Raw genomic sequence first — 49,908 nt, forward strand, 5'->3', positions numbered from 1 at the left:
GAAGAAAAAAAAGGGGCCGCTCGGATGGAAGCGCGTTTGTTTCGGAAGTTCACCGATCTGGCGTATCAGCATGCCGGCATCGCACTGTCGGATGAAAAGGAAGCCCTGGTGTCCGCCCGGGTCGCCAAGCGCATTCGCGCGCTGGGATTGGAAACCGAGCAACAATATATCCGGCACCTGGAAGAGGAAAGCTCCGGTGAGGAATTGATCCTGTTCCTCGACGCGATCTCGACCAATTTCACCAGTTTTTTCCGCGAAGCCGACCACTTTCAATACCTGGACGAACTGCTGCGCCAATGGCTTGCCGAAGGCCGGCGCCGGCTGCGCCTGTGGTGCGCCGCGGCCGCGACCGGCGAGGAGCCCTACAGCATCGCAATGGTATTGCGCGAAGCGCTCGGCGATTCACCGGCCGATGCGCGCCTGCTGGCCACCGACATTTCAACCCATGCCCTGAGCAAGGCGGTCGCGGGCGTGTACGAATCCGAACGGCTGAAACCGCTGACGAAACAGCAATCGCAGACCTATTTCGCCTACGAGCGGCAGGACGAACGCGGCACCACCTGGTATCGCGTTTCGCCGGCGTTGCGGGAACTGTTGGTCTTCAAACGGCTGAACCTCAACCAACCGCCTTTTCCGCTGAACGGCCCGCTGGACGTCGTTTTCTGCCGCAACGTAATGATTTATTTCGACCGACGCGTCCGCCAGCGACTGATCGCGGAAATCGAGCGCCTGCTCAAACCGGGCGGCGTTCTGTTCATCGGGCACACCGAAACATTGTCCGGATTGAAGCATCGTTTCGAACTCGTGCGGCCTTCCGTATTGCGCAAACCCAAGGGAGCGACAGCGTGACGATTGCCATGGAAACGAGTCCCGCGACGAAACTGCTGACGATCGAAATCGCCGACCTGCAGGTCTCCGACGACCCGGACGCCGTCCTGGTCACCTACGCCCTGGGATCCTGCATCGCCGTCATGGTTTACGATCCGGCCAAGCACATCGGCGGCATGATCCATTACATGCTGCCGTTGTCGAAAACCAATCCCGCCAAGGCCGCGGAAAAGCCGGCGATGTTCGCCGATACCGGCATTCCGTTGCTGTTCGAGCGGATGTACGCACTCGGCGTCCAGAAGAAAGACCTGATCGTCAAAGTGGCCGGCGGCGGCAAACTCTACGACGACAACGGCATGTTCGACATCGGCCATCGGAACTACACCATCCTGCGCAAGCTGTTTTGGAAAAACAACGTGCTGATCACCGCGGAGGATGTCGGCGGCGCCAAATCGCGCACAGCCCGGCTCTACCTGGCCGACGGCAAGGTGACCATCGCCAGCCAGGGCGAAGAGGTGGATCTATGATGCCGATTCTCCAAATGCTGTCGCGCCTGCAAAGCCTCCCCACCCTGCCCGGCGCGGTGAGTCAATTAAGTCGCCTGCTCGCCGACGAAGACAGCGACGCCGCCGATTTCGAGGCCGTGATCAAGCCCGACCCCGCGTTGACCGCCAATCTGTTGCGCCTGAGCAATTCGGCCTATTTCGGCCGGCGGACGGAAATCGCTTCCGTCCGGCAGGCCATCGCCGTGCTGGGCTTGCGGCGCGTCTTCGAATTGGCCGCCGGCGTCGGTTTCGCGCGGGCGGTGCCGGCGTATCTGCCCGGGTATCGCCTCCGTGCGGCGGATTTCTGGCGCCACAGCGCGGCCGTCGCGGTGCTCGCCGAGCGCCTGGCGCGCCGGATCGGGCTGCACAAGCTGGATTTCGTGTTCACCGCCGGTCTGTTGCACGACATCGGCAAGCTGGTGATCGGCGCGTTTTTAGAGGAAGGCTTCGCCGAAATCCGGCCGTTGCTGGACGAAGAATCGCGCACCTTCCTCGACGCCGAGCGAACGATTTTGCAAACCGACCATACGGTGGTCGGCGAATTGCTGGCTCGCCACTGGCAACTGCCGGAAACGATCGTTCAAACGGTGCGCTGGCATCACGAACCCGAACGCGGCGACGCGCCGATCCGTCAGCTCAACGATCTGGTGCACATGGCCAACGGGTTGGCGCATTCCCTCGGTTACGGCTGCGACACCGGCGAATTGTCGCGCCGCGAGGATCCGCAAGCCGGGCTGCGTTTGGGATTGCAAGTCCGGACGTTGGAAGCGGTGGCCGCCGAATCGGCCGGGGCGATCGAGGAAATGTGCGGCTCGTTCCGCTAAGGTAAGGAGAACCGGAATGGCGTTTAACATCCTGGTGGTCGATGATTCCGAAATCATCCGCACGGTGATCCGCAAGGCGATTGCGATTTCCGGGCTCGCGGTCAACGAATTTCACGAAGCCGCCAACGGCCGCGAAGCCCTGGAGATGCTGCAGGAAAAGTGGATCGACATCGTGCTCACCGACATCAACATGCCGATCATGGACGGCGTGGAAATGATTCGGCGCATGGCCGCGGATCGCCTGCTGCAAAAACTGCCGGTGGTCATCGTTTCGACGGAGCGCAGCCAGACGCGCATCGCCGAATTGCTGGCGCTCGGGGTTCGCGCCTATTTGAAAAAACCGTTTCGACCCGAGGATTTTCACGCGGTCATCACGGAACTGTTGGCCGGGCCGCGGGAGGAGGTCGCCCATGGCTGAGCATCCCGCCGTCGACGTCGGCCTGGTCGCCCAACGGATTCTCGAGGAAGCGGCGTTCATTTTCGCCGAGCCCGCCGAGGACGACGCGCCGCTGGAATCTCCGACGATCAACGCCCAACTGGATTTTCGCGGGCCGAGCAACGGTCGGCTGCTGCTTCGCGCCTCGCCCGAATTCGCCGTCCTGCTGGCGGCCAACCTGCTGGGCGTCGAGCCGGACGAGCCCGACGCGCTGACCAGACGGCAAGGCGCCGTAGGCGAGATCCTCAACATGATCGCCGGCGCACTAATGGAAACCCTCTTCGGCGACGAGGTCACCGTTCACCTCGGCATTCCCGAGATCGACGCCGGCCTCCGTCCGTCGGCGACGCCCGCCGCGAATCGGACCGTGCTGCTGACCGAGGAAGAATTCCCGGTGGAGATCAGTCTTTATTGGACTGCCTGAATCCGCCGTTCCGGGCGCGAGAGTCGGAGAAAGGACGGCGCGCATGATCCGGGTGCTGATTGTCGACGATTCGGCGATCGTTCGCCAGATTTTCACGCGCGAACTCGCCAAGGACGCCGAGATCGAGGTGATCGGCGCGGCCCCCGATCCTTATGTGGCGCGCGACATGATCGTCCAATTGCGGCCCGACCTGCTGACGCTCGACATCGAGATGCCGCGCATGGACGGCCTGACCTTTCTCCAAAAGTTGATGCGCTATTATCCGCTGCCGACCATCGTCGTTTCCTCGCTCACCGAAAAAGGCGGCGAACTAGCGCTCGAAGCCCTGCGCTCCGGCGCGCTGGACGTGATGTGCAAGCCCGGCGCCGCCTACACCGTCGGCGACATGACCACCGACCTGATCGGCAAGATCAAGGAAGCCGCCGGCGTCGATATTCGTAAGAAACTGGCGGCGCTCGACAACCTGGGCCGCCACGGCAAGGTGCCCGGCAGCCTCGCGCGCACGACGAACAAAATTCTCGCCATCGGCGCCTCCACCGGCGGCACCGTGGCGCTGGAGCGGATTCTGCTTGCGTTCCGCGCCAACTGCCCCGGCACCATCGTCACCCAACACATGCCCGAAATGTTCACCAAGGCCTTCGCCGACCGGCTGAACCAGCTCTGCGAACCGCACATCAAGGAAGCGGAAAACGGCGATTCGGTGGCGCCCGGCGTCGTGCTCATCGCGCCCGGCAACAAGCATCTGGTGCTGCGGCGTTCCGGCGCCCGCTACTTCGTCGAGGTCAAGGACGGGCCGTTGGTCAACCGCCACCGCCCATCCGTGGACGTGATGTTCCGTTCCGTGGCGCAGACCGCCGGCCGCAACGCGATCGGAGTCATCCTGACGGGGATGGGCGCGGACGGCGCCAAGGGTTTGTTGGAAATGAAGCAGGCCGGCGCGACGACCGTGGCGCAGGACGAAGCGACGAGCGTCGTTTTCGGCATGCCCCGGGTCGCCATCGAACTGAACGCCGTCGACATCGTCTTGCCGCTGGAAGCGATCGCCGGAAGGATTTACTCGCTGGCCGCCGGCTGAACGCGCCGAACGACCCTAGGCGGAAGAGCAACCCGAATCGTGATCGTCATCGCCGCCGCCGTCGTTTGAATCGTCCGGACCGGCAGCGTCGTCGTCAGTCATTGAATCATCACCGGCTCCGCCGTCGTCGTCATCGGCGGGTGCGGAATCGTCGTTGTCATTGTCGTCGTTGTCGTCATTATCGTCGTTATCATCATTGTCATCATTGTCATCATTGTCGTCGTTATCATCGTTGTCGTCATCATCGTCGTCGATCGGCTCGACGCACTCATGATTCAGACAGACGGTCCCGGCGGAACAGATTTCGCACCACTCGCCACCGGTGCCGCAGGCATTGTTTTCGGTTCCCAAACGGCACTCGTTACCGGGAAAACAGCAACCGTCCGGGCAGGTCTCCGGATTGCAAACCGGCCAGCAATAATTGCCCTCGCAAAAATAGGTCGGGCCGAGATCGGAACAATCCAGACAGGTGGCACCGCCAAATCCGCATTCGTCATCCAAATTTCCCGGCCGGCATTCCGCGGCGTCGTATCCTCCGCAGCAGCCGGGGCAATGATTATCGCAAATGCAGCGATTGAAGTGGCATCCGCTGCCGATCGTCGTGCAATCGTAACAGGTCAAACCGCCGATGTTGCAGAACTCATCCTCGAGGCCGGAATGACAATTGCCCTCCTCGTCGCAACAGCCGCCGTAGCAATAGTCCAGACAATCCTCGCGCGTATGGTTTTCGGTGAGAGCGGTCAGGGTCAAGGCGGCGCCGCAGGCGAAGATCAAGGTCGTTAAAATCTTTAAATACCGGTTGCTCATCTTTTCTCCGGCACTTAAGGTTTTAAGAGATACCATCGATGTAATATTTATATGCAAAAAGCGAGCCATTTAATTTCGTGAAAAGATGGCCACTTTTTCGCCCAAATGAATGGAAACGACGGCATCAGCCGCGGATTTTCAACCACCGCCGCGCAAAAACAAGCAGCGAAAGTAAAAACTACCGCAGCCGCTCGCGAATGATCTCCAACACCAATGCTTCGGTGAAGTCGATGGAGAACATCAGTTTTTCCCAGTCGAGGTTCTGCGGCGTGTCGTTGACGGTATGGTAATGCAGCGGCGAACCGACTTGCGGATCGACGCAGACCAGGCTGGCGGCGTCGAAACCGCGCCGCATGAACGCGTAAGAGTCTGTGCCGCCGACCGGGATCTCGAAAGCCTGGACCTCGTGGAAACGGCTTTCGATCCGGGCGGTGCGTTCGAGCACGGCGCGCAGCCAGGGCGCGATCGGCTCGCTCACCACCTCGCCCTCGGAAGCAGTGAATCGCAGCTCGCCGTTGGTCAGACCGTCCAGGCCGATCACGACCGTCTTGTTCTTGTCCCACTGCCCGTCCTTGGCCTTGGCCAGCGCGTCGGCGCCGCCCAGGCTGGCTTCTTCGCAGCCGGTCACCGCGAAAACCAGTTCCACGTTTTCGGGTTTCCGGGAAGCCAGGCGGCCGGCCAGGATCGGCAGGGCCACGGTGCCGGAGAGGTTGTCATTGGCGCCGGGGACGACCTGGTTGCGCAGCACGACCTCCACGTTGAGCAGGAACGCGATCAAGCCCGGCACGGAGATCGCCGCCTCGATGGGCAACAGCGGCCAGGTCAGCGGGCCGAGGAAAACGCGCAGCAGATCGAAGCCGGCCAGCGCGAACTGCGCCTTGGTGGCCACTTCCATCGAGCGCTTCAGGAATTGCAGCCGGGGCGGCAGATCGCCGGAAAACCACTCGACGATTTTCGGATTGAACAACAACCCGGTAAACGCCGCGTCGGCGTGGCCCATCAGCACGATGCGCAACGCGGGCTCGCCCTTGGCCGGAATCGTCGCCAGCAGGTTCTGACTCTTTTTCCAGGGAAACAATCGCCGCAGGTAGTAGCCCTTGCGGGTGGAATCGTGCAGGTAGGACGTGCCCACGCCGGCGTGCAGCGCCAGACCGACCAGCGGCAACAACGCCGAAACCATCGTGCCCAGGGTGCCCAAACCGAAGTGCAACGCCATGTTGGCGTAGAGGTTCTCGTTGAATTTGAAGCTCTCTTCGGTGGTCGCCAGGCCCAGGCGCTCGAATTCCGCCTGCATGATCTGGTGCGCGCGGCGCTCATCCTCGCTGGTCGGCCGCCGCTCGGGACATTCGGCGACGATGCGTTCGATCAGCTTCTGCACATAGATCTGCTCGTTGGCGCGGTTGATCGGCGATTCCGCCGTCCGCTCGACTTTCACCGTCGGCGGTTCGGCAATGACGACAGGCCGCGGCGGCTTCGCGGCCGCGGGTTTGCTTTGGACGACCGACGACTTGGCCGCCGGGCTCTTCACCGCCTTGGGCGGCGTCTTTTTCGTCTTGGCGGGAGTCTGCACCTTTTTCGCCGGCGTTTTTTTCGCCGGCCGCGCGACTTTCACCGGTTTCCGCACAGCCTTTGCCGCATTTTTCTTTGGCGCCATGAGCAACGTTTCCTTCGGTTGAGAAAGTGAATGCCAAGTCTTTCGTTAATAGGCCAGATACCGTACTTTGCCAAGTCAGTCGCGAAAGGAAAAACCTTCCCCGGCGGAGGGCGCATCTTTCAATCGATGGCTGTAGCGTCAAGCCAATCAGAGAGCCCGCACGATCTGCAGGGCCATATCACCGTAATAACGGACATCGGTATCCGTCACCATTTCATCGGTGTCGGTGCGGCCATAATAGCTATAGACCAGATTGATATTGAACTTTTCATCGACCGACGGATGAGAATATTGCGGGTAGCCGCCGATCAGGCTGCCGTCGAGCGAGCCCGAAAAATCCATTCCGAAAACTCGCCGCCAACCGTAATAAGGTTCCGGTGGGCCATGATCGCGATACTCGCAAGCAAAATCGAACACCAAGAGAATGCTGTTCTCCCCGAATTGATCGCCGATGTTTCCCGAGGGTGTCGCCTCATCCCAATACAACAGCGTCTCGCGGTCCTCGTTCAACACCCATAAATTCGCCCTTGAGTATTCGTAAATATCGCCCCGCATATAGATCAAAACGGATTGACCGTCCGCGAACGGTCGCCGGACGACGTCCGACAACCAATGCATGGTCAGGCGCCAATCGTCGATTTCAAGATCGATCGAATTTCCGGAAACCCGCGCCTTGCCGGCAACAAAAGCACCCGACCCGAATTGTTTGAGGTATTCGCGTTGGGCCGCCTCGATATCATCCACGAATTCAAACCAGTTACCCGCCGGTGAAAACGGCTCACAAGCCTCGATGTTATCCGGCAAATCTTGTTCTCCGTTTCCCGTATCGTCACCGCTGTCGTCATTGTCGTTATCGTCGTCGTTTTGTTTATCAGAACAACAATAAAAGGTCGTGAGCAGCAGCAGTAGCAGAACCGTTCCCCCGAATTGACCGGTGAGTTTCATCGGCATTACTCCCATGTGAATAGTAGCCCTTCAACATGGATAGACTATCACCAAAATGGTTGGGAGATAAATAATGAACCCCTGCTGTCTATCGAATGCTTACTTTCACCACCTGTCGCGCCATCTCGACGGTCGGAACAACCGGCGCCGCCGGCCCCAGCAAATCCAGGACAGCCTTGGGCAGGCCGCGATAAAGCAAGCGCGTTTCAACGGTCAGTTCGCCCCGCAGTTGCGGCGGCAGCAGGAAACGATAGGTTTCCAGACGGTATCCCTTGGGCGGAATGCGGTAATCGAAGAGAACGCGATCGGCCCGCGCGATATTCAAGGTCGGGTTTCCTTCCGGATCGGCCAAATGCATGTTGTAGAGCACCGTATCGGCCGGCAACGCGCCGGCGGCATCGGCCACGCCGGACGAATACAACAATCTGCCGCGCCCATCGAGCACTTTGACTTCCAGCCACATCTCGCGCAATTCCGTGACGCCGGTAGGCAGGTAATGTCCCGCGCCGTCGTTTTTCACCTTGACCCGCAGGACGGCCAGGCCGCCGGATTTCCAACTTCCCTCACCTTTGACTTCGAGCGAAGCGCAATTTTGCAGCCGCTCGCGGGCCATCGTCTCACGTGCGCCCGCATCGCCGAATATTTTGGGCAGGAAAATATTGGCGCCGACCACGTTATGCCGCCAAACATGCGGCCGCCGGGGCGATCCCTCGGCGGCGCTGCCCGGACGATCGGGGCGCGCCGTGGTTCCCGTCGCCGGAAGTCCTGGCGCCTGCCGCAGATGACAATCCTGGCAATGCACGGTCGTCGCCGGGTCGCCGGTGTAATAAGGCCCGTGGAGCCATTCCGAATAGGTGCTTTCGAGCGGCGTCTCGTTGACGACGTGTTTTACCTCGTGGCAAGTGCCGCAAAATTCGGACCTCGTGTGCAGGCCGGAATAAGCGATCTGGTGAAAGTCGTTTTCACCTTCGGAGCGCGGTCCGCGCTTCGTGCCGGGTTCGCCGAGATCGCGGCCGGGCATCATCGCAAAGCTCGTATTCTTTCGTTCCAGCGAGCCGGATACGGAATGGCAAAAGTCGCAGAAGATGCCGTTGGTCGGGCCCGGCGTCACCGTCGCGAATGGCTGGCCCGGATTGGTTATCTGGCCGGCGCCGAAAGCGGCCGGGGCATGGCACTTGATGCAGGCCTCGCACTCGTGCCGCTCGCCGTCGTTTTTCGCGTCGTCCCAGAACATTTTGGTAATGGCCTGAAACACCGGGTCTTGGAGCGCAAGCGCATGCACGGAGCCGCGCCATTCGTCATGCAGGGTGACGTGGCACTCGCCGCAAGCCGACGGCGCGTTGAACTGCTCCGGGCGAAATACCCCGGCCTTGAGCGGCGTCCCCTCGATTTCCTCGGCCACAGCCAAGGACAACACGAACACCGGTGCCAACAACAACCAGACAAGAAGAGAGAAGCGGTGCATCGTAGCTCCTTTTTTTTCTGATGGTTGAAGTGCCGTGAATGAATTATAGCGCAGTCATTCCCCGATAAATAGCAGGAAGAATTTCATCACCGTTCGGTCCCCGCTGTCGCGGCTCTTTTCTTCACCGATTTTTCTTAATTCGTCTCCAATCGCGTGTACCACACGGCGCCGCCGGCCTCATAGAACAGGTGGGACACTCCGGTCGAATCCACCACCAGAACATGATCTCCCGAAGCCAACTGCGCATTGTTCACCAGCAGGGTCGAGGTCCAGCCCGTTTCATCCGCGACGAGATAATAAAACGGCCGGGTGGCGGGAGCGTGGTCGAAATAGGTGATGCGCGGCCGATCGTTCGGATCCAGGGCCAGCGAGGAATATCTGATCGTCGGCCCGGCGGCGACGGTCTCCATTTCCCAAGCCGATTCGGTCTGGCGCAGGTATTGAAGCTGATCCGCCGTCTGGTCGTAATAAATGGCGTGGACCAGGCCTTGCGAATCGAGCAACATCTTCAAGCTGTCGGGATCGGGATCGGCGCCTTCGACCAGCGATTGGACCTGCCAGGTCGCGTCGTCCGTCGTCACCCGGTAATACAATCCCAGTAAGGGTTCCTCATCGCGCCAGAGAATATGCAGGGCGCCGGTCACCCGATCGCGGGCCATGGCCAGGGCGTCCCGGGCGGTCGAACTCAAATTCTCCGGGTTCCAGCGGCCCCAGAAGATTTCGTCGGGACGTTGGAATACCAGGAGTTGATCTTGATAGTTGAGCAACCGCGCGTCGCGGTCGCCCGCCGCCGCGACCGCGACGTGGCCGCAATTCTCGGCGGTGACATCCATCGTCGACCAGCCGTCATCGCCCCATTGCGCATATTTGATGCCGTAGAAGGCATGATAGGTCACGTCGTAATCGATGTGATGCTGGCGTGCAATGATCTGCGGCCGTTGATCATCGTCCAGGATCAGCCGCGCGAACTCGCCCGGAATGGTCTGCGACCAATAGCTCTTTCCGGGATTGTGGTAGTAATAGCCTTGAATCAACACCGCAAAATCCCAACCGTCGCCGGCCGGCGCGCCGTAGCGCAAATGCGACAGCATGCCGTTCTGCCAGGCGAGATAAGCCAGATGGATGTCGTCGTTATCGTCCACCACGGCATTCAGGTAATCGACCGCGCCGACGTCCGATTGCATCGCCGTCTCGGTGACGGCGGCCGGCGAACGATATTGGATGCTGTTGGCTTCGCCGCGACGGATGTAGGCCAGGTGAACGCTCCCGTCGGGACCGTTCGCCATGGATTGATAATAAGCGGTCGCGTATTCGTCCCACCCGTCTTCCAGCGTTGTGTACGTCCACCCCTTATCGCTCCATTCCGCCAGGCGCAGCGACGACCAGTAGGGCTCGCTGAAGGTGTTGGAATAATCGTAGAGCAGACTGGGGTTGCCGTTGCGGTCGACCGCCAGGGCGAGATTGTTGGTCTCGTATTCGTCCAAGGGATTATCCACCGTGCGAACCGTCCAGCCGCCGGATTGCCCGACCGCAAGATAGCGTCCGGGCCGGGCAAGGAACCCGACGTAACGGACGCCGTCCGCCCCCACGGCGACCACGGGGTAATCGCCCTCTCTTTCGGCATCGAATATCTCCCGATGCCAGGCGCCGGAGCGATTGTCCGCGATCCTGCCGAGGCCGTCGTAGTAATAGACCAGGTGCACCGCGCCTTGCGGATCGACCGCGATGCTGATTTTGCTGTATTCGGCCACGGCCGGGGCGACGTTGTAGCCGTGCCAGGCGCCGCCCGCATCGGTCAAATAGCGCAGTTTGTACTGGGAATTGACGTTGGCCACGTGCGCGTTGCCCGCGCTGTCCACGGCGAAAGATGCCTTGACGCTGTCGTTGGTGACCACTTCCCTTTGCCACCCTTTTTCGTCCCGTTCCAGGTGATACAACCGCTGGGAACCGAGGTTTTCGCGATACAGCACATGCGGGTGCCCGGCCCCGTCGACCGCCATCGAGATGGGATAACCCGCCGGCCGCCGGACGAATTCGCGCGTCCAGGAACCGTCCGTTTCCCGGGTGGATAAAAAGACCGAATCGGCGAAGATGGACGCGACGTAGACGCGGCCGTCCGGACCGACGGCCAGGTGCTCGTCATTGAGAAAACCGCCGTCGATGATCTCGCCGCCGAACTCCGCTTCCGGCGAGGAGTCGTCATTGTCGTCGTCATCGCCGACCGTGTCGTTGTCATCATTGTCGTCGTTGTCATCATTGTCGTCGTTGTCGTCGTTATCGTCATTATCGTCGTTGTCGTCATCATCATCGTCGTCGTCGATGGTATCGTTGTCGTCGTTGTCGTTGTCGTCATCATCGCCCGAGCCGTCGTCATCGGCTACGTCATCATCGCCCGAATCGTCATCATCGGCCGCGTCATCGTCGTCGGCATCGTTCGGTTGGCTCTCACAGGCAAGGGCGAACAAACCGAAGACCAAAGCGGAAATCACGAGCAGCCAACGCCCCAATGAGATCATCGTTCACCTCGTCATTCGGCGAGCGGATTTTTCCTCTTTGGCGAACCGGCAATCCATTTCACGATGTCATCTTGCCGTTCTCGTCTCGCCGGGGATAGTCATATACCATTGCGCCTGCGCGCCCAGGAACGACAAATGACCTATGCCGAATGAATCGAACCGCAGGCGCGGAACCAGGAACTCCATTCCGGGGACCAGCAGATTCCTCGATTGCCAGGCACCGCCGGTTTTCCAGGCGTGGATCAGCGTGGGCTGCCAATAGACGAGGTGGGCGTTGCCGGCGGTATCGACCGTGATGGTCGCATCGTGAAAACCACTGTTCGGACAAACGGTTTCCATCTGCCAGGCGCCGCTTTCATCCGTGGCATAGCGGATGGCTTGATCGTAATAAAACAAGACATGGAGGTGACCGTCGGCATCGGCGGCCACACCGTAGAGAAAAGAATAGTCGGATAATTTTTGTTCCCACGACCACTCGCCGCCCGCCCGCGTGCCGATGAACAGCCCGTTGTCGGTGGTGGCGACAATGCGGATCTCGTCGTCGATCCGGACCATCCGATGCGTCGCGTATACATCCAGCAGGAACCCGGGATCCTCGATTTCCCAGTCGCCGCCGGCGTTGGTGGCGAAAATCAGCAGCGTCGACGATTTTGGATCGTTGATCGTGCATTCGTAGCTGGCATAAGCCTTGCCGGCATCGTCCACGGCCAGTTGAACCCGCTCGCACAGGCGAAAATCGACCGTTTCCTGCTCCCATTCGCCGGATTGGTCGGTCAAATACTCGATCGTATAGCTGTCGCCGCCTTCCATCAGTACATGGCGATGACCCGCCGCATCGACGGCGACCGCCACATCCTCGACCGGCAACGGCAAGGTTTCCGTCTCCCATCCGTCGGCGGTTTTTTTCGCAAGGCCGAAATCGCCGTCACTATTCCAAGCGATGACCGGCTCGTCCTGCGGATTCAGCGTCATGTCGGTGCCCCAACGAATCCACCCGCCGCCGGTGATCGGTTGGTCGTGGACCCATCCCTTGGCGGTTTGATCCATCCGCAGCAGATTCGAAGTCGTGTTGCCGTCGTAACAGGCGATGTGGGCCAATCCCGACTGATCCACCCCGATCCGGGTGTTGATCGAATCCGAAACGTGCGGATGGACTTCCTGGACGAGTTCCGAGATCCACGATCCCTGGCGGTTGGTATAGTAATAAAGCAGGTAGGCTGCGGAGCTATATTTCAGCGTGCTGACATGGATCGCGCCGTCGCCGTCCAGGGCCGAATTGGGCGTGATCCCGCCCGGCCCCAGATTCTCGCACGTAAAATGAAGCGCGCCGTCATCCTGGGCATGAACCAGCTCGTTCGTGTAATTGTAATAAAAGAAGTGCAAAATGCCCTGTTCGTCCTCCAGGCCCGTTCCGTAGTTGTTCATGGCCGGACAGGATGTCTGATCGCCCTTGACCCAAAAGCCGGAACGATTGTTGGCCAGGCGCAGCGTGCTGCTGTAATTGTAAGTGAGATAGGCGTTTCCGGCGGCGTCGACGATCATGGCCGGCCCGCCGTTGTCACCGGGCTCGTTGGTGTTTTCGATCATCCGGGTCACCCAGGACCCGGTGCGATTGGTCGCGTAATAGACCTCGTATTCGACGTAATCGGGGTATTTCATGTAGGCAACGTGCGCCGCGCCGTTCGCGTCGGTTTTCACGTCGATCAAATAGTCCCGCTCGTAATCAGTGTCGATGCGCCGGGTCGTCCATTGCCCGCTGGAATTGGTCAGGTACCAAAGGTCGTAGGTATAGTTGCCACCATACAGCGAATAGACAAAGTGAAACGCGCCGGTCGCGTCAATGGCCATGCCGATGTTGTACGTGAAAATCGTCGGGATGCCCGCCACTTCCGCGCCGTCCAGCAAGCGGTGTACGTAGAGCCGGCCGCCGCGAATCAGGCCGACGTACAAGGTGCCGTCGGGGGCTTTTTCGATATCGTAGCCGTTGCGGCCCGTTTCGCCGCCGTCCAGGATCGTCAGCTCCGGATAAATCGCCGGCGTGCTGTCGTTGTCGTCATTGTCGTCGTTGTCGTCATTGTCGTCGTTATCGTCATTGTCATCATCATTGTCGTCGTCGTTGTCGTCGTCGTTGTCGTTGTCGTCATTGTCGTCGTTATCGTCGTCGTCATCGCCACCCGAATCGTCATTGTCGTCGTCGCCGCTCGTATCGTCATCCGTGAAATCGTCGTCCGTCAGGTCGTCGTCGCCACCGCTGTTTCCGTCATCATCGGAATCGTCGTCGTTGTCGTTGCATCCCGGTGCCGCCGCAAAAAGGAAAACGAATGCCAACAGAAGCAACCGCCCGATTTTGGTCTTCATGTCGCCTCCTGGGGCCAGTAACGGCCCTACTTCGGCCAAGCCGGTTCCGCATGCCAGATCGCGCCGCCGCTCGTGTAAAACAAGTGCGTCACGCCGGCGCCGTCCACCGCCAACGTGTGCGGTGCCGAAACGAGCGACTCGCCTCGCAACAGCAGGCTCGAATGCCAACCGCCTGTATTTTCGACCAGATAGAAGAGCGATGCGGTATCGTCGTCGTAATAAGCGATTCGCGGCCGGTTGTCCGGGCCCAAAGCCAGCGAGGAAACCAGCAAGAGGGCGCCGGTCGCCACGGGTTCAACCTCCCACCCTTTCGCGGTCCGCTGCAAGTAGCGCAATTCACCCGCATCGACATCGAAATAAAGGGCATGAACCCCGCCGTCGCCGTCGAGCGCCATAGTCAGTGAGTTGCGATACGGCTCGACGTTCTCCACGATCGTTTCGACGGTCCACGTCGAGTCGTCGGACGAAACCCGGTAATACAAGCCGCTGACCGGTTCGCTGTCTTTCCAGATCATATGCAGCGTGCCGGTTTCCGGGTCGCGAGCCATCACCACGGAATATTGCGCGGAATCCGACAACTGGGTGCCGATCCATTGGTAGCCGTGGATCGTGTCCTCCCAGGCAAAGATTTCCAACGCCGGATAGTCGATCGCCGCCAACCGCACATCGTCCGCGTTCGTCGCCGCCACCGCCACTTGATCGCACAACCAGCAATCCACGTTTTCCGTGTTCCATTCGCCGTCTTCGCGCACCGCATAATCGAAGCTATAGGTGGTGGAAAGATAGGCATCCCAATAAAGGTACTCGTCTAAGGCGGCGATGCGCGGCACGCCGTCGTTGTCCAACAGCAACTTCGCATTGACCCCGCGGATATCCTGCGTCCACCAGCTCTTTCCCGGAAAGTGGTAATAGCTGCCGAGAATGACCGGCTCGAATTGCCAGCCGCCCGCCGTGGAATAGGCGTATCGCAACTGGGAGACGCTGCCGTGCCATCCGAGATACGCCAGATGAAAATCGCCGTTTGTGTCGATCACGGCGTTCAGATATTCCGCTCCATCCAAAAGTTGGCTCACTACCCATTCCGTCGCGGCGGCCGGGCTGCGGTATTTGACGCCGATTACTGCGTCGCGGTTCTGATACGCCAGGTGGATCCCGCCCTCGGCGTCGGCGACCATGTCCTTGTATTCGTTGTTGTCATAGGTCGCGTTGTCGGGTTCGATGATCTGAATGCTCCAGCCCGTTCCGTTTTTCACCGCCAGGCGTAGCGAGAAACGATAAGGGGGGGTCATGGTGTAATTGAAATCGTAGAGCAGATTCACCCGGCCCTGCCCGTCGAGCGCCACCGCCACCGAGGTGGTCGTGTAATCGACGAGAATCTGGTCCACCGGCACGGTCGTCCAGCCCTGGTCCGTTTCGAGGGCGACGTACCGGCCCATACTGCCGAGAAAACCGACATAGCGTTTGCCGTCCGGGCCGACGGTAATGGACTGCCGGTAGGCGAGATAAGCGGTGTAAGCCGTTTGTTGCCAGTAACCTTCGCGGTTGTCGGCGACGATTTGCTGCCCTTTTTGATCGTTGCGCGTATAGACGAGATGAACGGCGCCCTGCGCGTCGAGAGCGATATCGAGATACATGTTGACCGGATAATCGATGTCGGCTCCCTGCCAATTCCCGCCGGCATTGGTCAGATAGCGGAGCTTGTCTTCCAGGTTGTCATAGGCAATGTGGGCATGACCGGCGGCATCCGCGGCCAGCGCCGCCTGGTAGCAATCGTCGGCGACGATCGACCGTTCCCAACCCTTGGCGGTTTTGGTCAGATAGTAAAGGCGATTGGTCGAGTAGCCTTCTTTATAGATCAAGTGGGGATGTCCCGCGCCGTCGAGCGCGAAATCGAGCCAGGCCGCCGGACGAACGACGAATTCTTCCTGCCACGTTTCTTGCGAACCTTCCACGCGGGTATAGAAGAAAACAGCATTGGCACGCAGCGCCGCCACTCTCGGCAGACCATCGGAACCGACGGCGATCTTCACGCAGTCGCCGGGAGCGCCGCCTTCAACCATTTCGCCACGAAGGTTATCGACGAGCATCGTATCGTCGTCGTTATCGTCGTCGTCGTCCCCGGTCGTATCGTTGTCGTCATCATCATCATCGTCATCATCATCATCGTCATCGTCGTCATCGTCATCATCATCGTCGTCAGCTAGTGTATCGTTGTCGTCGTCGTTATCGTTATCGTCGTCGTCATCCGAAATTGTATCGTTGTCATCGTCGGCGACGGCGTCATCGTCGACCGGATCAGCGCCTGCGTCATCATCGTCGTTGTCGGAATCACAGGCCGACCAACCGGCGCAAAAAAACGCGAAGAAAACAACCAACAACCGAAATTGCATCACTCTCATGGTTGCCTCGTTTGGTTTGATCGCTTTATTCGATCCGATCACTCCAACTCCGCGTGCCATAGCACGCCGTCGCTCACATAGAACAAATGCGAGACACCGGCCGAATCCACCGCCAGCGCGTGCGGCGACGACACCAGCAGGCCGTTGCGCAACAGCAGGCGCGAGACCCAACCGTCCGCGGTCAGCACCAGGTAGCAAAGGGATTCCGTTTCGCCGTCGTAATAGGTCAGGCGCGGCTGGTCGTCCGGGTCCAGGGCAAGATAGGCGAACGGCAGATTGGCGCCCGTCACGACCGTTTCCACTTCCCAACCGGATTCGGTTTGTCGCTGATAGCGCAATTCACCCGTGGTGGCGTCGACGTAGATGAAGTGCAGCAGCCCAGCGGAATCGAGCGCCAGCCGCAAGGTTTCCGGGCGCGGCGAAACGTCTTCCGCCAAGCGCTCAACCTCCCAGCTTTTGTCCTCGTTCATCGTCCCGTAAACCAACGCGGTCGTGGTTTCATCGTCTTTCCACAGGGCATGCACCACACCGCGGTCGTGATCGCGGATCATGGCGAGCGCCGGGCCGGCGGCATCGCTGACGTATTCGCTGTACCAATCGATAAATTCCTCGTCCAATTGCCAGACGACAAGCTTGTTGTTCCCGTTGATATGCCCCACGAGCGGATTGTCGGCGTCAACCGAGGCTACCGCCACGCGGTCGCCGCCCCCCGAATAGACGATTTCATCCCAATCCCATTCGCCATCCCGCCTCACCGCATAATAAAGTCCGAAATATTCGGTCGAAAATCCGCCGTCGCTGTAGGTGTTGTGCTTGCGGCCGGCGACATGGGGGACGCCGTCGGCATCCAGCGCCAGCCGGGCATACTGGGCCGAAATCATGACCCACCAATATTTATTGCCCGCCTCCAACCCTTGCACGCAGGGGATCGCCACCTCGAATTGCCAGTCGTCGGCGCCGCCGAAACCGTAGCGCAGATAGCCGTTACTGCCGAAATTGGCCATGTAGACCAGATGAATGACGTCGTCCGCGTCGACGATCGCGTTCAGGTAATCCTCCGAATCGATCCGCGCCGTTTCCACGATTTCCGCCTCGCCGTCGAGCGGCCGATATTTCACCCCGGACGGATTGATGTAGGCCAGGTGAATCGCCCCGTCGCCGTCCGCGATGATCGACTTGTAGTAGCCGTTGCTTTCATCGTAGATCTCCGGCTCGATCGTTTGCAGCGACCAACCCGAATCGTTTTGAACGGCTAGCTTCAATGCGTAGCGGTAAGGGGAACAGTAGACATAGTTGTAATCGTACAGCAGATTTGCCCGTCCGCTGGCATCTACCGCCAGGGCGACGTTTTCGGTCGTGTAATCGATCGACAACTGTTCCACCAGGCTGGAAGTCCAGCCGCCGCCGGCTTCGCTCGCCACATACCGGCCGCTCCAGGTGACGAAGCCGACGAAACGGGAACCGTCTGCGCCGAGGGCCAGGACCGGACGCGATCCATCCAACGATGAATCGAAAACGCTCCGCGACCAGGAACCGGCGCGGTTGTCGGCGACGATCCCCTGCCCGCTCTGGTCGAAATAGGCCAAATGGACGTTGTCCTGCGCGTCGGCGGCGATGTCGACGTAACAATAGACGGGCGAGGCGACGCTGTACCCGCGCCATTCCCCCGAGGCATCGGTGAGATATCGCAATTTGTGTTCTTTGTTGATGTTCGCGATGTGCGATTTGCCAGTGGAATCGACCGCGAAGGCCGAGCAGAGGCTGTCGCCGGTGACGACGGTGGTCACCCAGCCTTTGGCGGTTTTCACCGTGTGACAGAGGCGATCGTCGTGCAGCCGATCGCGATAGATGAACTGCGGCCGTCCGGCGCCGTCGACACCGAAATCGAAATCGCGCGCCGGGCGATAGACGTGTTCATTCTTCCAAACGCCTTTTGCGTCTTGCGAATAAAGGAAAATCGAATAGCCCCGCAGGAAAGCGACATACTTCGTTCCATCCGGAGCGATCGCGAGTTTGACCTGGGTGCCGGTCCCGCCGCCGTCGATCGCTTCGCCCGAAATGGAATCGATCGGCGAGGCGTCGTTGTCGTCGTTGTCGTCATCGTCCCCGAGCGTGTCGTTGTCGTCATTGTCATCGTTGTCATCGTTGTCGTCGTTGTCGTCATTGTCATCGTTATCATCATCATCATCGTCGTCGGCTAGCGTGTCGTCGTCGTTGTCGTCATTGTCGTCATTGTCATCGTCGTTATTGTCATCATCGTCGTCATCGAAAACCGTGTCGTTGTCGTCGTCGTCCGCCAGATCATCGTCGCCCAGATCGTCATCGGCGGCAGCGGCGTTGGAATCGTCATCGTCATTGGAATCGCATGCGGACCAACCGGCGCAAACAAGAGCGGCAAGCAAAACGATCATTCCGACAGTAATTGACTTCATGCCGATTCACCTCGGAGATCATGGAATGTACTTTTGGCGTTCGATACCCAAGTTGCATCAAATATTTATGCAAATAACATGCCGCCCCACAAATGCGGTCGGCAAATATATTTTATTTATATTTTATATAGTTAGAATATTACGGAAAACGCTTCGTGATGATTTCTCAGCGAAATATCCCTTGGACTGCTAAATTTTCAGCGCTTCATCGAACCGATGAAAATGGATGAAGAATTGTCACCCGCGATACCGGCGGATGGAGCGGTCGACCCCCGCCCTCGCCTATTTCTCGCCCGGCCAAGACAGTTTGAAGCCTTCGCCGGTGACGATGTCGCGTTCGACGACCGGCACCCGGCCATCGGGCGGCAGCACGACTTTCATCTTGCAGACGTCGAGAATATCGCGCTGGATGTCGATGCCCGGCATCACCTGGATGAGCATCATGCCTTCTTCAGTCAATTGGAAGGCGCCGACGTTCGTCACGTAGTAGACCTTTTTCCCCTTGGCCAGGGCATTGCGGCCGTGGAAGGTGATTTCCGTGATGGTATCCATGAATTTGCATATTCCCGGCTTGGTGATCTTCACCTGACCGTCGATCACCTCGATTTTCGCGTGCGCCATCCACGAGCCGATGAACAGGATGTTGCGCGCCGCGGCGGCCAGATCCGGCAAACCGCCGGGGCCGACGTAATCCAGGACGCGGGGGCCGCGCTTTGACACGTTGACGTTGCCGTTCGAGTCGACCTCCAGGATACCCAGCATGGTCAGGTCGAGCTTCTCGAAGGCCATGTGAAAAACCTGCGCCGACGAAACGATCTGTTTCGGGGCGATCGCCGCGCCGAAAAAGATGCCCGGCGTCGGCAAGCCGCCGACCACGCCCGTCTCGGTGAACAGCGTAATGTCCTTGAACAGGCCGCCCTCGAACAGCATCCGGCTGACTTCCTCGGGCAACCCCACGCCCATGTTGACGAAAGCGCCCTTCTTGACGATGCGCGTGAACAGCTTGGCCCCCAGGCGACCCGTCGCCAATTCGATCGGCGTGCGCACGGGCGTGATCTTCAACACGTGGTTGGCGAACCGCAGGCGCTCGACCGATTCCTGCACGTCGATCTCGTCGCGGTGTTCGACGGTGAACATCGGCCAATACTTGCGCTGCTGCACCGAGCCGGTCTGTTCGCTGCGCGGATTGTAGATGATGTGATCGACCTGGTCGGCCCGCAGGAAAATCTTCTTTTCGTCTTTCGGGATGATCCCGCCGACGCTGGCGATCACCAGGCCGCCGTTTTTCCGCGCGGCCAGGCTGCTTTCGTAAGCGTCGGTGTAGGTCGCCACATGCTTGACGTACAGGTTGCCTTCGAGATCGCAATAGGGCGCGACAAACAGGGAATAGTCGATCGGCGGCAGGTGGAAACGCAATTTGTCGCCGGCCGGCTCGACGAAGTTTTCGCGCATCGCCTTGCCGCCGACGTAGGTTCCCGGGCCGACGCGCGGATCGACGCGCGTACCGAGGGCCGTTTCGATCTCGAGATATTTTTCGCCGTTCATCTGGGTTTCCAGCAGAAACGCCTGCACCCCTTGCGGCATGGTATGAACTTCGATGCGGCCTTCGTCGCCGGCCTTGAGCAGCGATTTGACGGTCTCGAGGTGGCCGCAGATGATGCGGTCGATCAAACCCGGCGCCGAGAGTTCCTCCAGCGTGCCCGGTACGCGCCCGCGGCTGCCCTGGGCGCCGATGGTAATCCAGGTAAGATTTTTCGGGTGGCCGGTTTCCTTGTAGACGTCTTTGATGGCCCAGAAAAAGATCGAGCACCGGCTGTTGGCCGCCATGCCGGAAGAGAAGACCGTGGCGCCGTCGCCAATTTTTTTCGCGGCCTCGCGAGCGGAAATGAACTTCGGATTGGCCAGGTGCCGCGGCCGGTAATCGATGTCGCGCTTGTCCCAGGTGGCCCGCCAACGGGCGATGTGTAACAGTAGTTCCGCTTTGGTCAGGATGTTCATGGTGCAAACCTCTTGCTGCCGAATGTCGCTTCGCTTTTCTTGACATGCCACTTTTAAAGAGCGCCGCAAATTTTGGCCTATCTAACTGGATTTTCCAGTTTTGCGCAATCCCGTCCGGGTCGTTTTAGAGAGAAACATTTCCCGGCCGCGAAAAGGATTTGCCGCCGGCAAGGCGATCCATTCGCAATGTTCAAGCCCATCTTTCGCCGGCGGAACATTGATTTACCGGGTAACTGACGTAATATGGAAGCCAGGCGAACAAGACCCGATTTTCCGGTCTTTCGACGGCGATCGTGACTCTGACCGGTCGGTCTCGGCCGATCTCGTCGTATCCGGTCTTTATCGGCGCAAACCCGATCCTGGGCGACGGGGGCAGAAAGAGGATTCGTGGATTCGACCGCGAAAAAATCATACCTATCCCGCAGAAAATTCATCATTCTGCTGTTCGTCGGATTGGGTTCCCTGCTGGCTGCCATCGCCGCCATTCCCAAACGCTTTTTCATGTGGTTCATCGTCGGCCGGCGAATGCCGAGCGAGCGGGAGGTGTTGGCCAAAATCGTCGCCGAACTGCCGCCCGAGCGAAGATTTCCCTGCGGCGACGAAAAAGCGAAAGTGGTCGTCGCCCGCCATTCGTACCTGTATTGGGAGCAGGAAAGCGCGACCGTGCCCGGCGGTTGGATGGGCCGGCCGGATTTGACGAATGTCCGTTGCATGTTGGATTCCGCGCTGGTCAATCTGACCGGAACGCGTGCGGTCCCGGACGCCTACCGAACTTTATTTTCACCGGACGATCGCGTCGCGATCAAAGTGTTGTGGACCGTCCACCTGCCGATCCTCGATCCGATCCTGCGCGGTCTGCTGAGCATCGGCATCCCACCCGAGAACATCTGTATGATGGATTTCCGCCAATTGGCGCATCCGTGGTACGAAAAACCCCCGCAAGAAGTACGGCTCCTGGCGCGCGAGCCCGGCGAGGTCTATTTCAATACCTACTGTCGGCAATACGGCGTGAAAACGGCGGGCGGCGATTATTCCCACCGGTGGGAGAGCGTCGGCAGCCTACAAACCCAACTGGAACAAAAGCTTTACGATTGCACCGCGCTGATCAACGTCGCCACGCTGAAAACGCATTACCTGGCGGAAACGACCCTCTGCCTGAAAAACCTTCAAGGCTCGCATTTGAAGCCTTATCTGCTGCACGCCTCGCTCGACGTCAGCCTGGCCTTGCTGAACAACCTGGCGCCGATCCGCGAAAAAACGCGGCTGGCCGTGCTCGACGCCACCGCGCCGCTGTACGATCAGGGCCCGCAAACGAACAACAGCATCTCGTCCTGGAAATACAACGGGGTGATCGTCGGCCGCGATCCCGTGGCGGTGGATACGGTCGGCGTTTCGATCATCGCCGACAAAAGACGGGAAATGGGGTTGGATCATACGCTGCCGCGCTCGCACGATTTGTTGACGAATGCCGAAAAACTTCGGTTGGGCCGGCACGATCCGGCTTGGATCGAACGAATCGATATCGATTGCGGTCAGGCGTGACCGGCGGCCGCCTCGTCAATGGCCGGGCGGCAACGGCAGCAGGAACTCCTTGATTTTAATCAAAAACACCCAAGTCGCCGGGATACGCTGTAAAAAAGTCACTCCGATCACCACCAAAACAAGCGTTCCTAGATAGCGCGCCAGTCCGCCCGCCAGCGCGCGGACTTTTGTCCACCGCGTCGCCGCGAACGCCGAGCGTAAGATGAAAAACAACTGCGTGAGCAGCACGGTTGCGCCGACAAACCTGGCAAATTCGCAGTGCCATCCCTGAATATCGGCATTGGAAAAATGGGAGCCGAACCGGTTGTAGCCGAATAAAAAGAGGAAGAGCACGGCAAACGGCGCGAGCGTAGCCGCAGCGGCCCAGGCGCCCAACCACTCCCCGGCGGAGCGAAAGCGCTTTCGCCTGCGCACGTAAAGCACGGCGAACAGGAGAACGATCAGGCAGGCCGAACCCAGCGTGAGCAGATACATCAGGATGACCGGCATCAACTGGGTGACAAACATGAAAAACAGGAAAATCGCCAGTCCGGCAATGAAATCGACGATCAGATCCAACAGCCCGACTCGTCGGGAATCGCCGTCTTTCAGTAAATGATGGACCCGCGCAACCAGATAAAAAAGCAGGACCACGACAACGGCAACGCCCAGGAAAAAGTGGGCCAGTAACAACGCCGAAGCCTGCGCATTGCTCATTTCACTATCGGGCGCCATCATGTTCATGCCGGTAAAACATAAAAATGCGAAGGAAAAAAAGAACAACGTATTTCCGGTGATCGTCGCATGAAAATCGAAACGGCCGGCTTCCTCGGGGGTGGAAATTTTTCGCCGTAGCGCCGGGTTGTTATGGACGATGTTGGGCGCCGCCAGCCACAGAAAAAAATAAAGGTCGGCGAAAAAAACCGCCGCCAAGGCCAGCCGGATTGGCATTCTCAAGGCAAGAACAAAGAGTAGAACGATCAATAAATTGACCAAAAGAAGGTCTTTGATCCTCTTTCGCGGCAACAAAACACCCCTTCGGTTTGGCGAGCCGGCAGGATTCGATAATGAACCATTTCCTTTCGATGTCAAACCTTTTTCTCCTGCCGAAACCATTCGAAAACGGCAGCCGATAAATTAAGAAACGAAAATATCCTGTAAAAACAAGATTATTTCAGAGAGATTGATTTCCCAAAATACGGATTGACTAGTCCGTCCGAATTGTTTATTTTATTCCCATCACCGGAAAAGCGCTGCAGGAGAACAACAATATGGAAAGAAAAAGGCGCGAGGACAAGCGAAAAATCAAAACACGCCAGGTTTTGATGCAATCCGCCGCCGCAGTACTGGCGAGGCAAGGATATCATCAGACCTTGATCTCCGACATCGTCAGTGAAGCGCAAATGGGGCAAGGCACTTTTTACCGCTACTTCAAGGACAAGCGCGACCTTTTCTCCCAGCTCACCGAGGAATTCATCGAACGGCTGGCGGCGCAATTTTCGCCCATGACGGACAATCTGCCGCAAAACGTTTACGAGTATCACGACATGTCGCTCAACGCGATTCGCCGGGTCATGGCGATCGTGCTGGATAACTACGAGCTGGTCCGGCTGATCGTTCGCGAAGGGCCGACCATCGATCCCGAGTTCGCCCGCGTGATCGACGAGTTCTTCAACCGCTTCGCCCAACTGGCGCAGTCGTTTCTGGAATATGCCATCGTCCAGGGATTTGCCCGCCCCTGCCGCGCCGAGGTGGTCGCCCAGGCGATCATCGGCATCGCCCTGCGACTGACCGACAGCGGCATGCAAGGGCGGTTGCAGGATTTATCGAAAATGACGATCGCCGAGGAAGCGGTGGAATTCGCCTTCCGCGGCCTCGGGCTTTACGACCAGCCCGCTTCCGAACCGCCGCGTCAAGCGGATTGAACCGAAAGGGAGATCGCGATGAACAAGCTCAAGGGAAAATCGGTATTGATCACGGGGGCCGCCAACGGCATCGGGCTGCGCCTGGCGGAAAATTTCGCGAAAGCGGGCAGCCGACTGATTCTCACCGACATCAACGAATCGGCCCTGGCGGAAGCCAAACGCAAGATGGAGGGTTTCGGCGCCGCCGTCGAAACCTTCGTGGTCAACGTCGCGGACCAGGCCCAGGTGGAAGCAATGGCGGCGGCGGTGCTGGAACGGTTCGGCCACCTCGACATTCTCGTCAACAACGCCGGCGTCGGTTACATGGGCGAAATCGCCGAGACGCCGATCGCCAAATGGAAGTTGCTGGTCGACATCGATTTGTTCGGCCCTCTGTACCACATTTACGCCTTCCTGCCCTCGATGATCGCGCGCCGCGAAGGGCAGATCGTCAACATTTCATCCGGCCAGATGTTCTTTCAGATGCCCACCTGGGGGCCTTACGCCGCGGTCAAGGCGGCGCTGGGCGTCGGTTCCGAAATCCTGCATTGGGAACTGCGCAAACACAACATCAAGGTCACGACCGTTTATCCGTACCTGGTCAATACCGGCTTCTACGACGAGGCGAAGACCGTCGCCGAAACCTTCGGTGAAAAAATCTCCATGAAGCTCCTGCCCTACTATTCCGATACGCCGGAAAAAGTGGGCAAGGTCATTTTCAACGCGATCAAAAAGGGTTCTCGCGTCGAAATGGTCAATGTGGTTAACTACATGGGCAAGATGGCGCGGGCCATCGGTCCCGTGGGCGATTCGATGAGTTTCTTCACCGAACTGTTCCTCGGCAAACACGCCGCCGGAGGAAAGACGGACCGGACCGCGACCGAGAAGTGAACCGCCAGTCAAGCAGCGAACGGAGCCCGGCCATGACGAGGTTGGAAACGGATTTCGCCAACCGCCTGCGGTGGGATCGCCGGCGGCGCGGTTTTTACGAAGTGTACTATTTGAAATGGAACGACCGCGAAAGCCAGACCGCCGGGTGGATCCGCTACACGCTCACCTCGCCGAAGCCGGGAATCGGCGATCCCTTTTGCGAACTTTGGGCGATCTTCTTCGATGCCCGCGAGCCGCGCCATCACGTCGCGGTGAAAAACCGCTTCCCGATCGCCTTTCTGCAAAACACCGCCGAACCCTTTCTGCTGCGCCTCGACGACGCCGAACTATCCAGCCGGCACTGCCGCGGGCGCATCAACGACTCGCCGGAAGGCGCGGCCTTCGCCTGGGATCTCACTTTCGCCTCGCCCGATCCGCCGGTGCCGCTGTTGCCGCATCGGGCGCTCTACGACCTCACCGCCTTTCCGAAAACCAAGGTGCTGGTCGCCCACGAAAACGCCCGGCTCAACGGCCGGGTGCAGGTCGGCTCGCGGCTGATCGAACTGCGCGACGCGCCGGGCCAACAAACGCATTTGTGGGGCGTCAAACACGCGCAGCGCTGGGCCTGGGGCCATTGCAACGCGTTTACCGAGGAACCCGACGCCGTCTGGGAAGGGCTCGACGCCCAGATCCGCCTCGGACCCTTCGATCCGCACTTCACCTTGTTTTACCTCAAGGCGTTCGGCCGCGAGCATTGGTTCAATTCGTTCGCGCACCTGGTGCGCAACCGCAGCGCCTGGGGGCCGGAGAGTTGGGAGTTCAGCGCCGAGAACCAGGAAGTCAGCCTCTCGGGCGTGATCGTCAACCGGCCGGCGGATATCGTCACCGTCACTTACATGGACCCCGACGGCGCCTTGCTCTACTGCCACAACAGCAAGATCGCCGATCTAAGATTAACGGTGACGCCGCGGCGCGGCGGCGAAACCAAGACCCTCACCGCGACACGCCTGTGCGCCGCCGAGTTCGTCGACCGCGTCATCCATCCGGGAAGAAAGGTGTATTTGTAGGCGCGCGAGCCGCTTACTTTCCGGGCAAGGATACCGGTTTGGATAAGTAACCGCGCCAGGAAGCGGGCATTAGCGCCCAAAGCAATTTTCCGTAACCCAGGTAAAAAAACGGATAGAATGGCGTCATCGTCAGCGCGAAGCGGGCGTTGATCGGGATGTCGCTCACCGCGCAGATCAGCACATTGAAACCGATCGTCAGCCAGGCGAAGGCCAGGATCAGCCGCGCGGACGATGGCGACCGCGGCCCCAACAAAAGCGGAATCAGCAGCACCCCGGCCAGGCAAAACAACCACGGATGCCAGCGATCGATCGCCTCCTGCGCCGCCTTCGCCAGGCGAAGATAAAACGGAGAATGCCGCCCGGCGCCGATGACGGTCCGGCTTTCCCAATAGCCGGTCCGCGCGCCGAGCAGGCGGGTCATTCCGAGGCCGACCTGACGAAGGAAGGCCGGCAAACCGCCGTTTTTCAGTCCGGCTGCAACCATTGCGCGATAGCGAAGGATTTGCTCGCGGACGGGATAGCGATCGTCGATCGCTTCGGTCAACACCCGGAGCCGGGCCTCCAAATCGGGGCCGGTCAATTTTTCGGCCTGCTCGGCGGTGAACCCGAAATCCCGCGGGTTCAGGTAAGCATACAATTCCTTGGCCACGTGTTCGCGCAAACCGAAGACCACGCTGTCGGCGGGCAGAAACAACCCCAATTGTCGGGAAGTGCGGACAAGCCAGGAGCCTTGTAACAAGACGGCGGCAAGCAGGAAAAGCAAAACGAACCGCCAGTTGACGCGAACGATCGCCAAACCCAAAGCCAGAAAAGGCGCCAGGAAGTAATACTGCGGACGAGTCAGAGCCAACAAACCGCAAAAGAATCCGCCGGTCAGCGCCGGCCAAAGGCTCGGCTGGCAGATGAAGGCGGCAACGCAGAATACAACGACCGCCAGGAAAAAAGTCGCCACGATTTCCGTGCCGGCGATCTGCGCATTGGCGAGCAATTGGAATTGACTGCCCAAAAGGGCCGCGATCAGCGCCGACACCGCCGGACTCAACCCGAGGATGCGGCGGCCGAAATGCCAGGCGCCGGCGACGAGCAGGACCAGCAGCAGCGTCTGCACAAACGCCACTCGTCGCGGATTCACCTGACCGTCGGCGGCCAGGAACGGCGCCAGAAAAAGCGGATAGACGGGCGTGCGAAAGGTCGCGCCTTGAAAGTCGCCGTGATTCCTCACGGCCCGCGCCATTGCGAGATAGCTTTCCGCGTCGGCGCTGTAGCCCGAATCGGTGATCCGCCAGATGTTGAAGGCGTTGGCGGCGAAGGCGAGCAAGAAAAGCATCGCCACCGCCAGACTCATCGTCGCGTGATGCTTGATTTTTCCGCCTCCGGCTGTCACCGGGCCGAATCTTGGCAGACGGCGGACGAATTGGCAAGCAAATTGGGGTTGCGAAGCGGCCGGATGCGGCGAATCAGGCCAACAGGTTGGTGATTTCGTCGCCGCTGCGTTCGCACATCTCGAGGAAGGCGCGGGACAGGTTGCCGTCGAATTGATACCAGGCGTTGCGCTTGATTTCCGAAACCGCCACCTCGTGCGAGAGGCCCTTGCGGTAGACACGGTCGGAAGTCATGGCGTCGTAGGCGTCGGCGAGGCTGACGATGCGCGCCAGGAAAGGAATGTCGCGCCCCGCCAGGCCGTCGGGATAACCCTTGCCGTCCCACCGCTCGTGGTGGTGGCGGATGATGGCCTTTTCGTGGGGCAGCATGCCGAGGGGCTCGAGGATGCGCGCGCCGATCACCGGGTGCTGTTTGATGATCTCGTATTCCTCGTCGGTCAGCCGGCCTTTCTTTTGCAGGATCGCGTCGGAAATGCCGATCTTGCCGATGTCGTGCAACATGCCGGCGAACTGCAGGATATCGAGCTCTTCCTTGCTGCATCCCACTTCCTTGGCGACCAGCAGCGAGATTTTGGTGACGCGGTCGGAGTGGCGCTGGGTATAGGTGTCCTTGGCTTCGAGCGTGCTGACCAGGGACCGCAAGGTCGCCACCAGATTGGCGTAAATGGTTTCGTACAGCGCGCTGTTCTCGATTTGCAGGCTCGCCTTTTTCAGCAGGAACTTGATGAAGTTCAGATCGATCGCGGTGAATTCCGGGTGCTGAACCTTCTCCTCGACGGCCAGGACGCCGAAATTCTCGCCGCGCACGTACAACGGGGCTAGGATCAGTTGGTTGATCGGCGCGGCCAGATTCAAGGCCTGGCGATAAAAGGCGGTTTCCTCGGGATCGTTCCAGGCCAGCGGGATGCGTTGGATCTGCAGGCTTTCGTTGATGTCAGTGGGGAACTGGAACGACAGCGGCCGATTTTCCCGTTGATCGAGGTTGAACGCCTGTTTGAGGTAGTAGCGGCTCTCGTCGCGGTCGTACATGAAAAACGAGCTGCGGGCGGCTTCGGTGATATTGCAGGCGACCTCGGTCAGGGCGATGAACAGATCGTCGGCGCTGGCCGAGGATTCCAGTTCCTCGCTGATCATGTACAGAACCGACAGTTCGCGGATTTTGCGTTCGAGCCGCGCCTGCAGGTCGACCGTCTGAATCGGGCGGGCGGCCGCCTTTTCGTTTTCCAGCAGGTGATGGATGGTTTGCTCGAACTGGTCGTAGCGGAACGGCTTGGTGACGAAATCCGCCGCGCCTTTCTTCAGGGTTTCGATCGCGGTGTTCAAATCGGTGTAGCCGGTGATCATCACCACTGGCAGCGTTGGATGCGTTTCCTTGATGGCTTCGAGCAGTTGCAAGCCGTTCATCTGCGGCATCATCACATCGGACACCACGATATCGAACGTTTTGTTTTGCAGCAGCCGCAGGCCTTCCAGGCCGTTTTCGGCGCACTCGACCTCGTAGCCCTTGTGTTTGAGGAACAACGAGAGAGAGCGACTAATCGACTGATCATCCTCGACTATTAAGATACGTCCGACCATTTCCTACCCGTCGTCGTTTGCTTTACCATCCGGATTAACTATTCGGACAAAATTCGTTTCTTCAGTAGTCGAAATTCATCGTCGTTGATCGCGCCCTCGCGGTGGAGCTTGGCGGCATCTTGCATTCGACCGACCACGGTTTCCTCTTCCTTGTCCCGTTTTTCCTCGTTCCGTTCCAGGCGTTTGGGGATTAATTGAACCGGCAGCAGGCGGTCTTGAAAAGTGCGGAGCCGACGCATGCTATCGGTCAATTCCTTTTGTCTGACGGCAATTTGTTGGTCGATCTCTTGATGTTTGGCCTGATTGTTCTGGCGTTTGTTGGTGAGATCTTCAATCGTTTCGTAGGCCTGTTCCAACTTCAACTCCAGCGAAGCTCGATCCGCTTCCAGCCGGACGCGCTCGCTGGCGTTTTTCAACGTCAATTTAATTTCATCGATCTGAAAAGGTTTGGTGATGTAATCGTAGACGCCGTCCTTGATCGCCGCCAACGCGGTATCGAGGCTGGCGAACCCCGTGATGATGATCACGATGATGTTTTTGTTGAGTTTTTTCGCCGCCCGCAACACTTCGGTGCCGCTTTTACGCGGCATGGCCAGATCGGTCAGAACGATATCGAATTCGGAGGCTTGCAGCCGGTCGATCGCTTCCTGGCCATCGACCGCCACTTCCACGTCAAATCCTTCGGCCGCAATGGTTTTCTCCAGCAGCGTCCGGTACATGGGCTCGTCGTCGGCGACCAGAACTCGCATAATGCCCGACATGTTTCGACTCCAGAACTCGGGACCAATACATACAGGTAGCATCGCACCGCCGTGCTTTGCTACCCCCCAGATAATTCAGCCAATCACTTGGGCCAATAAGAGCGTGAAATCCGCCCTTATTCCGACTTCAACGGGTCGAGCGCTTGCTGCTTCAGTTTCCGCACCGATTCGGTGCCGGCGCGTTCCAAAAAATTGCGTTTTTTACCTTCGGTGGAAATTTCCACCTTATCCTCAGGGAAGACTTTTTTCTCTTCCAACGCAGCGCTCGCCCGATCAGAAAGCCGGGCTTTCAGTTGCCGGTTATATGTCTGAATTATATTTTGAATCTGGTACGCTGAAATAGACATATGATACCGACTTCCTTGTCTCCGCGTTAATCTCTAACCATACATCGGCAAAACGCGAAGTTTTCTTTAATCGAAATTCCACTTCTTTTCGGAGATTTAGAACCGCCTGTTTTTACGGCCTATTCAGGCTGAATAAACTATTATTCACTATCGAGAGAAAAATGCTCGCTGGTCAGGAATTCCCGCCAGCGGGCCAGGACCGGCACCAATTCGAATTCCAGTGAATCCGCCAGCATGACCAGGTCGCGATTCTCCTGGCAGGCAATGATGTTTTTCATGGTATCGCGCAAACCGCCGATCAGCTCCTGGACGATCAAACCGCCGGTGAAACCATCGAAGCTGACTTCGATAAAACGAAAAATTTCGCTGATGTATTCCATGAACAACCCGACTTTTTCCAGCACCAATCCGAGTTGCTCCTGACCATTGCCTTCCCGGCCCTTGCGAAACGATTCCGCGGCGCCGAAGCTTTCCTCGCGCAGGAGGCTCAACAACTCCGCGCCGTCCATCAAACTGCGTTGCAGAATCTCCGCCGGATTCTCGACCTTGATTTCGATCAGATCGCCCTTCATCTCGATTGGAGTCAGGACCGGGTCGGTTTCCGAAAAATTAACCGGAATCCCGTCAATGGAGATGCTGGAAATCATGCCGGCGACGATCTCCGACTGGCAGCCGACCTGTTCGATCAGTTCTTCCCAGGATTGGATGGGATGGGTCGGGATGAATTCTTGCCCGTTGATCAGGATTTTCATCGCGTTTTCCTTTTCGAACAAACCCGGTCGGCAGGAATCGCCGGGGCGATTGTCGGCGATTTCCCACCGGATGGCAAACGCTTTTGCCGGTGAACCCGCCCCGCTACCGGCAGACCGCAGCGGCCGGCAACAATACCTCTACCGTACAACCGCCGCCGGAGCGTTCCCGCACCGCGAGTTCGCCCCCCAGGTCACCAAGCACCTGTCGCGAGATGGCGAAACCGGCGCCGGCGGCGCGATCGTTTTCGGCGTCGCCACCGGATTTTCGGATATCAACCTCATACAACCTGGCCAACCGGTCGGGCGGAATCGAGACGCCGTTGTCTTCGAAAATCAAGCGCGGCCGTCCCTGGTCGTTCAAACCACCCTGGATCCGCAATTCGCCGCCGGCCATCAGCCCCGTTCGCGCGTTGAGCAGGATCTGCAACAAAACCTGTTGCAGCCGAATCGGATTGGTGCGGACGAGCAAAGTCGGGTCAATTTCCTTGACCACCGTGACATTTTGTTTATTGAATCGGCGTTCCAATAAGACCAGCAGCGAATCGACCAATTTAACGAGCGGAACGGTGTCTTCCTTATCGCCGTGCGGCATCGCCAGCGCCAGCAATTCGGCGGCCAACCGCTTGACCCGTTGACTGACTTGATAAACGATCTCGATCGTCCGCTGGTAGTCCTCTTCCTTGCGCGACAGTTGCGCCAGTTGCGCAAAACCCTGCACGCCGCCGATAAGATTATTGAATTCGTGGGCGACAAAGGCCGTCAAGGTTCCCAGCCCGGCCATTTTATCGGTGTCCACGAGATGCCGCCAAAGCGAATCGCGCTCGGAAACGTCGTGGATCTGGACCAGAGCGGCCGGCCGCTCGAACGAATCGGGACAGGGAAAAATCCGGATCTTCCAACGTTGCGAAACGCCGGTTCCGCAAAGGTAATCGGCTTCCGTGAGCGAGACGGGCATCCCGGTTTGCAACACCTGTTCGATGCCCCGCGCGAGTTCGGCATACCCCGCGTACGAACCCGCCAGCCAATCACCCAGCGTACGGCCGACCAGCGCCGCTTCGTCCGTCGCCAGCGTTTCGGGCAGCCGGCCGACTTTCCGCACCGACAGACCGGCATCCACCAGCAACAACACATGCGGCGCCGCTTGCATCAGGGATTCGGAAAACGACTGCCAATTGCCGTCGATCGTCATCAGCGGTCCTCCGATCCGCGGCGCGTGGTCCGGAAATCAACCAGCCGGGTTTTCCGCCAACCACTGCCGGGTTCTGACAATTCCTTCCTCCAGCGAAAAGCGCGGGCTCCACCCGAGCAGACGCTCCGCCAAACCGAGATCGGCCCGCAATCGCTGAATTTCGGATTGCGGATGCGGATGCGGCACGTATTTGCGCCGTTCCGCGTCGCGGCAGATCATCGCCGCCAGTTCGTTGATCGTCACGTCGCGACCGGTCCCCGCGTTGAAAACCATGCCGACCGCCCGGTCATCGAGGCCGGCCCGCACGCAAAAAGCCGCGCAATCCTCCGCGTACAACAGGTCGCGGGTTTGGGTGCCGTCGCCGAAAATCAGCAGTTCCCGGCCGCTCATTTCGCGTTGCAGGAAAATGCTGACCACGCCCCCCTCGCCGGTCGCTTTCTGATAGGGCCCATAGGTATTGAACGGCCGCAACACCACGGTGCGCATGCCGTAGGTCCGGTGGTAACTTTCGACCAGGTGCTCCGCGGCCAGCTTGGCCCCGGCGTAGGGCGAGGCGCAGAGCGTCGGGTGATCCTCGGCGATGCCTCGCTCGTCGTCCGAACGGCGGTAGACCATGCACGTGCTCATGAACACGAACGTGGCGCCGGCCTGCCGGGCCGTTTCCAAAAGGAAAAAGGTTCCGACGACATCGGCCTGAAAAACGCCGGTCGGATCATCGATCGAATCCTGCACGTTGATCCGCGCCGCCAGGTGAAAAACGACGTCGAAACGATGGCGGATGAACAGTTCGCGCACCAGTTCGCGGTCGTTGATATCGCCGACCACGAAGTCGACCAGCTGGGCGTCGCCGGCGAATTCGGCCAGGTTTTCGCGCCGGCCGTTTTCGAGATTGTCCAGCACCACCACCCGCGGCGGATCAAAAGCGCCCGGTTCCGCGCCGCCGCGCAACAGCTCCCGCACCACCCACCGGCCGATGAAGCCCGCCCCGCCGGTCACCAATACCGCTTGCGGCTTCATTCGGCGGCCCGCGCCGGCTCGGCCGGAATCAGCCGCGCCAACAGTTCGTCGATCGCCGGGGCCGACAGCGGTTCGCCGCGTTCGGAGGTAAAGGGCGCGATCGGCAACGGCGTGCCGCGCGGCGGTTGGGTATCGACGGCGATCTGCGGCCGGATCAGGTAATAGCCGTCCAGATCGAAGGTGCGCGCCGATTCCTCGCCGGTCAGCAATTCCTCGAACATCTTTTCGCCGGCCCGCAGGCCGACGATGCGCAAATGCCGTTCGTCCGCCGGCAGGCCGTGGCGGGCGAGCAACGCTGTGGCCAGGTCGAGGATGCGGATCACCGGCATTTTGCGGATCAATACATCACCGCCGCCACACAATTCGAGGGAATCGAGCAGCAGCGTCACGCTTTCGTCGAGGGTGATGAAGAAGCGCGTCATTTCCGGGTGGGTGATTTCGATCGGCTGCCCCAGGCGGAGGCGATGCAGAAAGGTCGGAATGACCGATCCGGAACTGGCCAGGACGTTGCCGAACCGGACGGAAGCGAACCGGGTCTGGCGCTTGCCTTTGTAATAATTGGCCGCCACCATCAGTTTTTCGGCCATCAATTTGCTGGCGCCCATCGCGTTGGCCGGGTTCACCGCCTTGTCGGTGGAGGTGAAAATCACTTTTTCGATTTCGTGGTCCATGGCGACGTCGATGACGTTCTGGGTGCCCAGGATATTGGTTTTGATGGCTTCGAACGGGTTGTATTCGCAACTCTCCACGTGCTTGAGCGCCGCGAGGTGAAACACGAGATCGGCGTATTCCATGGCGCGGGTCAGCCGGCCGCGATCCCGGACGTCGCCGACGAAAAACCGCAGATTGGGCGCGCTGCTCCATTCTTCCTTGAGAAAGTACTGCTTGTTTTCATCGCGGGAAAAAATGCGGACGGCTTTCGGCGAATAAGTAAGCAGGCGCCGGATCAGGGCCACCCCGATCGTCCCGGTGCCGCCGGTAATCAGGATCACTTTATCCCGGACCAACTCCCCCACGCGATCGGCGAATCCCATCCGTTGCTGCTCCTTGCAGGTTTTTCTGAAGTATAACCGAGATCGCGGTCGACGGGAAAGTCGCTGGCCGTTAAATATCGCCGGAAAGTATGGTCGGCGGTTTGGAGCCGCCCCGCCCTTTGCCGTAACCGGCCAAAGCTTTTCGCCCGGCGCGCACATGATCGATCTGCTTTTTCATTTCGCCGAGCAACGAATCCAACAACCGTTGATTTTTTTGGTTGGCCTCGTTGGCGGACTCCGCGGCGCCACGCAGTTGTTCGCGCAGCTCCGTCCACCGCGCCAGGCGCTCGCGATCCACCGCTCCGGCCTGCGGTTTTAGCTCCGCGGCCTTGCGTCGTGTGTCGATTTCGACGATTTGCGTGAACAGGTCATCGCAGTGTTCCAACGCGGCGTCGAATTGATCCATGTCGGCGTTGATCAGCGACTGGTGTTTGGCGGCTTCCGCTTGCGTCAACTCGGCGAGGAGGCCGATTTCCTCGGTCAGCAGGGTTTCGTAGGAATCGCGATTCGCCATCAGACGCTGAGGTGAACGTAGTTGTCGGCTTGGGCGCCGGTGCTGGCTTTTTTCACCGCCTCCGCCTGGCTGTCGGGTTGCTTGACGGCCAGTTCGGCCTGCGGTTTCCGGCTGACTTCCACCCAGGCCGAGTGCAGGATGCGCAGGACGCGCATGGCGTCGCGCAGCAATTGCACGTCGTTTCTGATGTTCGCCTGGACCAGTTTTTCGTGAATGAATTCGTAAAGGCGCTCGAGATTTCCGGCGACTTCAGGGGCTTTGCCGTGATCGAGCGTGCTGCGCAATTCGCTGACGATCGCCAGCATTTTGCTGATCATCACGCCTTTCTCGGCGAGATTGCCGGCCGCCAGGGCATCCTCAGCGCGCTGCCCGAATCGCAAGGTGCCTTCATACAACATGATGAGAAGTTTCAGCCGGTTGGCCGTATTGACTTCCGTGTTGCGGTACATCGCCAGATTGGCTTGGTTTTTGTGCTGGGCAACCACGGTTTAATCCCCCTTGTTTTCTCAGATGATTACTAGCTGATCCCGGAGATGTAAGAACCCTGGGTCTGCAACTTGCTCAGTGCCAGTTCCATCTTGGAATATTGTGCCTTGTAACGTGCTTCGATTTTGTCCAAGCGGTCGTTCATCTTGGTCATCGCGTCGTCGGTATCGGTGATTTTCTTGTTGAGCGCGTTTTCCCGGTTTTTCAGTAAACCGTTGGAATAGTTCAGGTAGCCGTCCACCAGCCGGTCGAATTTCTCCATGATGCCCGCGCTGAAAGTGACGGACCCATAGGAGCCGGTCGAGCTGCCGGTGAAGTAAACCGCCAGCCCTTCGACGGGCGTGCCGGTGTCGCCGACCAGCATGTTGGTGCCCGATTTGTGGGCCGAATACCCGCCGATCGTCCCGGCCAGGTTGGAGCCGACGCCGGTGATCTGGACAGCATAGGTTCCAGCCTGTGTCGCCGCGCGACTGCTGGAATAGCGCACGCTGGCATTGGTGGTGCTGCCGTTGGCCGCCATGACGTTCATCACCGAGTCGAAATGATCGGTCAGGGCGTCGGTCAATTCTTCATCGTCGATGCTCAATTGTCCCGTGGAATCGGTGGAAATCCCGAATTGGGACATGTTGGTGAATTCGCCGCTGGTCACGACCTGGGAAGAAATCAACGTGCGAAGTTGACGTTTGATTTGCGTCAGGGCGGAATCGATCCCGGAGCTGTCGGCTTTGGTTTTGTCGTCCAACAGTTTGATCACGTCGTTGTATTTATTGACGAAATCCTGGATGTTCTCCTTGATTCCGTCGATATTGGTCGACACCTCGACCGAGTATTCGTTGTCGGTATCGATCTTTTTCAATTCGATGGTGATGCCGGACACCAGGTTTTCGATCTTGTTTTCGCTGTTGGTGATGGTGACGCCGTCGAACTCCACCTGGGCGTCGCGCGCGGTTTGGGAAATGGAAAACGACATCACCGGATCCGTGCCGCTCAATCCGGAGGTGTCGATCTCCACGGCGTTGGCCGTTCCCGTCTCCTTGGAGGTGATGATCAACCGGTAGGGATTGCTCGCGTCGCCGTCATTCATGATGGAGGCGGTGACATCGGCGCCCGAGGAATTGATCGCGCTGCGCAGGCCTTCCAGCGTGTTGTTGCTGCTGTCGATGGTGATGCTGGTCCACTCGCCGTCCTCGCCGGTGCGGATTTTCAAGGTGCCGCCGGCGATCGTCGAGGTCGTGGCGGCGAACCCCTGGCTGATATCCTTGCTGGCGCGGGCCAGGCTCTTCACCTTTACGGTGTGCGTCGTGGCTTCGGCGGAGCTGCTGGCGGTAACGGTGAAATGCTCGTCGTCGACATCGGTGGAATTGACGGTGGTTTTCTTGAATTCGCGGGCGGTATTGAGTTTTTCAACCGCGGTGCTCAGGGCCGACAGCTTAGTGCGAATATCGGAATAAACCGTCAACTGCGCTTGGTAAGCGGTTTTCTTCGCATTCAGCTTGCTGAGCGGCTTGCTCTCGACCGCCATCAATTGCTTAATGATTGACGCGGTGTCGATGCCCGAAGCGTATCCGCTTAGGGAAACAGTTGATGCCATGGCTATCGCCCTCCTACCCTTGCCTTCAAACCAATGCGTCTTCCAACGAGCTGGAAGCTGCTCAAGTCACCGTTTCGACGATGTTGCCTTTTAGTTGACTCTCATCGGCTAATTCTTTCAAGGTCTTCGCCACTTGTTGCATTTCCTCGGGAGGGATCTCGCGAATGACCTCGTTGGTCTTCCGATCGCGGACCGTGATGATTACACGGCCTGTCGCTTCATCCTTGGTGAATTCCATCCTCGTCGTCCGAATATTGTAGCCGAATTTTTCTGCCAGAGCATCGAGGCGCTTGCCCTGGTCTTTCGCTTCCACGCGTTGTTTCGCTTGTTTGCCATCGGTTTGTTCGGAAGCGGCGGTTTCCTCGGCGGCATCGTCCATCGCCACCTGTTTCGCTTGCTTGTCCGACGTTCGATTGCTCTCGGGGTTCACCGCTTTCGACGGCAGGTAGAGAGAGACCGTCCTGGCAATTAATCCGGCTTTATCAACCGCCATGGACATTTGCGTACTCCCTCAAAAAGGTTTCGGGCGGGCGAGCGTCACCCGCCCGCCCGAAACGCCATCAATCTGTTACTGCAAGAGGCTCAGAGCGACCGAAGGCGACTGGTTCGCTTGAGCCAGAATGCTCACGCCGGCTTGCACCAAGATGCTGTACTTGGTCAAGTTGGCCGTTTCCGACGCCACGTCGGCGTCACGGATACGGCTTTCGGCGGAGGACAAGTTTTCCACGACGGTGTCGATGTTGTTGACGACCGATTCCAACCGGTTCTGCAAGGCGCCGAGGCTGGCTCGGGTCGAGGAAATCGTGCTGATCGCGCTCGACACGGTGGATAGCGCATCCTGTGCGTTGGCGACCGACGAAATGTTCGCGGTCAAACCCAGGGTGCCCGAGTCGACGGCATCGACCGTGATGTTCAACACGTCGGTGGTGGCATCGTCGGAAACGCCGATCTGGATGTCGACGTCCAGCGAGCCGTCCAGCAAATTGGTGTCGTTGAACTTGGTGGCGTCGGAAATCCGGGAGATTTCGTCGTACAGGGCCGTATATTCGCCCGACAGATACGCCCGCTCTTCCTCGCCGACCGTACCGGTGGAGGCCTGCTCCGCCAGTTCCTTCATACGGACCAGCATGTTGTTGATTTCGTCCATCGCGCCTTCAGCGGTCTGAACCAGAGAAATACCGTCGCTGGAGTTGCGCGAGGCTTGGTTCAACGCCCGGATGTTCGACCGCAATTTTTCGGAAATGGCCAGACCCGCGGCGTCGTCGCCGGCTTTGTTGATCCGCAAGCCGGAAGACAGGCGCTCGAGGGATTTCGCCAAGCCGTTATTGCTTTTGTTGATCTGGCGTTGAGCATTCAAAGACTGGATATTGTTGGTAATACGAAGAGCCATTGAGAAACCTCCTTGTTATCGAATGATTGTTACGTTCCTTGTAACCCTTGCTTTGGGGTGATCGGTTGCCCGATCGTGCGGCCGGCTCCGCCAGCCTGAATCAAACTCTCGCCAACCCTCCTTTCGTCCTGGATTTAAATACCATTCAAATACACGTATCGGTAAATCGGCGAATCACTTGAGGATAAAAACAGGCGAGAACGAGTTTCAGAAGTCTTGGGAGTCGACTTCTTCGCGCGGCTGCTCGTTGCGCAATTCGGGGAACAGCAAGTGCCGCGTCGAGAAAGGCGATTCCTTGAGTACAACCTGCCTGCCGATTAATTTCTGGGCGTGGATGATGATCGGGCCCTTCAAGTTGGCCGTCATGTCGGCCGGATCGGTCCGTAGACTCAATACGACCATGACCACCAATTCCTCGGCGCTGGTCACGCGGAGGGTCGCCAATTCGTCGCGCTTGATGCGGATATGATAATCGGGGAAAAACACCTTCGGATCGGTCACGGGAACCGCCAAAAAGGGTTCATCCATCGACTGAAGCCATTTAAACGGCGAATCCTTATCGTGATCCAACATCACGAAGCGCTGCGATTTGGGAAATCCCAGCAGGCCGCCCAGCAGGTGAATGACTTTATCGGAATGAACTTCCAGCCGCCCGAAGCGGGTGGATTCCACGACGATGTTTTCAATTTGTTGCGATTCGCTCACGGCCCGACCCCATTTTGTTTAGCTTTGTTGTTGCGCCTTCTTGCGCTTGTCCAACAAATCCATGGCAGCCTTCATTTGTTCCGCCGTCGCCTTGGCCGCCACCCGGTTTTCTTCCTGAATGCGAAGATAGACTTCCTCGCGGTGAACCGTGACATCCGACGGCGCCTTGATCCCGATTTTTACTTGGTTTCCGCGGACTTCTTGAATGTAAATTTTAATGTCATCGCCGATGGCGATCATCTCCCCCGATTTCCGCGTCAAGATGAGCATAGACTCCCTCCCGGAGTTTCCACTAGTCCCACCTTCCCGAACAAAAGCTGAACATGATCACGTCAGCCGGCTGAAGGCGGCGGGCTGTACAAATAAACCAACCCCCAAACACGAGCCTCAATAGCATGATCAGGCGAGAAAGTCCAGTATGTTTTGCTCCATCAATCTGGCGGAAACGAGCCGGTTGGCCTCCAAAACCTGTTCCTGAAGAGCAAATTCGGAGCTAACCTGGGTGAGATCGATGTCCTCGGTGTCGGACAAGACCGCTTTAAACGCGTCCCGTAAATCGGTATTGTCTTCGCTGGCAATATCGATCCGGTTGCTGATCGCGCCATTGGTGGTTGTATAGACCAGAACGTGGTCCAGAGCGGCCTGCAAATCCGCCAGCGAGGCGGTAATGGCGTCCTGGTCGCCCGATTCAATGGCGTCGGCGGCGTCCTGAACGATCTGCATGACGTTGGTCGTCCCCGTGAAGACGTCGTCGCCGGTAAAATTGACGGTGAGATATTGGCCGCGCCCAACCTCGATGTCGATGTTTTGACCGGATGCGCCGCCCACGTAACTCCCCGTATCGTCAAAGGGTTTGGTGGTTGTTTCGAAGCCGCCGAAAATGTAGCGATTGCCGATTTTGGAATTGGCGCTACTCAATATTTCGGTGAAAATATCGCGCATTTCCTGCGCCGCTTCCGCGAATTCCGACGTCCCGTTCAAGGAGTCGTTGACATCGACCGTCAGTTCGATCGCACGTTGCAGCCGATCCACCACGTTGCCCAAAGCGACTTCCGTTTGCGAAACGAAGGTTTGCGCGCTGCTGATATTGCGGTCGTACTGATCGAATTCGGTGATCATCTTGCGCAGATCCATGACCTGGGTCATCGAAACCGGATCGTCGGACGGGCGGTTGATGCGTTTTTGGGAAAGCAGGGATTCCTGCAATTGATAGTACTTCTGCGTGTTCATATTGATGTAGCGCGTGACGTTGCCGTACAGCATGCTCAAGGTGACACGCATTCGAGCCTCCTACCGGTACCTATCGGCAATTCGACGCCGATTCGATAGTCCGTTATTGCTGCATCTGATTCAAGATGTCCACCAGGTCGGTGGCCGAATTGAGAATCCGGGCCGCCGCCTGGAAAGCCTGCTGATATTTCATCAAGTTCGACAGTTCCTCCTCCAGCGAAACGCCGGTGACGCTGTCGCGATAATTGGCGATCTGATCGACCATGGCCGAAGATTGTTCGTACTGCGCCGTGGCGTTCTGAACGTCGATGCCGAGGTTGCCGACCATGGTGCTGAGATATTCCTGAATGGTCGCCGTGCCGCCCGACATGGTCGCTTTGTTGCTGATTTCGGCGATCGCGTTGGCGTTGGTGTTGTCGCCCGGAGACGTGGATTGCCCGGCGGCGATTTCATTCAAGTCCGCATCGATGCCGGGATCCAGGGTGATCAACTCCGCCGCCCGATCCACCGTCGCCAAGGGGGTGAAGAAATCGACGCCGGTGTCGCCGTTGAGATTGGTGCCGAGTTCGTGCTGGGCATTGACCTCGGAGGCGATCGTGTAGGCGATCTGATTCAATTCGTCCTTGGCATTCTCGATATTCACGTCGCGCACTTCCAGAATACCACCCAACTCGCCGCCTTCGATTTCGTCGGTCAGATTGACTTCCTTGCCGTTGGCGGAAACGAAGATGACATCGTAGAAATTGTTGTTGGTGGGGTCGGCGCGCGCCTCGAGGCGCCCGGCGACGGAGCCTTCGACCAAGGATCGGCCGTTGCCGGCGTTGATGTGCACGGCGCCGTCATCGGATTCGAAATATTTGAAATCGATTTTTTGAGACAACTCGCCCATCAGCACGTTCCGGGTCGTGCGGTAGTCGCTGGCGTCGGCGCCGGTGTTTTCAATGTTGGAAATCTGCACATTGACTTCGGCGATCTGGGTCAGCAGGTTGTTGATGTCGGTGACGCTGTCTTTCACTTCCAGATTCAGATTACTCTGAATCAGGCTGAGTCGCTTGTAGGTCGTGTGAAAGCGCGAAGTCATGGTATCGGTCAATCCTTTCAGATTGGCCCGCTCCGCCGAGCCCTCGGGATTATTGGCCAGATCGGACCAGGCCGTCCAGAAATCGCTGATGGCCGCGTCCAATCCCACGTCCTCGGTGGCTTCGTTGAACACTTCCTCGATTTCGCTCAAACTGCTGGCCTTCGAGGAATAGTAGCCGTTGTCCATGTTGCCCAGAAACATGCTGCGATTGAGAAAGCGGTCTTCCGTCCGCTTGACCGCCGAAATGTTCACGCCCGTGCCGAGATAAACGCCGGATTCGTTGCGCGGCGATTTCGTGACCAGTTGGGCTTCTTCCTTCGAGTACATCTGCGTGTTGATGTTGGCGACGTTGTGCGCGGTCACCTCCATCGCCGCCTGTTGGGCGCGAATCGCGGAAATGCCGATGGACATTAAGTCGAGGATACCCATTTTACACTCTCCCGCCCTCGCCGGTGACGCGGGTCTGGCGGCGGACTTTACGGCCCAGTTCCTCGTAGGTGCTGGGTTCTTCGATCCCCTGGGTCATCAAAAAGCGCAGGTTTTCGATCAACCACAGCGAACGATCGACCCGCTTGGTGTTGAACTGCACCTTTTCGGCGACTTCGGCCGCCAACTGCTTGAAAATGTCGCGGGCGCGACGCAGCATCTCTTGATGCGCTTGCGGCGCGTTCGCGGCCAGATCGGCGAGCGTGGCTTTTTCGGGATCCAGGCCGAAATGACGGGCGATTTCGCCGACGATCCGCCGGCGGCGGCTTTCGAGGCTCTGGAGGCGGCTGTACAGCAGGCGTTTGCCGTTGGTGAGGGCGTCCAATTGTTCGGTATTGAAGGTGCGGATCGCCTCCGGTTCCTGATCGAGGAGGGACCGGAATTCGGTGAAGAGACGAAGTTCGTCGCCTAACAAACCGATGAGCTGCTGATATTTGTCTTGCATGCAAACCACCTTTCCGCGATCGAACCCGTTATTTCAGGTGAGACCGATGAAAAGGCGATTCGCGAGATCAGGCGGAGTACAGCGATTCGACCAGAGAGCTGGTCAGCATGGATTCGGCCACCTGCTGGGATGAACGCTGATAGGTGCCCGCTTCGACTTCGGCTTTGATGCTGTTGACCAGATCCATCCGCGGTTCGGGAGGCGCCTGAACGTCCGAACTGAGTTGCCGAATCGACGCGGCGTCCGCCGAGAGCGAAACTTTTTCTTGCGGAAGCTGCGCGGCCGGCGTCCCTTTTTGAACTTCGGACTGCTTGTGAACCTGCAACTGGTTCAGTTCAAGCCGCATTGCATTTTGGTTTTGGACCTTCATTCGGGTACTCCCATCCAGTTCCAATTTGATGTATCGGAACTCCCCCGGTTTTCTTTAGCCCTTTTTTACCGAATTGACGCATTTTTGCAACCGGTAGGCAGAAAGATCCATCCCGCGAGGAATTCGGCCCATGATCTTTACGTCCTTTTCATCCGGGTTCGATTTTCACAGAGCATTTGCGGGCAGGAACTGCCTGCCCCCACTATTTCTTATCGGCAAAAATTGCCGTTTCCGCGTCACTTCCCAGCGTTTTTACCGCTTGATAGGAATGTAATGCCGAAACAACCGGCGCCGAGGCGTTTTTCAACTCCGGCTTACCACGCGCCATCCAGTCGAAAATCATTTTGCTGAGGCCGAAACGGTGGCTTTTCGACAAGGATTCGGCCATTTCCTGGTCGTGGAGGCCCCGGACCAGTTTCATGGTATCGCTGTTGTCGGATAAACCCGGCTCTTCCTCGGAGTCGACCATTCCCATGGTGGTTTCGCGCATCGCCTTGAGCATGGAATGGAGGAAAATCGCCTCGAAACCCTCAGCGGCCTTCCACATTTCCCTTACTTTACGATCCTTTACGGAATCGTTCGCTGCCGCCTCCGCCCGCTTGGCCAACCGGGTCGGATCGACCGCGTTGTCCGCCGAGGCGGCAAATCCGGAAACAAAAGGCGAAATCTCGCTCATCCCGCTCTCCTACATGATCTCCAGTTGCGCTTGCAAAGCGCCGGCCGACTTGATCGCTTGCAAGATCGCTGCCAAATCGCGCGGGGTGACGCCGATCGCATTGAGCGCCGTGACCAGATCGCCGATCGAGGTCTGGTACGGCAGCGAGAAAAGCTGACCGGCGTCCTCGGCGACCACCACGTTCTTCTGCTGGGTTACCGCGGTCTGACCACCGGAAAGCGGCGCCGGCTGGCTGACCGACGGCGTCGAGGCGATTTTGATGTGGATGTTGCCGTGGGCGATCGCCACCGGACTGATACGCACATCCGACCCGATCACCACCGTTCCCGTGCGCTCGTTGACCACGACCTTGGCCGGCATTTCCGTCTGCACGTCCACCGATTCGATCCGGGCGATCAACCCGGCGACATTTTTCTTGTACCCCTCGGGTACTTGCACTTCGATCGTCCGGGAATCCATCGCCCGCGCGCTGGTGCCGCTCAACTCGATGTTGATCGAGGAAGCGGCACGCGCCGCGGTCGAAAAGTCCGGGTTTTCCAAGGCGATGGTCAGGGAATCCTGGTTGTTGATATCCAATTGCACTTCGCGCTCGACCAGGGCGCCGGAAGGAATCGCCCCGGCCGTCGGGTGGTTTTTCGTGACCGTATCGTTTCCGCCGCCGGCTGAGAACCCGCCGATGCTGACCGGCCCTTGCGCCACGGCGTAGATCAAGCCGTCGGGGGCCTTGAGCGGGCACATCATCAGCGTGCCGCCCTGGAGGCTCTTGGCGTCGCCGATGGAGGACACGGTCACGTCGAGCTTCTGGCCCTGGCGGACGAACGGCGGCAATTGCGCGGTGACCATCACCGCCGCCACGTTGCCGCTTTTGATATCGCGTTGATCGACCTTGACGCCCACCGAATTCAACATGTTGAGGATGCTCATCGTAGTGGAGCGCATCGAGTTGCCGTCGCCGGTTTTGTTCAGGCCGACCACGAGGCCGTAGCCGATCAGCGGGTTGGAGCGCACGCCGACGAAATCGGCCAGATCCTTCAACCGGGCGGCCCGCGCCGGCAGGGCGTCGAGCGAAAGGATGGTCAGAAAGGCCACCAGCAGCGCAATCCTTTTGAACATCTTGCTACCCCTTTAAAACGGCCACACGTTGTCGAGTGCCCGCGTCATCCAACCGGGCTTCTGTTTGTCGGCCAGCACGCCCACGCCCCAATAGGTGACCCGGGCGTCGGCGATCCGCGTGCTCTCGATGGTGTTCTCGCCGTTGATGTCCTCGGGCCGGATGATGCCCGACAGCGTGATCACCTGATCCTCGCCGTTGACCTTGATCATCCGCTTGCCGCGAATCAGCAGATTGCCGTTGGGATAAACCTCGACCACCGAGCAGGTGATCGTCGCGGCCACCGTCGTGGTGCGCGTGGTTTCGCCGGAGCCGTCGAAGGAGTTGCTGGTCTTCGCGCCGACCAGGGTTTCGAGGTTCATGTTCGGCCGGGCCTTGGCGATGGACTGTTCAAAGCCCAGCAGGCCGGACACGCCCATGCCGATGTCGCTGGACCGGCCGGTTTTCGTGGTGGCGGTACCCTTGGCCGTACTTTCCTCGACGATTTCCACCGTGACCAGGTCGTTGACGAAAGCGGCGCGGTGGTCGCTAATGAGGTTGCGGAAATGCTCGCCGGGCCACAGGCTGCCCATCCCGCGGCTCGGTTTGGTCCGCCCCGGGACGTGGTCGGAAGTGAAATCCGCCACCTTGTAACCATTCACCGCCTGCATGGGAACCGGATGCGTGGAGGCGCAGGCGCCCAGTGCGAAAACCGCGGCGAACAGCAGGAAAAGCAGCACCGTCAATTGCAAATTCGGCCGAACCTCGACCGGCCGTTCCTGGCGCGCCTCGATTTGTTCGATGGCGCGCTCCATGAAACGCGAACCGAGCCAGGAGGCGACCAGCCCCGGCCGCGGCCGGGCTTCCGGTTGCGGACCGGCTTCCCGCTCGCTGTTCAAGGCGGCTTTTACCAAGGTTTCTTCCATCGCTTCACCTCGCTAAAAAGAAACGGCCACGGTGTTGGCGTTCTCCACCCGGCCATGCACGAGCTGCTTGCTGGAAACGTTTTCAATCGAAATCATCTCGCCGACGGCGCCGTCTTCCCGCGCCACGCCGAAAGCGCTCACCACCAGCCCTTCGCGCCGGGCGACCAGCACCACGGCGTCGCCCCGCCGCACGATGGGAATCGGTTCGCAGCAATCCACGGTGATCAGTTGCCCTTCCTGAAGCGGATGAGCCAGCCGGGCCCCGACGATTTTCGCCGGATCGGTCTCCGGCACGCCGCGAATCGAGGCCAGGTCGACCTGCTTGGAAACCAGGTCGGTTTCGGCCAGCACGGTGCCGCGCGGCATCGCGCGGGCGGCGACCTGGATCGCGGCCTCGATGTGCACCCTGACGTTGAAGCTGCCGCGCACCTCGCGCCGGCCTTCCTGGCGGTACTCGACCACGTAGGTATGCGTGCCGGCCAACTGCTTTTTCGGGCCCTGTAGCACCCGTACCGTCACCGGACCGGCATTGATCATGACCGGCGTCGGTTCGCGGAGAAAATCGATCCGGTACCGATCGGCGGGCCACGGCGCGCGCTCGCGGATGTATGCCACGACGGCCTGCCGGCCCATTTCCAGGTCCACCGGCCAACCGGGACGCTCGACCGTGACGTGAGCCGGCACGACGACCTGCGGCACGCCGGCGGCGGCGAACTGTTTGCGCAACAATGCGCCGGGCAGCGAACGCGAACGGCCCGGTTCGGGCGACTGCGCGATGAAGGTTTCGGCCAGTTGAGCGGGCAGCACGTCGCGCGGCACGTCAGGCAACAGGTCCGCCAGACTGATGCGATCCTGATTGACGCTCAGCGATTCGGGCACTTGCCAGCGGGGCGAAGCGGCCCAAACCACCGCACCGAATACCAGCGTCAGCAGCAGCGTGAACAACAATCCCATGGGGCGCGCCTTATTCAATCCGGTTAACCCATAATCCGCGTCGTGGCCTGCAACATGGTGTCGGCCGCCGCGATCACGCGGGAGGAAGTTTCGTAAGCGCGTTGCGCCACGATCATGTTGACCATTTCCTCGACCAGGTTGACGTTGCTCATCTCCAGAAAGCCCTGCGACAGCGTGCCGATGCCGTTCTCGCCCGGCGTGCCGAGCGTCGGCGAGCCGGAGGCCGCCGTTTCCGAGGTCAGGTTGCGGCCCAGCGACCGCAGGCCCGCCGGATTGGGGAACCGCGCCAGTTGGATCTGGCCCACTTCCTCCGCCGCTGCCTGCCCCGGTCGCACCACGCTGAGCGTGCCGTCCGCGCCGACCGTGATTTCCGTGGCATCGCTGGGGATGGTGATTTCCGGCTGTAGCGGATAGCCGTCGGGACTGACGATCGTGCCTTCGGAATTCAGGCGGAAATTACCCGCCCGGCTGTAGGACAGTTCGCCGGTCGGCAGCAGGATCTGGAAAAAGCCTTCGCCTTCGATCGCGATATCCAGTTGGTTGCCGGTGTTCTGGATTTCGCCCTCGCCGAAATTCTTCTGCACGCCGGAGGTTTTAACGCCCAACCCGATCTGAATGCCGGTGGGGACGGTCTGGCCGGCGGAAGTATAGGTGCCTGGCGCCTGCATCGTCTGGTAGAGCAGATCCTCGAAATCCGCCCGGTTGGCCTTGAAGCCGACCGTGTTGACGTTGGCCAGGTTATTGGAAATCACGTCGATTTTCAGTTGCTGGGCTCCCATTCCGGTGGAAGCCGACCAAAGCGCGCGCATCATGGCTCTATCCTCCTCCCGCTTAAGACGGAATTGACGGTAATACCTGATTGGCCCGTTCGTTCAGGTTGTTGTCGAGGGTGATGACCCGTTGATAGGACTCGAAGGCCCGGGTCGTCTGCACGATGTTGGTGACCTCACGAATCAGATTGACGTTGCTGCCCTCGATCACCCCCTGGCGAATCGCCGGCGTTTCCATCGGCCCGATTCGCGTCTCCCGGCCCGCGGCGAACCGTTTGCCGCCGACCTTCACCAGCGTTTCCGGATTCTCGACCTTTTGAATCAGGAACCGCCCGATTTCCTCGCCGTTCTGATAGACCAGCCCCGTGTCGTCGATGACCAGATCGACCGGCATGCCGTCCTGCACCTGGATCGGCCCGCCCTCGCCGGCCACGATGTGACCGTCGTCGGTCACCAATTGTCCCTGTTCGTCGAGGCGGAAATCGCCGGCGCGGGTCAGTTGGTCGCCCTTGTCGGTCTGGATGGTGAAATAGCCCTCGCCGTCGATGGCGAAATTCAACTGGTTGCCGGTCACCGTCAGCGGGCCGGGCGAGAAATCGGTGTGGGTCCGGATGCGCTCGTTGATCGAGTTGATCGATTCGCGCTCGCGGGCGAATTCCGGCCGCTGGATTTGGGCCAGATAGGAGGAGAAGGTGATGCGGTCCCCCTTGAACCCCGGCGTATCGACGTTGGCCAGATTGTTGGCCGTGACGTCGAGTTGGCGCATCTGAAAGATGCTACCCGCCACGGCATTCCAGATCGTATTCATGTGGGCACACTCCTTTTTCACCGGACGTCCCGTCCAGACGCAAAGCGGATGCCAAGGTGCGAAACTTTTCGTATCAAATTGTTTTTATTGATGTTTTTTTAAATGGCGCCGCGGCCTCGCATTTCAAACCGGCTGTCTTTGCCTAGCCGTGGGGGCAAGGCTTGCCGCTGGGGACGAACGAGCGCGAGACCGACCCGGCGCGGCTTTTCGGCCGGATTTTTCCCTTGACAACCGATGTAATCATGTGATTACATGCAAGCAATCACATGAATACAAAAACGGCAAAACACGGAACGCAAGGTAAAAGGAAGGTGGGCGAGACCCGCGAACGGATCCTCGTCACGGCGGAACGACTTTTTTCGGAGCGGGGGATCGAGGGCGTATCGGTCCGAGCGATTCTGGCCGCGGCCGGCGCGAACGTCGCCCTCGCCCACCGTCACTTCGGCGGGCGCGACGGCCTGATCGAAGAGGTGCTCCGGCGCGCCGTCGGCCCCCTCAACGAACATCGGCTGCTATTGCTGGAAGAGGTCGAGGCGCGCGGCGATCGCACGACCGTCGAGGATGTTCTGCGCGCCCTGTTCGCCCCGGGGATTCGCTGGCTTTTCGAGCATCCCGATCGCGCCCGGTTGCTGGCGCAGCTTCAAACCGCCACCGATCCGAAACTCCGCGCGCTGCACCGCCGGTACTTCGACGCGCCGCTCCAGCGGTTCGCCGAGGCGATCGTCCGCACGGTCGACCCGCGGCTCGGGCCGCTGGAATTCGTCTGCCGTTTCACCTTCGCCAACGGCGCCCTGCATGCCGCCTACCGCCTCGCGTTCGACGTGGCGAGGTTGACGCGCGAGCGGTTGGGGCCGGACGCGGTTCCCACCGAACGCGACTGGGTCGAGCAGATCGTCGCCTTCTGTGCGGCGGGATTTCGGGCTGAAATCGCGCCGTCGACGCGTTTCGTCAACGGAGATCAAAAACGATGAAGTCCCTCTTTCCCGCTCTTCTCAGCAACCTGATTTTCGCCGCGATCCTCTTCACCGGCGCCGGAACGCTTCATTACTGGCCAGCCTGGATCTACCTGGCGACCAGCGTTCTGATGAGCCTGGCCACGCACCTCGTCCTGCGTCGAAACCCCGAACTCCTGGCGGAACGAAGGCGTCCGGGACCGGACGCGAAGCCATGGGACAAGAAGCTCCTCGGCCTGGGTTTTCTCCTCACCATCTTTATGCTGGTGGTGGCGGGACTCGATGCCGGCCGCTACCACTGGAGCCCGCGATTGGCCTGGCCCTGGTCCGTCGCCGGAGTGTTGCTGGTTCTCGCCGGCATGGCGATCTTTCTGCTCGCCCTGAATGAGAACCGGTTTTTCAGCTCGGTGGTCCGGATCCAACGCGACCGCGGCCACACCGTGTGCGATTCGGGGCCCTACCGCGTGGTGCGCCACCCGGGCAACGCGGGAATGATCGTCGGCACGCTCGGATTGCCGCTCCTGTTGCTGTCGGCTTGGAGCGCCATTCCCGCCCTGCTTTTCGTCGGGCTGATGATCGTGCGAACGCGCCTGGAGGATACCGCGCTCGAAAACGAACTCGCGGGCTATCGCGACTACCAACGCGCGACGCGCTACCGGCTCGTGCCCGGCCTTTGGTAGCCCGTCCCGGAATAATAAGGTCCGGGCGCTTCATGGCGCTGGCAACAATCAGAGTTCCGGGAAGTAACGGCGAATCGAGTGCTAGGCCAACTTTTTCTTTGAGGTTCTCGCGGATTTCGCTTCGAACAGCTTCAGCACCTTGTCACGCAAGTACCGTTGCACAAAGCTGTGTATCGTTCCGTCAGGATAGATCAGCCGATTTCCGATCAGAAACCGAAGCTGCTTATCGAAACTCAAGCTGGAAAGGGAGCTTTTTTCACATACTTCATCGGGATTGAATTTGACCTGGCTCCAGAGCCATTGCCAGATTTCATTTTCGTTGCCGCCATCAATCGGGCGCGGAGTTTCAACTGGTTGAATGGTTGTATTGGTCCACGCGATAAGAAATTTAATCTTCTGTGGATCGTCGGCGATGAGAAGAACAACTTCTGGCTTCTCGTTGGACTTGAACCACTCAATCTTTTCCGAAAATAGGGTGTTCATTCACTCTTGTCCAAAACAATTTATTTTGGACAGCATTCGCGATTTGACTGTCGAACAAGAATAGGGCTGTTGCATTCCTAAAAGCCTTCCAAATGCCAATTTTCGGTCTTTTTTCTGTGCGTTAGGCCATAATTCTAACTGA

Annotated in this window: 47 protein-coding genes and 1 pseudogene; 12 read left to right on the forward strand and 36 right to left on the reverse strand. The window is 59.0% G+C overall.

Annotated elements, in window-relative coordinates; all coding sequences use genetic code 11:
• Positions 1-24: 24 nt before the first annotated feature.
• The 6 genes from GX444_14270 to GX444_14295 are packed head-to-tail and all read left to right on the forward strand — an operon-like array spanning position 25 to position 4,132.
• On the forward strand, positions 25-849 hold the full coding sequence (locus tag GX444_14270) for a methyltransferase domain-containing protein (GenBank protein ID NLH49745.1): 825 nt from the start codon (positions 25-27) through the stop codon (positions 847-849).
• An 8-nt stretch (positions 850-857) separates the two neighbouring features.
• Positions 858-1,355, forward strand: coding sequence for a chemotaxis protein CheD (locus GX444_14275; protein ID NLH49746.1), 498 nt, complete (start codon positions 858-860; stop codon positions 1,353-1,355).
• Positions 1,355-2,197 (forward strand): HDOD domain-containing protein, encoded by an 843-nt coding sequence (locus GX444_14280; protein NLH49747.1) that lies wholly within the window; start codon positions 1,355-1,357, stop codon positions 2,195-2,197. The genes GX444_14275 and GX444_14280 overlap by 1 nt, the downstream gene beginning before the upstream one ends.
• Positions 2,198-2,213: 16 nt before the next feature.
• Positions 2,214-2,615: a response regulator gene (locus GX444_14285; GenBank protein ID NLH49748.1), complete on the forward strand. Its 402-nt coding sequence runs from the start codon at positions 2,214-2,216 to the stop codon at positions 2,613-2,615.
• Positions 2,608-3,057, forward strand: coding sequence for a chemotaxis protein CheX (locus GX444_14290; GenBank protein ID NLH49749.1), 450 nt, complete (start codon positions 2,608-2,610; stop codon positions 3,055-3,057). The genes GX444_14285 and GX444_14290 overlap by 8 nt, the downstream gene beginning before the upstream one ends.
• Positions 3,058-3,100: 43 nt before the next feature.
• Entirely contained in the window at positions 3,101-4,132 is a 1,032-nt protein-coding gene (locus GX444_14295; protein ID NLH49750.1) for a chemotaxis response regulator protein-glutamate methylesterase, read from the forward strand.
• Between the two features lie 15 nt (positions 4,133-4,147).
• On the opposite strand, the gene GX444_14300 is transcribed toward GX444_14295, so the two are convergent.
• The 9 genes and pseudogenes from GX444_14300 to GX444_14340 form a co-directional block, all read right to left on the reverse strand.
• The gene (locus GX444_14300) at positions 4,148-4,939 is read right to left on the reverse strand and encodes a hypothetical protein (protein NLH49751.1); all 792 of its coding nucleotides are present in this window, start codon (positions 4,937-4,939) and stop codon (positions 4,148-4,150) included.
• A gap of 178 nt (positions 4,940-5,117) precedes the next feature.
• Positions 5,118-6,593, reverse strand: coding sequence for a M28 family peptidase (locus tag GX444_14305; GenBank protein ID NLH49752.1), 1,476 nt, complete (start codon positions 6,591-6,593; stop codon positions 5,118-5,120).
• Positions 6,594-6,740: 147 nt separating this feature from the next.
• Positions 6,741-7,538: a hypothetical protein gene (locus tag GX444_14310; GenBank protein NLH49753.1), complete on the reverse strand. Its 798-nt coding sequence runs from the start codon at positions 7,536-7,538 to the stop codon at positions 6,741-6,743.
• Positions 7,539-7,626: 88 nt separating this feature from the next.
• Positions 7,627-9,003 carry a cytochrome c554 family protein gene (locus tag GX444_14315; GenBank protein ID NLH49754.1) on the reverse strand — a complete coding sequence of 459 codons (1,377 nt, stop codon included), beginning with the start codon at positions 9,001-9,003 and terminating at the stop codon, positions 7,627-7,629.
• 134 nt (positions 9,004-9,137) lie between these two features.
• Positions 9,138-11,519, reverse strand: coding sequence for a hypothetical protein (locus GX444_14320; GenBank protein NLH49755.1), 2,382 nt, complete (start codon positions 11,517-11,519; stop codon positions 9,138-9,140).
• A gap of 66 nt (positions 11,520-11,585) precedes the next feature.
• Positions 11,586-13,877 carry a hypothetical protein gene (locus tag GX444_14325; protein NLH49756.1) on the reverse strand — a complete coding sequence of 764 codons (2,292 nt, stop codon included), beginning with the start codon at positions 13,875-13,877 and terminating at the stop codon, positions 11,586-11,588.
• A gap of 2,090 nt (positions 13,878-15,967) precedes the next feature.
• Positions 15,968-16,165 (reverse strand): annotated as a pseudogene (locus GX444_14330) (ATPase).
• A 149-nt stretch (positions 16,166-16,314) separates the two neighbouring features.
• Complete coding sequence (locus tag GX444_14335; protein NLH49757.1) at positions 16,315-18,708, reverse strand: hypothetical protein; 2,394 nt, start codon at positions 18,706-18,708, stop codon at positions 16,315-16,317.
• A 282-nt stretch (positions 18,709-18,990) separates the two neighbouring features.
• The gene (locus tag GX444_14340; GenBank protein ID NLH49758.1) at positions 18,991-20,706 is read right to left on the reverse strand and encodes a hypothetical protein; all 1,716 of its coding nucleotides are present in this window, start codon (positions 20,704-20,706) and stop codon (positions 18,991-18,993) included.
• 387 nt (positions 20,707-21,093) lie between these two features.
• Between GX444_14340 and GX444_14345 the strand changes: the two genes are divergently transcribed.
• Complete coding sequence (locus GX444_14345; GenBank protein NLH49759.1) at positions 21,094-22,248, forward strand: DUF362 domain-containing protein; 1,155 nt, start codon at positions 21,094-21,096, stop codon at positions 22,246-22,248.
• 15 nt (positions 22,249-22,263) lie between these two features.
• On the opposite strand, the gene GX444_14350 is transcribed toward GX444_14345, so the two are convergent.
• A complete protein-coding gene (locus tag GX444_14350; protein NLH49760.1) occupies positions 22,264-23,319 on the reverse strand; it encodes a hypothetical protein in 1,056 nt (351 codons plus the stop codon).
• Positions 23,320-23,498: 179 nt separating this feature from the next.
• Here GX444_14350 and GX444_14355 point away from each other — a divergent pair, with 179 nt between their 5' ends.
• From GX444_14355 to GX444_14365, 3 genes are read left to right on the forward strand one after another with little or no spacing between them, the layout of a single operon-like run.
• Complete coding sequence (locus GX444_14355) at positions 23,499-24,152, forward strand: TetR/AcrR family transcriptional regulator (protein ID NLH49761.1); 654 nt, start codon at positions 23,499-23,501, stop codon at positions 24,150-24,152.
• Positions 24,153-24,170: 18 nt separating this feature from the next.
• Positions 24,171-25,022, forward strand: a complete 852-nt coding sequence (locus tag GX444_14360) for an SDR family oxidoreductase (GenBank protein ID NLH49762.1) — start codon at positions 24,171-24,173, stop codon at positions 25,020-25,022.
• A 32-nt stretch (positions 25,023-25,054) separates the two neighbouring features.
• Complete coding sequence (locus GX444_14365) at positions 25,055-26,068, forward strand: hypothetical protein (protein NLH49763.1); 1,014 nt, start codon at positions 25,055-25,057, stop codon at positions 26,066-26,068.
• A gap of 13 nt (positions 26,069-26,081) precedes the next feature.
• Here GX444_14365 and GX444_14370 read toward each other — a convergent pair whose 3' ends face one another.
• The 25 genes from GX444_14370 to flgF all read right to left on the reverse strand — a co-directional run bounded on the left by GX444_14370 (position 26,082) and on the right by flgF (position 47,650).
• Positions 26,082-27,452, reverse strand: coding sequence for a hypothetical protein (locus GX444_14370; protein NLH49764.1), 1,371 nt, complete (start codon positions 27,450-27,452; stop codon positions 26,082-26,084).
• Between the two features lie 73 nt (positions 27,453-27,525).
• Positions 27,526-29,028: a response regulator gene (locus GX444_14375; protein NLH49765.1), complete on the reverse strand. Its 1,503-nt coding sequence runs from the start codon at positions 29,026-29,028 to the stop codon at positions 27,526-27,528.
• Positions 29,029-29,066: 38 nt separating this feature from the next.
• Positions 29,067-29,789: a response regulator gene (locus tag GX444_14380; protein ID NLH49766.1), complete on the reverse strand. Its 723-nt coding sequence runs from the start codon at positions 29,787-29,789 to the stop codon at positions 29,067-29,069.
• Between the two features lie 116 nt (positions 29,790-29,905).
• Positions 29,906-30,136, reverse strand: a complete 231-nt coding sequence (locus GX444_14385; GenBank protein NLH49767.1) for a hypothetical protein — start codon at positions 30,134-30,136, stop codon at positions 29,906-29,908.
• A gap of 140 nt (positions 30,137-30,276) precedes the next feature.
• Positions 30,277-30,888: a hypothetical protein gene (locus tag GX444_14390; GenBank protein ID NLH49768.1), complete on the reverse strand. Its 612-nt coding sequence runs from the start codon at positions 30,886-30,888 to the stop codon at positions 30,277-30,279.
• A 103-nt stretch (positions 30,889-30,991) separates the two neighbouring features.
• The gene (locus GX444_14395) at positions 30,992-32,077 is read right to left on the reverse strand and encodes a hypothetical protein (protein ID NLH49769.1); all 1,086 of its coding nucleotides are present in this window, start codon (positions 32,075-32,077) and stop codon (positions 30,992-30,994) included.
• Positions 32,078-32,113: 36 nt separating this feature from the next.
• Positions 32,114-33,094: an NAD-dependent epimerase/dehydratase family protein gene (locus tag GX444_14400; protein NLH49770.1), complete on the reverse strand. Its 981-nt coding sequence runs from the start codon at positions 33,092-33,094 to the stop codon at positions 32,114-32,116.
• On the reverse strand, positions 33,091-34,128 hold the full coding sequence (locus GX444_14405; GenBank protein ID NLH49771.1) for a polysaccharide biosynthesis protein: 1,038 nt from the start codon (positions 34,126-34,128) through the stop codon (positions 33,091-33,093). The genes GX444_14400 and GX444_14405 overlap by 4 nt, the downstream gene beginning before the upstream one ends.
• 70 nt (positions 34,129-34,198) lie before the next feature.
• Positions 34,199-34,642: a flagellar protein FlgN gene (locus tag GX444_14410; protein NLH49772.1), complete on the reverse strand. Its 444-nt coding sequence runs from the start codon at positions 34,640-34,642 to the stop codon at positions 34,199-34,201.
• Positions 34,642-35,127: a flagellar export chaperone FliS gene (gene fliS, locus GX444_14415; GenBank protein ID NLH49773.1), complete on the reverse strand. Its 486-nt coding sequence runs from the start codon at positions 35,125-35,127 to the stop codon at positions 34,642-34,644. The genes GX444_14410 and fliS overlap by 1 nt, the downstream gene beginning before the upstream one ends.
• A 32-nt stretch (positions 35,128-35,159) precedes the next feature.
• Positions 35,160-36,719, reverse strand: coding sequence for a flagellar filament capping protein FliD (fliD, locus tag GX444_14420; GenBank protein NLH49774.1), 1,560 nt, complete (start codon positions 36,717-36,719; stop codon positions 35,160-35,162).
• 61 nt (positions 36,720-36,780) lie between these two features.
• Positions 36,781-37,218 (reverse strand): flagellar protein FlaG, encoded by a 438-nt coding sequence (locus GX444_14425; GenBank protein NLH49775.1) that lies wholly within the window; start codon positions 37,216-37,218, stop codon positions 36,781-36,783.
• 69 nt (positions 37,219-37,287) lie between these two features.
• Entirely contained in the window at positions 37,288-38,109 is an 822-nt protein-coding gene (locus tag GX444_14430; GenBank protein ID NLH49776.1) for a flagellin FliC, read from the reverse strand.
• Positions 38,110-38,316: 207 nt separating this feature from the next.
• Entirely contained in the window at positions 38,317-38,814 is a 498-nt protein-coding gene (locus tag GX444_14435) for a flagellar assembly protein FliW (protein ID NLH49777.1), read from the reverse strand.
• 18 nt (positions 38,815-38,832) lie between these two features.
• A complete protein-coding gene (gene csrA / locus GX444_14440) occupies positions 38,833-39,084 on the reverse strand; it encodes a carbon storage regulator CsrA (protein ID NLH49778.1) in 252 nt (83 codons plus the stop codon).
• A gap of 129 nt (positions 39,085-39,213) precedes the next feature.
• Entirely contained in the window at positions 39,214-40,095 is an 882-nt protein-coding gene (gene flgL, locus GX444_14445; protein NLH49779.1) for a flagellar hook-associated protein FlgL, read from the reverse strand.
• Between the two features lie 52 nt (positions 40,096-40,147).
• Positions 40,148-41,554, reverse strand: a complete 1,407-nt coding sequence (gene flgK, locus GX444_14450) for a flagellar hook-associated protein FlgK (protein NLH49780.1) — start codon at positions 41,552-41,554, stop codon at positions 40,148-40,150.
• Between the two features lies 1 nt (position 41,555).
• On the reverse strand, positions 41,556-42,056 hold the full coding sequence (locus GX444_14455; GenBank protein NLH49781.1) for a flagellar protein FlgN: 501 nt from the start codon (positions 42,054-42,056) through the stop codon (positions 41,556-41,558).
• Positions 42,057-42,123: 67 nt separating this feature from the next.
• Positions 42,124-42,426, reverse strand: a complete 303-nt coding sequence (flgM, locus tag GX444_14460) for a flagellar biosynthesis anti-sigma factor FlgM (GenBank protein NLH49782.1) — start codon at positions 42,424-42,426, stop codon at positions 42,124-42,126.
• Between the two features lie 202 nt (positions 42,427-42,628).
• The gene (locus tag GX444_14465) at positions 42,629-43,033 is read right to left on the reverse strand and encodes a hypothetical protein (GenBank protein NLH49783.1); all 405 of its coding nucleotides are present in this window, start codon (positions 43,031-43,033) and stop codon (positions 42,629-42,631) included.
• A 78-nt stretch (positions 43,034-43,111) separates the two neighbouring features.
• Positions 43,112-44,215: a flagellar basal body P-ring protein FlgI gene (locus tag GX444_14470; protein ID NLH49784.1), complete on the reverse strand. Its 1,104-nt coding sequence runs from the start codon at positions 44,213-44,215 to the stop codon at positions 43,112-43,114.
• A 12-nt stretch (positions 44,216-44,227) separates the two neighbouring features.
• Positions 44,228-45,118 (reverse strand): flagellar basal body L-ring protein FlgH, encoded by an 891-nt coding sequence (locus GX444_14475; protein NLH49785.1) that lies wholly within the window; start codon positions 45,116-45,118, stop codon positions 44,228-44,230.
• 12 nt (positions 45,119-45,130) lie between these two features.
• Positions 45,131-46,072: a flagellar basal body P-ring formation protein FlgA gene (gene flgA / locus GX444_14480; GenBank protein NLH49786.1), complete on the reverse strand. Its 942-nt coding sequence runs from the start codon at positions 46,070-46,072 to the stop codon at positions 45,131-45,133.
• Between the two features lie 23 nt (positions 46,073-46,095).
• A complete protein-coding gene (flgG, locus tag GX444_14485; protein NLH49787.1) occupies positions 46,096-46,884 on the reverse strand; it encodes a flagellar basal-body rod protein FlgG in 789 nt (262 codons plus the stop codon).
• A 19-nt stretch (positions 46,885-46,903) separates the two neighbouring features.
• The gene (gene flgF / locus GX444_14490) at positions 46,904-47,650 is read right to left on the reverse strand and encodes a flagellar basal-body rod protein FlgF (protein ID NLH49788.1); all 747 of its coding nucleotides are present in this window, start codon (positions 47,648-47,650) and stop codon (positions 46,904-46,906) included.
• A gap of 311 nt (positions 47,651-47,961) precedes the next feature.
• Between flgF and GX444_14495 the strand changes: the two genes are divergently transcribed.
• Positions 47,962-48,621, forward strand: coding sequence for a TetR/AcrR family transcriptional regulator (locus GX444_14495; GenBank protein NLH49789.1), 660 nt, complete (start codon positions 47,962-47,964; stop codon positions 48,619-48,621).
• Complete coding sequence (locus GX444_14500; protein NLH49790.1) at positions 48,618-49,283, forward strand: isoprenylcysteine carboxylmethyltransferase family protein; 666 nt, start codon at positions 48,618-48,620, stop codon at positions 49,281-49,283. The genes GX444_14495 and GX444_14500 overlap by 4 nt, the downstream gene beginning before the upstream one ends.
• An 81-nt stretch (positions 49,284-49,364) precedes the next feature.
• On the opposite strand, the gene GX444_14505 is transcribed toward GX444_14500, so the two are convergent.
• Entirely contained in the window at positions 49,365-49,766 is a 402-nt protein-coding gene (locus tag GX444_14505) for a hypothetical protein (GenBank protein ID NLH49791.1), read from the reverse strand.
• Positions 49,767-49,908: the final 142 nt, after the last annotated feature.

It is taken from the genome of Myxococcales bacterium (assembly GCA_012517325.1).
GTDB lineage: Bacteria > Lernaellota > Lernaellaia > Lernaellales > Lernaellaceae > JAAYVF01.

What these genes read in the sequence shown, in the direction of transcription:
- GX444_14270 (NLH49745.1), top strand. Translation starts at nt 25, where the DNA reads ATGGAAGCGCGTTTGTTTCGGAAGTTCACCGATCTGGCGTATCAGCAT.
- GX444_14275 (NLH49746.1), top strand. Translation starts at nt 858, where the DNA reads ATGGAAACGAGTCCCGCGACGAAACTGCTGACGATCGAAATCGCCGAC.
- GX444_14280 (NLH49747.1), top strand. Translation starts at nt 1,355, where the DNA reads ATGCCGATTCTCCAAATGCTGTCGCGCCTGCAAAGCCTCCCCACCCTG.
- GX444_14285 (NLH49748.1), top strand. Translation starts at nt 2,214, where the DNA reads ATGGCGTTTAACATCCTGGTGGTCGATGATTCCGAAATCATCCGCACG.
- GX444_14290 (NLH49749.1), top strand. Translation starts at nt 2,608, where the DNA reads ATGGCTGAGCATCCCGCCGTCGACGTCGGCCTGGTCGCCCAACGGATT.
- GX444_14295 (NLH49750.1), top strand. Translation starts at nt 3,101, where the DNA reads ATGATCCGGGTGCTGATTGTCGACGATTCGGCGATCGTTCGCCAGATT.
- GX444_14300 (NLH49751.1), bottom strand. Translation starts at nt 4,939, where the DNA reads ATGAGCAACCGGTATTTAAAGATTTTAACGACCTTGATCTTCGCCTGC.
- GX444_14305 (NLH49752.1), bottom strand. Translation starts at nt 6,593, where the DNA reads ATGGCGCCAAAGAAAAATGCGGCAAAGGCTGTGCGGAAACCGGTGAAA.
- GX444_14310 (NLH49753.1), bottom strand. Translation starts at nt 7,538, where the DNA reads ATGAAACTCACCGGTCAATTCGGGGGAACGGTTCTGCTACTGCTGCTG.
- GX444_14315 (NLH49754.1), bottom strand. Translation starts at nt 9,003, where the DNA reads ATGCACCGCTTCTCTCTTCTTGTCTGGTTGTTGTTGGCACCGGTGTTC.
- GX444_14320 (NLH49755.1), bottom strand. Translation starts at nt 11,519, where the DNA reads ATGATCTCATTGGGGCGTTGGCTGCTCGTGATTTCCGCTTTGGTCTTC.
- GX444_14325 (NLH49756.1), bottom strand. Translation starts at nt 13,877, where the DNA reads ATGAAGACCAAAATCGGGCGGTTGCTTCTGTTGGCATTCGTTTTCCTT.
- GX444_14335 (NLH49757.1), bottom strand. Translation starts at nt 18,708, where the DNA reads ATGAAGTCAATTACTGTCGGAATGATCGTTTTGCTTGCCGCTCTTGTT.
- GX444_14340 (NLH49758.1), bottom strand. Translation starts at nt 20,706, where the DNA reads ATGAACATCCTGACCAAAGCGGAACTACTGTTACACATCGCCCGTTGG.
- GX444_14355 (NLH49761.1), top strand. Translation starts at nt 23,499, where the DNA reads ATGGAAAGAAAAAGGCGCGAGGACAAGCGAAAAATCAAAACACGCCAG.
- GX444_14360 (NLH49762.1), top strand. Translation starts at nt 24,171, where the DNA reads ATGAACAAGCTCAAGGGAAAATCGGTATTGATCACGGGGGCCGCCAAC.
- GX444_14365 (NLH49763.1), top strand. Translation starts at nt 25,055, where the DNA reads ATGACGAGGTTGGAAACGGATTTCGCCAACCGCCTGCGGTGGGATCGC.
- GX444_14375 (NLH49765.1), bottom strand. Translation starts at nt 29,028, where the DNA reads ATGGTCGGACGTATCTTAATAGTCGAGGATGATCAGTCGATTAGTCGC.
- GX444_14380 (NLH49766.1), bottom strand. Translation starts at nt 29,789, where the DNA reads ATGTCGGGCATTATGCGAGTTCTGGTCGCCGACGACGAGCCCATGTAC.
- GX444_14385 (NLH49767.1), bottom strand. Translation starts at nt 30,136, where the DNA reads ATGTCTATTTCAGCGTACCAGATTCAAAATATAATTCAGACATATAAC.
- GX444_14390 (NLH49768.1), bottom strand. Translation starts at nt 30,888, where the DNA reads ATGAAAATCCTGATCAACGGGCAAGAATTCATCCCGACCCATCCCATC.
- GX444_14395 (NLH49769.1), bottom strand. Translation starts at nt 32,077, where the DNA reads ATGACGATCGACGGCAATTGGCAGTCGTTTTCCGAATCCCTGATGCAA.
- GX444_14400 (NLH49770.1), bottom strand. Translation starts at nt 33,094, where the DNA reads ATGAAGCCGCAAGCGGTATTGGTGACCGGCGGGGCGGGCTTCATCGGC.
- GX444_14405 (NLH49771.1), bottom strand. Translation starts at nt 34,128, where the DNA reads ATGGGATTCGCCGATCGCGTGGGGGAGTTGGTCCGGGATAAAGTGATC.
- GX444_14410 (NLH49772.1), bottom strand. Translation starts at nt 34,642, where the DNA reads ATGGCGAATCGCGATTCCTACGAAACCCTGCTGACCGAGGAAATCGGC.
- fliD (NLH49774.1), bottom strand. Translation starts at nt 36,719, where the DNA reads ATGGCATCAACTGTTTCCCTAAGCGGATACGCTTCGGGCATCGACACC.
- GX444_14425 (NLH49775.1), bottom strand. Translation starts at nt 37,218, where the DNA reads ATGTCCATGGCGGTTGATAAAGCCGGATTAATTGCCAGGACGGTCTCT.
- GX444_14430 (NLH49776.1), bottom strand. Translation starts at nt 38,109, where the DNA reads ATGGCTCTTCGTATTACCAACAATATCCAGTCTTTGAATGCTCAACGC.
- csrA (NLH49778.1), bottom strand. Translation starts at nt 39,084, where the DNA reads ATGCTCATCTTGACGCGGAAATCGGGGGAGATGATCGCCATCGGCGAT.
- flgL (NLH49779.1), bottom strand. Translation starts at nt 40,095, where the DNA reads ATGCGTGTCACCTTGAGCATGCTGTACGGCAACGTCACGCGCTACATC.
- flgK (NLH49780.1), bottom strand. Translation starts at nt 41,554, where the DNA reads ATGGGTATCCTCGACTTAATGTCCATCGGCATTTCCGCGATTCGCGCC.
- GX444_14455 (NLH49781.1), bottom strand. Translation starts at nt 42,056, where the DNA reads ATGCAAGACAAATATCAGCAGCTCATCGGTTTGTTAGGCGACGAACTT.
- flgM (NLH49782.1), bottom strand. Translation starts at nt 42,426, where the DNA reads ATGAAGGTCCAAAACCAAAATGCAATGCGGCTTGAACTGAACCAGTTG.
- GX444_14470 (NLH49784.1), bottom strand. Translation starts at nt 44,215, where the DNA reads ATGTTCAAAAGGATTGCGCTGCTGGTGGCCTTTCTGACCATCCTTTCG.
- GX444_14475 (NLH49785.1), bottom strand. Translation starts at nt 45,118, where the DNA reads ATGGAAGAAACCTTGGTAAAAGCCGCCTTGAACAGCGAGCGGGAAGCC.
- flgA (NLH49786.1), bottom strand. Translation starts at nt 46,072, where the DNA reads ATGGGATTGTTGTTCACGCTGCTGCTGACGCTGGTATTCGGTGCGGTG.
- flgG (NLH49787.1), bottom strand. Translation starts at nt 46,884, where the DNA reads ATGATGCGCGCGCTTTGGTCGGCTTCCACCGGAATGGGAGCCCAGCAA.
- flgF (NLH49788.1), bottom strand. Translation starts at nt 47,650, where the DNA reads ATGAATACGATCTGGAATGCCGTGGCGGGTAGCATCTTTCAGATGCGC.
- GX444_14500 (NLH49790.1), top strand. Translation starts at nt 48,618, where the DNA reads ATGAAGTCCCTCTTTCCCGCTCTTCTCAGCAACCTGATTTTCGCCGCG.
- GX444_14505 (NLH49791.1), bottom strand. Translation starts at nt 49,766, where the DNA reads ATGAACACCCTATTTTCGGAAAAGATTGAGTGGTTCAAGTCCAACGAG.